Source organism: Aporhodopirellula aestuarii (genome assembly GCF_023701485.1).
Taxonomy (GTDB): domain Bacteria; phylum Planctomycetota; class Planctomycetia; order Pirellulales; family Pirellulaceae; genus Rhodopirellula; species Rhodopirellula aestuarii.
This window is the reverse complement of record NZ_JAMQBK010000028.1, coordinates 1-57,671: the sequence shown is the minus strand read 5'-3', so window position 1 is coordinate 57,671 and position 57,671 is coordinate 1. Positions and strand designations below refer to the sequence as shown.

Sequence of the window (57,671 nt, the reverse complement as noted above, 5' to 3'; positions counted from 1 at the left end):
TTGCTGGTCGCGTTGGCGAGCCTCGAACGGGCGTCATCAACCGAATCGCACGATTATCTCAGCGAAGAATGGTCACGCGATCTGTATTCGCAAAGCGGTGATTCGCTGTTGGTGCTGTCATGCCAAACTCGCGACGAGGTTCCCGTGGCTTTGCCGCCCGGCACGCGGTGGGTGACGCACCGGGAAATCCGCCGGATCGAAGGCCCCGAATCCCCCGTCAAACCGTCCGCCAAGACAGACTCGCGAAGAGTCCCAGAGGCGATCGGATGAGCACACCCCAAACCAATCGCTTCGACTTGTGGTGGATCGACAATCGAATCCTGCTGGGAATTGTGATCACCTCGTTGGCCCTGTTTGTCGGACAAACCTTTGCCACGATACCGGCGTGCGCGACTTATGTGCTCGTGGCGTTTCTCATCGGCATCGTCGGTGAAATCAGATTCCAACGCCAACAGCTTCTCAATACCCAACTCGGCTCGACGTCAAAGATTCGCTGGCAATCGGTGGGGCTGCGGCTGATGTTGCTCGGGGCCACCGCGATCGCACTCGTCATGACTTTTTTGTGGCGGATGGCTGACCGTTTGACGGAGACTTCGAATGTGCTGTTGCTCGCCGTCGACATGATCTCTCACTACTGCCTCGCGGTGCTCTGCATCCTGTGGGCGGTTTGGCCTCATCGAGGACACGTCGCGATGTTGTTCTTCGGCTTGATCTCGATCATGGGCACGGTCGCGGGCGGCGGCGTGAGTCGCTCCCTCCCCGCCCAAACCGCAGTGGGTTTAGCGAGCATGGTCGGGTTTGTCATCGCGGCCCAGATTATCTTGTCTCGCTTGAAAACCCAGACGTCATCGACCGAAAGGCGTTATCACGGATTTCGCACCGAAACGTGGCCATACTCGCTACTCGCCCTGTCCGCGGCACTGATCGTCGCTTCGGCAATCACGCAATTAACCAACTTGGTCCTACCGGATGTGCAAGCCGAAGTTTTCGCACAATTGAAAGACCGTTTTGAAGATGCCGATTCTGGCATCCCGATCTCAAGCGGCGGATACGTGTCAGGCCATCGCTTGGGAAGCGTTCGACAGAGCATACTGACGGACCCGGAAGGAATTGCGTTGCTCGGCTACTGCAATGCGTCACCCGGATACCTCCGCGGCAACGTCTTCGATGAATACCAGGATCGTTCTTGGAGGAGCCAGCGTCGATGGTTTCAGACGAATTCCGACGGCAGTGTACGTCGAATCTTTCGTGCCCAACTGGCCATGCGGATCTCCGACGCCCACTTCTCTTTGAACAAAGGCAACAGCTCGTATCGCTCGCGATATTCGATGAGCGTGTCAGGCAACTCGGGCCCCGCAAACAGAATCTCCGAACCGAGTCGACGCTCGACGCAGCCCACATCGCCGCCCCCCAACTTCTACCGCACTCAGAACGACTCGTCAGACGGCACCGCGTCGAGAAACAACGCCTCCCAAATTGGCGAACCGATACTCGCCGGAACGGTTGAGATCCACGGACAGCCCAACCGAGGCGGGATGGTGTTCCTACCTTCGGCGTCGATGTGGATCGAAGCACGTGGCGAGCGCGTCGGAATCACCGCTCACAGGCTGATCGACCGAGGCATCGACGCCACAGAACCCTGGGTGGCCGGCGTGGCAATCTACCCGGAACGCGAATGGCTGACTGAGGATGCCCGCGAACTGTTACTGAGTGTCGAACCGTCGCTTCTAGATGTGATCGAACCGATCGCATCGAAGGTTTGCCGAGGAGCCGCCTCGGCGCGAGGCAAGGCAGATCGAATCGCGTCCTATTTCCAAAACAACTACCAATACACTTTGCAAACCGAAGACGCCCCCTCGGGGATCGATCCGATCACCTACTTCTTACGCACGCGGCACCCGGCGCACTGTGAACTGTTCGCTTCGGCGTCCACGCTGATGCTTCGCAGCCAAGGGGTCCCGGCACGGTACGTGACCGGCTACGTGATGGACGAGCTTAACGATAACGAAGACTATTACGTTGCCCGAAATCGTGATGCTCACGCGTGGGTTGAGTATTACGACGACCGCGAACAACGCTGGCAATCGCTCGAATCGACGCCTGGACGCGAATATTCGACTCTCGACCAAGCGACACAGGACCTGACGCAGGTCGACACAGAGAGATTACTGAGTAACAACGACTCGGCAGCCACCACTTGGGTACGGGCAATATGGGCCGAACTGATGTCGTTGCGGATCACCGACGCGCTGTCGCTGATATTCCATCTGTTTCAACTGCCGCTGTTGATTTTCCTCATCGGTTGGCTGTGGTGGCGTCGCAGATCTGGAAAGGGCGATGCTCAAACAGCCGCTTTGGCAATCGCACGTCGTGCCATGGACCGACGACTGCGGCGACTCGGTTGGGTGCGTGGAGAAAGCGAAACGTTACATCAGTTCGCCAACCGCATCGACGCCTGCCCCGAGCAACCTGTTTCGGTCAAGGACATGCGGCAACGAGACCAGCTAGCCGAAGCGGCGCAATGGTATCGTGAACATGCCGTTAAACTTTACCGGTGTTCCTAAAACCCCCCTTCGAATCTGGTAAACACTAACGGTTAGCGGATTCATGCAAAGTCGGCCCCGTGCGACTTGCTGCATTTCAACGGGTCACCTGACAATCGACTCAACCACATGACCAATCCATTCCGAAACCCATAGGCAGTGTCGGTGCCGGCCTCATCACAAGGCTCGTCGCTGACGCCGGCGGAGTCTCTCGATCTAGAGTGATCCGAGGCTATTTCTTTGAATTTGACCCATGCAGGTGCAGCGGTGCCAAAGTTCCCCACGATCCCGCGTTTGACCATTGTCGTTCCTCACGGCGGAGACACAGCATCATTTGAAAGTTCCCTCGTTAGCGTGCTGCAGCATTGTCCTGATGCGTGTGAGGTGATTGTACCGCATGCGGGTGACTACGATGACCCATTCGACCTCTGTGACGAAGTCAAATTCGTCGATGCAGGAAGTGTTTCACTGACCCAACAGATCGGCCAAGCCGCGGCGATTGCGCGTGGACGATTCGTTCATGTCGTCGCCGACGGTCACGTCGTCACCCCGGATTGGGCGGATCGGGCACTCTTGCAGTTCGAACATCACGAAGCGGGACTCGTTGTCCCCGTGGTCCGCCACTCTGACTGCGACGAGATCGCTCACGCCGGATGGCGCCGTTCGGGTGCAACCGCGTGTGAAATGGTCGCGGCGGGCAGCGATCACGTCGAACAGCGTGCCGCGTTACGGGCCGAAGGTGGATTCTTGACCGCGAGTTTCTGGCGTCGAGATTTGCTCCGCAGCCTAACCGGATCGCTTCGCAATAGCGATGATGTTGTCGAAGCATCGATGGTCTACAGCCTGCTGGCCCGCAAGGCCGGCTGGCGGTGTATCGTTAGCCCTGACTGCACGATCCGTCTCGGCGACAGCGATTCACCCCTGGGCGACTACCAGTCGCAAGTCAACGAGAATCACCGTCGGTTGCAAGCGATCGCTGATCACTTCGGCACCGGCGGCTGGGGGAAGAGCTTCGGACGATTTCTCGCGACGACGTTTTCCTACGGACTCGGGTCGGCCCTTCGTCGTGCCACCGCGCCTTTGGCGCAAAGTGGTATCGCGACAAGCGTTCGCGGCGACTCGGTGCAGCGTTGTGACGAACAGGTCGAAGCGATTCGCATTCCGGTTGCCTCACCCGGCACCTATCGCCGAGCTGCCTGAGCAAGCGGTCTAGCCCGGATATCGCACGCGATTCGCAGGCCGTATCGCATAAATCATTGCCAAGCCGGAACGACAGTCGCAAATCGATTGATTTTGAAAATAACAGAATGTATTTCGAGCAAATCAGGTTTATGCGGATACGGCAGGGTTGTCGCGACCTCGGTCCGGCCTACGCAATATCCGGGCTAGCCGCAGATGCCACCTCGGTAAAGCCTTGCTAACGCAACCGGGTCGACCACGCCTTGATCCCTCAGGAAATCTTCGAGTTCGGTTGTGGGGACCCCGTCAGCGATACGGGCGAGCTCGTCGCGGGCGGCGAGCACCGATGGTCGCATATGGAGAATGTCCGCCGAAACCATGGCAGCCTTCAACAACGCTTTCGCTTTCGAAAGCGTCGTTTCTTTGTTGCCTGAGAACTTTTCCGGCAATCGCGACAGAGCGATTCCTTCGACCAAATTCGCCTTGATCTTGGCCGAATCAAGATCGAATTGACGCAGCGATCTGACAGACCGTTTGAACTGCTTCATCGTCTTGGTGCCACCTTCGGCGAGCAATCGAAGACTCGCCATCGCGGTCAATTCAGCCACCAGCATTTTCATCAATTGAATGCGATAGACCGCCGACCGACGACAGGAGTTGAGCACCTCGTCAATCGTTGTTGCGATCGTTTGCGGACAATTGCGATAAATGGCGTTCAATAGTTTTTCAAACTGGACGATCAATGCAAACGCGTCGTCACCGATTTTGGCCATACTCGGTCGCAGCAATTCGTAGCTTGCGTCCAGGACTTGAATGTCATCTCGCATCATGTGCCCCACGGAACTGTAACCGAACGAGCCCATTGCGAGAATAAAATAGTCGTTCGATGTGCTCCCTTCGGCCTGCATGTCATCGACCATATCCGCGAGACTTTTCAGATCTCCGATTTGGAAGAACGCAACCGATTCGCAAAAACTCGTGTGAGCAATCTCGAACCCGCGATGGAGTTCACTGCTGGCATAAAACTCACGGCTTTGTCTTGCCTTTTCGATCGCCTCGGTCCATCGACCGTTCAACGCGGCAACCCAGGCCATCCCGGACCGCACGTCACCATGCGCCGCCGGTGAGTCAGCTTCGCTGAGCAGCGCGTTGAGTTCCGACAACGAACCGGCCGCTCGAAGGCCGCGTTTGCCCGAGTAATAGGCATTGAAAACCGCGTTTCCGATGAGCACCGCGATCTGCTCATTTCGCGAACCGTATCGGGCAACCGCTTCCCGGTTAAAAACATTGAGCTCGGCGGCGAGCCAGTTATCGATTAGAGACAACGGGCGGACCAATGATCGGCACACCGCAATCTGATTGGCAATCAGCGAGGGCCGTTCGGGGAGTGAGTGCGTTTCCCGCAATTGCAGGTTCGTCCGAGAGAAAGACTGGCGAATCAGGGCCCAGGCGATCGAGAGTTTTGTTTGCCAGACCGGCTTTCTTCGCGGCAATTTCAGCCGCTTCAACATCGGATCCAGATGATCGATCGATTCGGCGAACCGTCCCGACCGGATAAAGCACAACACCTCCTCGAGTTCCATTTCGAGTCGCGCCTGTCCGGTAAACGAAGCGGCGAGTTCCCGGTAGTGCATTGCGGCTTCGAAAAGCCGGCCGCCGCGCTGCATCGATTCAGCCGCCTGACGTAACGACTCGATGCGTTCATCGCCATGCGTGTGAGACGCCACCGCCGCGTGCCAGCGTGCCGTCTCGATATGTGCATAGTGCTGCTGCGACTGCACGGCCGCCTGTTTCGCCCAGGCAACAAACTGTTGAAGATCCCCGGCCTTATCGTAGTGCTCGGCGATCCGTCCGGCCGAAAGCCCCTCGCCCGCTAATCCCTCCGCCCAACGGCGGTGTAATTCCCGACGACGCTCGGCCGAAATTTGAGTCAGTAGTTGCTGCGCCAGTCGATCGTGCCAGATTCGAATATGTTGCAGGTCCCGACCGTCACGAAAGATCAATCCGTTTTCAGCGAGCTCGTCCAATTCGGTTTCGAGCAACGCCGTGTTTCGATGAATCAGACTCAATTCATCGAACGTGACCTGCCGCCCAGCAATCACGATGACGTTGAGTAACTCGGCAACAGTCGGTGCCAACTGTTCTTTGCGTCGCTGCCATACCTCCTCAATCGAAGGAGCCACCTCGACACGCTGATCGGCCGCGCCGTCGACGTTTTGCACTGAGGCTTCCACCAAGGATTGATACAGCAAACCCGAGGGTGACAATTCACTCAGGTATGTTTCGAGACGGTAGGGCTGCCCTTCAATTTGATCATTGAGCGATTCCAACTGTGCCGAGCTTAACTCCAGACCGTATTGGGCTGCTTCATTATGGATTGCTACCGAGGTTAACTCGCGGGCGATGGGCCCGATCGTAATGGACCGATGCGGCGGCTGTTGCTGCCGATCGCCGTCGGCGCGAGAGACGGTGATCACCCCGAACCCTTGATACTCCGGCGGCCCGAATCGATGCCCCACATTCGCTTGGAGATGATCGAGCACGTTCACCGTATCCGGGTCCGCCCATTGGACGTCGTCGATGACAAAAAACACAGGCGCCATTTGACGCAACTGGTTGAGCACTTTCATCGCCGCCTCGAGCCCGCCCGGACGAGTCGGTGAAGTGACGATGGGTGGTTCCGCATAATCGACTTCGAGGATTTCCTCAAAACCTGGCAACGCGCGTTGAAGAATCGATTCACTGACCGAGTCGACGAAAATCTTCTCCATCCCACCGCGACGATAACGCATCACGATTTCGTCTGCGATCTGGCTAAACGCCTGGAGTGGACGCTGCTCGAAACGTTGACAGCGGGCGACAAAGATCAGCGGCCAGGATTGCGAACGTAATTCTTCCAGAGCCAACTGCAAGAACGTCGACTTGCCGATGCCCGATGTGCCGTCGATGTGCAATCGCTGCGTCTGGCCACCGAGGACCAGATGATACCATCGGCGGAACGCGTTTAACTCAGGCTCACGGGCTAACTCGGTGAGTCGATGTGCCCGAGCAGACGAGTTCTGATGGTTCGATACGGGACTGCCGATGGAGGTCGATCGCCCCAAGCGTGACAAAGACAACGCCGTCGGGCGATCCGAAACGTCGGGTGACAACATTTCGTTAACGATATCGATCAACGCTTCGGGTATCGCTTTGTGCAGCCCCACGATTGCCGAGGCGATGTGGGCCTGGTCGGTTTCGCGACTTCCTTCATCACGAGGAACGAAGACCTCTTGAGAATCCTGATTGACTTCAACCGCGGGACACGCCCCATTTGTCTGCGGGTCGCGTCGACGCTGCACCGACGAAAAGATTCGCAGCGCCTCGAGCGCAACCATTCCCAGGCTAAAAATATCGCTGGCCGGGCAATAAGATTGTCGAAACAAAACCTCCGGCGCCACGTACATCGGAGTCCAAATCAAGTAACTGCGAATATTCTCCGGGTCACTCTCGGCTTCGAATTCACCGGTCAAATCACAGTCGATGATGACGAACCGCTTGCCGTCGGACGTCAGCATCAGGTTCGTCGGCTTGATGTCCCGGTGAACGAGCTGATGAGCATGTGTCCAGGCAAGAGCCGCACCGACTTGGCGGAGCATCTCGAGCAGACTGTCACACGCCTCTTCGAGGGGTAGCTTCTTCCAGCCACGGAGCACTTGGACCAAGTTTTCACCATCGATCCGCTCCATCGAAAACGCCAGCAAATCCTCCTCATGGTGGATTCGATGCAGCCGCACCAATCCCCTGTGCCGCAACTTGCTCATCCGGCGGAAACCGGTTTTCGCTCGCACCGCCTCCTTCGGATCGACATGCGGGAACAGTTTCAGTGCCACGATTTTGTCGGTCGCAATTTCCCGAGCTTCGTAAACCCAACCGTGTGATCCCGACCCGATCGCCCGTTGCAGTTCAAATCCCGCGATCAAATCCCCCGGATTCCAAGGCGGTTTTTCCATTCTAGGTCGCTTGGAGAAACCGCGTGTCGCTCGCCCCTGGTCAACCTTTACTTGCGTCTCGCGAGAACTGCTCGGACGCATCCACTCATCGCCGGAGTAATCGTCCCAATGATTCATGATCGAAAAATAGCCCCTTCGTCAAAATACATCTCGTTGTCCAGATATGTTTGCGTGGGAACATCTTTCGTCATAGTTGAGAAATCAACAAAATCGCTATTTTTTGCAAATACTTCTGGCCTGTCGGCCATTGACCGGCAGGAACAGGAAAGATATCGTTTCTGCCATCGGGGATCGGCAACCGTGGTTGCTGTTTGTGTCCGAAACATGCGGTGGTTGTAGTTCAGTTGGTTAGAACGTCGGATTGTGATTCCGAAGGTCGAGGGTTCGAGTCCCTTCAGCCACCCTCTCTTAAAAATTGTGATTGCCGAATTGCCCTCGTCACGTGGGCATCATCCGTGCCCGAATACGCAAACCGGCATCGGCACCATGGGCCTAACCGACCAATACACATTTTTTGGCCCTTTTTCCTTCGAGTGCTCAGCGACGATTCTATCTCAATCGCACACCGGTTGCTGACTTCTACGCTCATCGATGACAAAAAGGCGCGCCGTCACACCGTGAGCACCACCAAGCAGTCGTGTCCAGGACTCCGCTGACACACCAGATTGAACGGGAGCTTCCTCACCGTTCGGGCGGCAGTCACCCACCGTTCCGCGGGTTGCCGAAAGTCATCAAGACCTCCGCGGCAGGAGGGCCCCAAAGGCAACGCACGAGTGCTTTGTCAGCATGCGAATCCTGGGGCGGGAGCGGACCGCTCCCGCCGTTCCACCACGCTTTTCATCAGAGGGAGCGAACTCTCCGGTTCGAGCAACCCTCAAACTGCGGTGAGACGAAGCACTAATTTGCGACGCTGCTCATGTCCCAAACGCGGATCGTTCCGTCACGACTGCTCGTGGCAATCCGATGCGCCGTCCGATCCAGTGCCACGTTGTAAACCGCCGAGGAGTGCCCGCGAAGCGTCGTGACGGGCTTGCCGCTCGCCAGATCCCACACGCGAGCGGCCCCCATCTGTTCGCCGGTAATCAAGTGAGAGGCGTCTGAACAGAACGACACGCTCCAAACATCCCCCTCGCTGCCTGTCAGGTTCAAGACTTCCTTGCCGTTTTCGCTGTTCCACACTCGCACGTTTTTGTTCCAACCGACAGTCGCGATCAACGGTCCCTGCGGTGCAAACTTGACGTTGTAGATCGCCCCATCGTGCCCGTTCATCGTTCGGCGTTCCACCAGCGTCTCGGCATCGAACAATCTGAGAACTTTGTCACTGCCGACGCTCGCGATCAACTTGCCGTCATTCGAGTAGTCCACGCTGAGGATCGAACCGGGGGTGGTCGCCGATGCGACCTCGGCCCCACTATCGATGTCGTATATGTACAGCACTCCATCGCGATCACCGGCAACGATCCGATTACCATCGGGAGAGAACGCAACGCCACGCACCGAACTCTCAGCCTTCCATTCCCAGATGACTTCGTATTCATCGGTATCCCATAGTTTGATCGTCGAGTCGTCGCCGCTCGTCATCAGCATTGGACGGCTCGGATGGTAGGCCACCGTCCAAGCGAGGCCGCGATGCGCGTTGAAGCTTTTCTCCAACGTTTGCGAGGCGACATCCCAAATGCGAATGCTCCCGTCTTCCACCGCTGCGGCAAGCGTCTTGCCGTCGGGCGAGAAATCGGACGCCCACACCGTCCCCGGATTATCAGGCAAAACAACCGAAGGGAAATCGTCACCGACGTCGGGACGTAATATCACGAAGCTCGCGACCGCCACCATGATCGCGATCGCAGCGGTGAGCCAAGCTGCGATCGCCCACCGACGTTCTCCACGCCGATAACTCCCCGACAGCTTCTTCACTTCGCTGGCGGCAATACTCGGTACTTGCAGCGGCGAGATCGGCCCATACTCGCTGACGATCGCCGCCAGCGCCGTCGCCACTTCGGCAGCAGACTCGGGCCGGTCGGCGGGTGCCTTTTCGAGCAACGACATGATCAGATCCGACAACGGTCGCGAAATCGCCGGATTGACTTTGTGCGGAGGTTCAGGAGTGAAGTTCACGATGCGTTGCATCACGCCGAGCGCCGAGGGCGCTTGGAACGGCGCGAAACCGGTAGCCATCTCGTACATGACGGCGCCGAGCGAAAACAAATCGCTCCGTTCATCTGCGTCCTCCCCGAGCGATTGTTCGGGTGACATGTACAACGGCGTGCCCGTGACCATGCCGGTCTTCGTCAACTTCACATCATCGGTCGTGCGGGCGAGACCAAAGTCGGTCAACTTCACACGCTGCGTTTCCGCTTCGATCATGATGTTGGCGGGCTTGATGTCCCGGTGCGCCATCTCGCGACTGTGGGCGGCCGAAAGCCCCGCGGCCGTTTGCATGGCGATCCGCGCCACTTCGTTGGGAGGCAAAGGTTGACCGCCGCGCAATCGCTGCTCGAGCGTTTCACCTTCGATCAACTGCATCACCAAAAAAGCGACCTCACCTTCGTTCGCTTTGGCAACCTGATACATCGGCACGACATGTTCGTGCGAGATCGCAGCCGCCGCACGGCCTTCGCGGCAGAACCGTTGTCGCGCCAAATCGTTGGACTGGTATTGAGGACTCAAAACTTTGATCGCAACGTTGCGGTGCAGATGCGTATCGAACGCTTCGAGCACGACGCCCATCCCGCCCCGGCCGATCACACGTGCGATCTGAAAGTGATGCAGCTTTCCCACGTAGGCCGGATCATCGGACGGTTCGAGGAAATCAAGTTCGGGAGGCGGTGTCCGCACGACTTCTTCGCTGACCACCGATTCCCCCGTCACGTTACTGCCGCCAGCCAAACCAATCGTCGGTTGGGCACTGATCTCGTGAGAGAGCTGTTCGATCGCCGGCCATAACGCCGATTCGCAACCGGGATTCTGCTCGTTGAGGCCATGGACGATTTGATCGATGGGGAGATCGCCGCTCGCGATCGTCTGCAACTTTTCTTGACAGGTCGTACAATCTTGCAGGTGTTCGGTGACACGGTCCGTGTCGGCTGCGGACAATTCGTCTTCGATGAGCTCGTTCAGCTCAACCGGATTGGGACATTCACTAACCACTTTCACCGCAATTCTCCTACGACATCTTCTTCCGCAAGAATCCGAGTGACTTCGTCTCGGAGTTTGGCCGTCACGCGACTCCGCGCGACATAGACAGCCCCTTTTGACATCCCCAAACTCGCCCCCGCTTCCTCGGCCGCCAATCCATCGATCGCGGTCAGTTCAAAGGCTTTCCAAGTGTTCGGTTCGATCGTCGGTTTCAATATTTCCATTGCCTTGGCAGCAACCAGACGCTGATGCTCAAGCTCCCAGCGTTCATCCAGTTCGTTCTTTCCGCCGGTCGCTTGTTTGAGCAGTTCGAACTGCGTTGTGTCGTTCGCCGTCGGACTCGTCCGCTTTCGCTTTTCAAAATACGTCGCGAGCTTGTTGCGGGTGATCGTGAATAACCACGCCCGAAACCCGCCTTTCTCTTTGGCGTAATCGAACCGGTCGATCGCATTTCCGACACTTCGCAGAACATCCTGCACCACGTCGGCAGCATCAGCGTCCTGCAGGCCGCGACTACGAACGAATCGATAGATCATCGGTCCGTAGTCGCGTAGAAAATCACCCCATGCGTCGGAATCTCCCGGATCACGTAACCTGAGCAATAACGTTGCTCGTGTCAGCGGACTCTCGGTCATGGGATGCCTCGGTGGGGGGAATGATTTGACGCGGCATTGTACCATCGTGTCATCACCCCCTACGCCGCATGGCCTAAACAGGGTTTTCATTCATTTCGGCATTCACGACGTTTTCAGCAAAACTCTGGTACGCCCCGCCGAATTGTTTGGCCATCGAATCCGGCCACACATGGAACTCACCATCAGCAATGGCATCGAAAACCGCCGTAGCGACCAACGCGGGCGGCTCGGCGATCTCTGTGAAGCCGGCATGGTCGGCCATGTCCGTTTGGATCGGCCCGGGGTGAACACTGACAACGAGCGTCCCCTGAGCCCGAAGCGAATCCCGCAGCCCTTGGGTGAGCGAATAACTCGCCGCTTTGGACGCTGAATAGGTCGCCACGTCGGCAAACGATTTGATCGACGCGACGCTGTTGAGCTGCGCCAACGCCCCGCCACCATTTGCTTTCAAAACAGGTGCAAACGCCTGAGCGATTCGAACCAACCCGAGGACGTTTACCTCAAATTCGTATTGGAGTGATTCGATCGCGTGCTCGTCCACCGCCGATGCCGTTTTCAAAACGCCCGCGTTGTTGATCACGACGTCCACATCAGTCGCTTCCTGTGCCGCCGTCGTGATCGAAGCAGGGTCTTCCAGATCCACACGAATCGGCACGACGCGTTCGCCAAATTCCTCGACTAGCGAATTGGCCGACTCGAGCTTGCGGACCGCGGCGTAAACCTTGGCCGCTCCACGGTGAATCGCCTCCTCGACGATCGCTCGTCCGATGCCACGATTGGCCCCGGTCACCAAAACGGTCTTATTTTGAATAGGGATACCCATGTTTCTATCTCCGAACGGTTGTAAAGAGCTGTGTTTCGTATTCGCCATCCGCGTCAGCGTCACTAACTGCGTCCGCGTATGCGTCGTCTGAGAGAGATTACCGCTCCCGACCGCAATGCTTACAGCGATTTTGAAACATTCTTCCGACCTGCTCCCGCGAGACACGCTCCGATACGAAGAGCGGCCGGAGTGGTCGCCTCAGCAATCTCCCCCCAGCGATCCTGTGGCTCCGTACTCCTGTGGCTCCGTACTCCTGTGGACCGGCGTTCCCGTGGACCTGCGTTCCGATGAACCAGTGTTCCGATGAAAATGAACGATTTGATCTGGATTCGAGAGTGGGCGTTCGACTATGCCTGGGGCAGAAGTGGGGCCACAAGGATTGTGGTGCTGCCGCTCATTCGTTTCCACGCACACCTGTTTGCCTATCTTAACGCTTCGCCGAGTCTGGCGACCGTGATGATTGACAGACAGCCACCGGCAGGGAGAGACCGCCGTGCAAACGCTGAAGACATCCGCAATTGTTGTTCTCATGATGACCGTGCTGTATGGCGCGTACGTCTCGATGACGACTCCGCCAGACCCTTTGCCTCAAGGAGTTGAGTCATTGTTGGTCGAATCCGGCATGGATAGCCTGCCGGACGATTTTGGCAGTTTCGGTATCGACGACGGGACCCCCACGGGCTTCGAAGATTTCGACATGCCGGGCCAAGCCGATCAAGCAGACACCAGTCTGGCGAGTGCGAGCGGTCCCTCGATGGACTTTAATTCGATCGATCAAACCTACGCCGATCTCGAATCGAACCTTGATCCTGCAGCCGCCGATTATCAGACCGAGTCCTTTCAAATGTCGGACCTCGATCCCCCTGCGACTTCAACGCGAAATGGTGGTCGCTTGCCCGAAGTCGACGACTCCTCCATGGGAATCGCAATCTCGCCCGAACCGGGTCGAGAATATCCCTCGACCGGTGCCGACTTCAACCTGCCGGATCCCAACGTAGCGATCCGGATGGCCGACCACAGTCTCTCATCGCCAATGACCACCGCGACCGATTCGCTCGGTTCGTTCGAACTGCCCGGTGGCCCTGACCGATCCCGTGAGATGCCAGGGGCAAACTCGGCCGCTTCTGAAGTTGCCGCCGCCGGACTCGCAAATGCGATCGCGACGGCAGATCGTCAGTTTGCCGAAGATCGCCGACGCGAAGCGCTCGCCACGTTGAGTCTGTTCTACGAAACCCCCAACCTTACCAGCGAACAGCGAGAACAGTTGCTGGTCCGCCTCGACCCGCTCGCCCGCGACGTGATCTACTCAGCCGAACACCTGCTGGAACAACCTCACCGGGTTGGCCCTAACGAAACGCTGATGGACATCGCCCAGAAATACGATGTTCCATGGCAATTGCTCGCTAACATCAACGGAGTCAGCGACCCCGTGACGGTGTTGCCCGGGACCGACTTGAAAGTCGTTCGTGGACCGTTTCGCGCCGATGTCGACTTGGACAACAAAGAACTCACGCTATTCTTAGGCGATCTGTACGCGGGGCGTTTTCCGGTTGGAATCGGTAACGATCCCGAACCGCGTCCAGGAACGTACACGATCCAAGAAAAGAAATCGGCCAAGACCTACTACGACATGGCGGGAACCCCGATCCCACCAGGCAGTCCACGCAACCCGTATGGATCGATGTGGATCGACCTCGGCCAAGGCATCAGCCTGCACGGCAGTCCCAAATCGGACAGCGCCACCAACGAGGGTTGTATCAGCATCGCGGGTAACTACTCGAGAGACGTTTTCGGAATCCTCTCCGAAGGCTCGTCGGTCACGATCCGCTAAAACCTTTCGTCACGACAAAGAAACGGAAACGCGAGCATCGTTGGATGCTCGCGTTTTTTTGTGTATTCCCGGCGAGTCATGCGAATCCCTCTTCTCGCTTAGACTCGAGCAATTACGACGCAGCAGATTTCGCCGGGAAACCTCAGGGCAAGCAGCTCTGGCGATATCCATTACGAAGTCGGTTGACTGCTACGTGATGATATCGCGACGGTTTTGGACATAGTCCCAGAGAACGAACCGGTCGAGATCCTTCCCACTGGTAAAGAACACCCGGCCGCGCGTCGCCTGCGCCATTCGATATGCAAACCGAATGTCTTCTTCGCTCTGCGACCAACTCGGGATCAAAAAGATATTGATCGTGATCCCTTCTTTCTGACACATCGCCGCCTCACGCATCGTCGCCGCTTCCGTTTGCGGGTCAGGCGGATAAAGCATGTACAGCGTCTCTTCTTCGAAGTGAGCCGTCGGCAACCCATCGGTGATCAAGACGATTTGCCGGTTGGGCGTGTCGCAGTGGATCAGGTTCTTCCGAGCGAGCTGCAACGCGTGCTGGATGTTGGTGAAGTGCGGATGAATCTGATGTTCGCTGATCTCCGGGTCGCTCATGTCGCACTTCAAACGGACCCACGGATCATGAATCGTCACCGGCTTAGGCATGCATTCGATGATCTCACCCGGCGATCGCAACTTGGCAAACGTATACATCTCGATGAACCGGAGAAAATCACCCGGGTACTCGCTGTTAATCAGCCCCTGCAACGCCAACGCCATGCGTTTGACGTTGATGTATTGGCCGTCGTACCGCATCGACCCGCTCATATCCATAATGACCGCGGTGGCGCACTTGGGATGGTTGCGTGTCTTGTGCACAACGATGTCGTCGCCGTGCAGTCGTAACGGCCGCTCATCGCCGTGGCGAATCAACGCGTTGATGATCGTTTGCGGCAAGTCGAGGTTCGCGACGCTGTCACCAAACTCATACGGTTTCGTTTGCTGCAACTCGACGGCGCCCTCACCGACAATGTCTCCCTCATGCCGACCGCTGCGTGACGGCGCCAGTTCGCTGAAGATGCGCTGCAACAATCGGCCTTGAAAGATTTTGTACGCTTGCGGTGTGAGATTGAAGCCTTTGCCATCGGCTCGCTTTTCGAGGCCTTGTCGTTCGGCTTGCTCACGCATCAAGTTCTCGACTTGCGTCCGCATTTCTTCGAGTTGCTGCATGTCTCCAGGCTGAGCAAACTCGGCGAGCAGCTCCATGTCGATGATCCCGATTTGGGCTGTCTTCTCAGCTTTGTCGAGTTGCTCGAGCAATTCGTCAATCTTCTCGAGCTCTTCCTTAATCTCAAGGGCTTGCGGAACCGTCATCGGTTCGTTGCCGGTGAAGTCGTATTTCGTGGAGAGCTCTTCGATGTTGTGCTTGTCGGTCATCGCCGCCCCGGTCGCGAGGAGATCGCGTGCCAGGTCGCTATTGTCGTCTCCGGTCTGATACCACAACCGCTCAATCATGAACGGCTGTTCTTGATTGATGGCGGTCCGAAACAGTTTCTCCATCCTGGCCGGCGGGCGCACCCGACCGGCAGCTTTATGAAACGCCTTGCGAGCCTTCTTGTTAACGACGCGAGTTTCGTACGTCTTGAGGATTTTGCGTTTGCGCTCTTCCAACAACGCACGTAGAAAATCGATGCTCGGCCCGAGCCCGGCGATTTGCGACGGGTCAAGCCGGACGGCGTTGGCGAGTTCTTCATCGGTGAGCTGACGAAAGCTCCCGTACATCAACGCTTGCTCGAACGCCGGCGAGACGAGGTCCGGCGGCGTCTGCGTTGGCGGCGGAAACGCGGTGGGGTCGTACTTTTGGTAGGCGTGAATCACGCCACCGATCCGATGGGAGGACATCAGCGGTTCTACTTGGTGGTTGAAAAACTCGAGTGCGATTCCGAATGACCGCTCACGGCATCATATCACCCGGCAAAGCCACCCGGCTCCCTAAACGCCGCCCCCGGAGGGGACGCACCCGAAGACGATCTACCGAACCGGCTCGGCGAATTTTCCGCTTTTGGCAAAAAACTCGCTCGGATTGTCGTGAACCACTTTGCGGATCAGCGATTCCTCATAGCCGCGACGACGCATTTGAAAAATCAAGTCCGGAATGGCGGTCGGTTTGCTCACGCCCCAATCGCCCGCCGAATTCGCGAGCAGACGTTCACCTCCAAACCGCTCGATCATGTCGGCGGCCCGGTCAGGTGTGCACTTGGTAACGGGATACAGCGTCATCCCGGCCCAAAAACCACGATCAAGCACTTCGCTGATCGTGTGCTCTTCCACGTGATCAACGAGCACGCGATCCGGATTGATTCGCGAGTCGTCGCACAACATGTCGAGAATCATCCGCGTCCCCTGGTACTTGTCTTCCAGGTGCGGGGTATGAATCAGAATCAACTGATCATGCTCGATCGCTAAGTCGAGGTGTTCGAGAAAAACCGTCGCCTCGTTCTTGGTGTTTTTATTGAGCCCGATTTCGCCGATGCCGAGCACACCGGGCCGATCGAGAAACTCGGGAATCATCGCGATCACCTCGCGTGATAACGAAACGTTCTCGGCTTCCTTGGCGTTGATGCACAACCAACAATAATGTTGGATGCCGAACTGAGCGGCGCGGCGAGCTTCGACAGCGGTGAGCTGCTCGAAATAGTCTCGAAAACCGTCAACGCTGCCGCGATCAAAACCTGCCCAGAACGCGGGTTCACTGATCGCGACGCAGCCCATTTTCGCCAGCGTCTCATAGTCATCCGTCGTGCGGCTGACCATGTGGAGGTGCGGGTCAATGAAATCCATCGCGTCAGCTTTCTCGGGATTCGGATGCGGAGGTCGAGGCGTGTTCGGGCATCAAGTCGAATGCCGCTCGCCAATCGGGATCGTACTGACGCGAAAACAGCTTTTGAATCTGTTCGGCCCGATCGGGCGACTCGCCGAGCAACAGGTTGATCGCCTCGGTGAGTTGTTCACGGCGATTCGCAGCGTCACCGGAGAGTTTCCGCTGAGAACCTTTCGCCCGATCGATACGGTCGAGGATCGCGGCAATCTCGAGCAACTTGGCTCGAGTTTCCAAATACGATTGATCCAAAATGGTTTCTGAGCTGCGTGGTTTCATAGGGTGCCAATTAACCTTCGGCCGGTTCGATCGTAGCGGACATGCTACCTTTGCAACGTGGCAACAGTTCGTCTTTTCCGAACGCGTGGATTTGATCTCGTTTGAGTTCGGCAAGTTCGAGCGTCGTCGTCATGCAAATCGCCCGGCCGCTCGAATCGACTTCTTTGGCGACCTGGTAGCCCTTCTCGATCGGCATCCGGAACAGCCGCTTCATCATCGTGATCACGTAATCGAAACTGTGATCGGTGTCGTCCCACAGGATAACGTGATAGGGAGGTTGGCGTTTCGGTTTGTTGCTGGAACGTTGCTCCTGCTGCGATTCAGGCTCGGCAACGGCAACGGTGACGACTTCGTCAAACATGCTTTCTTCTTGGGACATGGTATTCAGAGTTCTCCTAAACGGTTCGCGTACCTGAGAAATTTCAGCAACGAACGGCTTCCTATTTTAATGCGGTTCACGATCGTTCCGCAAAAACGCTATTGTAGCCGCGAGACGATTGCACCTGTTAGACCTGAAGTACTGATTTTTACGAAGGTTGCACATCCGCGCGAGGCACGTTTCGCCCAAACCGCAAGGGTTAACGGCGTCACAAACTCCCTCTCCGGCGCAACCGTTTTTACGCTCAATCTCGACACTCACTCCGCCCAAACTGAAACAGCCCGATGCCCCAACCCGCCTCCCCGCTGCCCACCGAATTCCTCGACTTTTTGACCCACAACGCGACGCGTTTCCAGGAGGAATTGATGCAGTGGCTGCGGATCGCCAGCATCAGCAGCGATTCCTCCGCCCGACAGAATGTTCACCTCGCCGCCGAGTGGGTCAAGAATAAGTTTGAGGCGGCCGGTCTGAAAACGGAATCGTTCGAAACCGCCGGTTTCCCGCTGATTTATGCCGAAACGCCGCTGCCCGCCACGGAGGGCGAAAAAAAGCCTCCCGTCGCCCTCGTTTATGGACACTATGACGTGCAGCCGCCGGAGCCATTGGAGTTGTGGAACAGCCCGCCATTTGAGCCTGTCGTGCGCGACAATCAGATCTACGCCCGCGGGGCGACGGACGATAAAGGTCAAGTCCTGACGCACGTGATCGCGGTCTGCGAGTGGCTCGCCAGCGGTCGGACGCTCCCGATCCAGGTCAAATTCTTGATCGAGGGTGAAGAAGAAGTCGGCAGCGCGAACTTGGAAGAACACCTGCCGCGACTCGCCGAGACCCTCGCCTGCGACGTCGTCGTTGTTAGCGACAGCAGTCAATACGGGCCCGGACGTCCGGCCATCACCTGCGGATTGCGTGGTATCGCGACGTATGAGTTGTTCGTCGATGGGCCGAGCCATGACCTGCACAGCGGATCGTTCGGAGGTGCCGTGATGAATCCGGCAATCGCGCTTTGTCACATGCTCTCGAGCATGATCGACAAAGACGGCCGCATCGCTGTCGCCGGCTTCTACGACGACGTGTTGCCAATCCCCGAAATCGAACGTGAAGCCTGGAAACGACTTGGCAGCGACGACGCGGAGTTCGCTCGCAGCGTCGGTGTCGACACACTCGCCGGCGAACCCGGTTTCACTACCGACGAACGCCGATGGGCGAGACCCTCGTTCGACATCAACGGCCTGACATCAGGTCATCAGGGCGAAGGCGTGAAAACGGTTCTTCCCGCAAAAGCATCCGCAAAATTCAGCCACCGATTGGTCCCAGGCCAAGATCCCAAGACGATTACGCAAAAGCTCCAAGAACACTTCACGCAACATTGCCCCGCTGGCGTGAAATTTAAATTGAAACCCGATCACGGGGCCGGTGCGATGTTGGCCGATGCCTCCAGCCCGTACACCAAAGCCGCCTCGATTGCGGTGGAGTCCTCGTTTGGTGTGCCACCGGTGATGATCCGCGAAGGTGGTTCGATTCCGATTCTGGCACGCTTCCAAGAAGTTCTTGATTGCGACGTTCTGCTACTCGGATGGGGCCAGAATGACGACGCCGCACACAGCCCCAATGAGAAGTTTTCGTTGACCGATTTCCAACGCGGCATCCAAGCCTCCGCCGCGCTCTGGCAAGAGATGGGGCGAATCTGACCATCTCAGCGTGCTCGGCCAGTGTTTGGCATAGCAATCGCTTCTTCCTTCATCGTGTTAACCCGGCGGTCGTGCCCCCCACGATCACGACCGAGGCGTTACGTACGAACCGTTTCTGAACGCTGACGGATCACGTTGGCAGCCGATCAAACGACAAAAGGAAAATAAGATGGCTAAGAGCACACTCGAAAAGAAAACAATCGCATTTCTCGTTACCGACGGGTTTGAACAAGTCGAATTGACCCAGCCATGGGAAGAGATCAAGAAAGCGGGCGCGACCGTGCACTTGGTCTCGATCAAATCGGGCAAGGTGCAAGGCGTCCACCACGAGAAGCAAGGCGACCAATTCGACGTCGATAAAGTCGTCGGCGATGTCAGCGCGTCCGATTACGACGGGTTGGTCCTGCCCGGAGGCGTTTTTAATCCGGACGCACTGCGACTCAATGACGAGGCTGTCGATTTCGTCCGCGACTTCTTCAAACAACACAAACCTGTCGCCGCGATCTGCCATGGCCCGTGGACGCTGATCGAAGCCGGTGTGGTGGAAGGTCGCCGCGTCACATCGTGGCCGAGCTTGAAAACCGATCTCATCAACGCGGGTGCGAACTGGGTCGACGAAGAATGCGTCTGCGACGAAGGTCTCGTGACCAGTCGCCGCCCTGACGACCTACCCGCCTTCTGCAAGAAAGCGATCGAAGAATTCGCAGAGGGCAAACACGCCGAACAAACGGCTTGATCACGACTCGTGTCTGCCTCGCTATCTAGACCGAATCATTGCGATCCTATTGGGCCTGCCTTCGGTGATGCGGTCGGATTGGGAAGGCTTCGCTCCGCACGGTACGAAGCCCAACAAACCGACCGATTTCCCCCGGTCAGTGGACAAATGACTAAGATGCAGCCAGGAGAACTTGCAATCTGATGAGAAAATCCATCTGGCCCCGTGGCGATAATACCGACGTCCTGATTCAGGCTGCCCAAAAAGGCGATCCTGATGCGGTCAACCAATTGTTGGACCGGCACCGCGAAGGCATCCGACGGTTGGTCGAGATGCGACTTGACCGCAAGGTTCAGCAGCGGATCGACGTCAGCGATGTTGTCCAAGAGGTGCTCGTCGAGGCCAGCGGTCGGATGGCCAAGTACCTGGACGATCCCGTCATGGCGTTCCATCTGTGGCTGCGTCAGATCGCATGGGATCAGATCATCGACACGTATCGTCGGCACCGCGTGAGCGCCAAACGCAACATGGATCGCGAGCAGCCCATGCATGCCGGCGGCAACGGTGGTGTCGACGAATCGTCGGTCGACCTCGCCATTCAACTCTGCGATCCCGCCATGACCCCCGCCGCCGTGGCGACACAACGAGAGATCGCCACTCGCGTTGAGACCGCCATCGAAAGGCTCGACGACGCCGATCGCGAAGTCATCATGATGCGTCACTACGAGCATCTGACTAATCTCGAGATCGCCGAGGTGCTCGGTCTTCAACCGCCTGCGGCGAGCATGCGATACCTCCGCGCGATGCGGCGATTGCGGACCATGCTCGAACAGGAAGACGAATCGTTTTCCTGAGTCGGGCCCGTGGTTCGATCGGCAGCGATGCGTGTGGGACGTCGATTTAATTACTGCGGGATTTCAAGAGTAGCAGAACGGCGCGAGCCATCCGGTAACGCGGGACCGGACGGCTCGCGCCGTACCGCTAAAAAGAGCACTAAAACAATCGACGTCCCGTCGCCGCCTGCCTGCGTTGGATGCCGTCGCGATAAGGACGGCGAAATGCAAGAACAACCACCCCTCAGCTTGCGCGAACACTTTTCGCTTGCACGGTCTCTTCCGATAAAATTTCATCGAGACGCCGACGGATCAGATCCGCCCAGATGCGATAGCCTTCCTCGTTCTGGTGCAACTTGTCGCCACGAAAAAGTTCAGGGCGAGGCGTGTCGTCGGCGTTGAGATAATACTCCGCCGTGTTCAAACAAAACACGTTCGGCTCCGTCAGAGCGACTTCACGAAACATCGCGTTCAAACTGCGGATCTCAGGCCAAACCTTCCAACGCGAAGGCGTCGGCGTGACTTCGATGAGGAGAATGGGAGCATCGGGTTGGTATTTCCGCGACACCCCGATCACATGCATCACCATCTTGCGGACTTCGTCTACCGAACGGTCTTCGCTGGATCCAGTGATATCGTTGGCGACAAACAGGACCATCGCTCGATATTGGTGCGGCGAGATCAATCGCCGTGCGAACACAACAAAATCGCTGTGCCGGGCACCACCGTAGCCACGACGAATGATGGGGTAAGGCGCGAGCATCTCGGCGGCGTCGGTCCACAGCCGAATGCTGCTACTGCCGAGCAACAGGATTGCGTTTTCAGGATCGGGTTCGGTTTGATCGAGTTTTTCGAAGCGAGTGATATCGGCGTCCCAACGTCGGATCGCCTTGATTCTGTCTTTTGGCGACAGAATGCCGTCGAGTTCTTCTTCAGTGGCATTGAGAGGTGAGTCGACAAGCGTCGGTTGCTGGGTTTCGATCGCATTTTCAGACGCGGGAGCGGCCGTCTGCTGAGCAAAAGCCGCCGGGCTGCCAAAAATCACGGCCGCCGCGATCGCGGCGAGTGCTCCTACTACGCCAAAAGCACGACGCGGGCTGCTTGGTCGAACACGCAAACTCGCCCAAAGACGGCGGAAAGCTGGGTAAAACGGAGGGCGGGCGGAGAGTTTGGAGACGTTTAACTCAACAAAAAACAGCTTCATCGGAGGGGTTCCAAGGCGGGATTCGTAGGCACATCGTGATCGAAAATGCTGCAGACAGCTTACTCGAACGTGAACCGGTCTTGTCACCTGATTGCCAATCGCGAACACTGACGGCTGAAGAAACTCACTATGTACCCCTGAAGGTAATTTTCGAATGTCCGATCCGTTTGGTTCTCTATCGCCACTGCAGGCCGGTGGCTTCAACTCGATCTCCGATCATCGCATGGCCAGCAGCCATGCCAGTCAGGGTTACCAGCGTCAGCGTCAGATGACGTTGGGCGATCTGTTGCTGGAAAATCGCATCGTTTTCTTGCAAGGCGAGATTCACTACGCCAACGCAAACGAAATCGTGATGAAGCTGTTGTATCTGCAAAGCGAAAATCGTCGTAAAGACATCCATTTCTATATCAACTCGCCCGGCGGCAGCGTGACCGCGACCCTCGCGATCTACGACACCATGCAAATGGTCTCGTGCCCCGTCGCAACTTACTGCGTCGGCGAAGCGTGCAGCGGAGCGGCGGTTTTGCTCGTCGGCGGTGCCAAAGGCAAACGCTTCTGCTTGCCCAACAGCCGCGTCATGATGCACCAACCGATGGGTGGCGTGTCCGGCCAGGTCAGCGATATCGAAATCCAAGCTTCGGAAATGTTCCGCTATCGCGACAAACTGAACCAAATCATCAGCGAACACAGCGGCAAATCGGTCGAACAGATCGCCAAAGACACCGACCGTGACTTCTTCCTCTCCGCAGAAGAGGCCAAAGAATACGGCTTGGTCGACGATTTGCTCAAGAAACAAGAAGTCGAGGCGGAAGAAGACGACATCTAGTCGTTCTCAGCTTTTGCTGACCCCAACCGCTTCCTATCCAATTACCAGAATCACCAGACAAAGTTACTAATATGCCAGTCATCCCTTACGTAGTCGAAAGCAACGGCCGCGAAGAACGTACCTACGATATCTACAGCCGGTTGCTCAAAGACCGCATCATTTTCCTCGGCCAACAGGTCGACGACCAAATCAGCAACGCGTTGGTCGCCCAAATGCTGTTTCTGCAGTCGGATGACCCCAAAGCGGACATCCATATGTATATCAACTCGCCCGGCGGCAGCATCACGGCGGGCATGGCGATCTACGACACGATGCAATTCGTCAGTTGCGACGTGGCGACGTACTGCATGGGTCAGGCCGCCTCGATGGGTGCGGTCTTGCTGACCGCCGGCGCCAAAGGGAAACGTTTCTCGCTACCAAACGCCCGGATCATGATCCACCAACCGCTCGCCGGGATGCAGGGAACCGCTCGTGAAGTCGAAATTCACGTCGGCGAATTGCGCCGGATCAAGACGCGGATGAACGAAATCATGATCGAACACACCGGTCACTCGCTCGAAAAGATCGAAGAAGACACCGATCGCGACCGTTTCATGTCGGCCGATGAAGCCTGCCAGTACGGTTTGATCGACAAAGTCGTCAGCAAGGTCGCCGAAGCCAACAAGTAACGGCGTGATTTCGATAGGACGACTCCTTCGGGAGTTTCCCATTCCCCCTTCGTCTAGCGGCCCAGGACGTCGGCTTATCCGGCCGGAAACGCTCGTTCGAATCGGGCAGGGGGTGTTTGGCGAATCGTGACCACCGTGGCTATGATGGGAAGCAACTCTGCTCTCCCATCGTCAATCGATCGCCCCAATGCCATCATCGCCAGCCGTCATCCGTTTCGTTTATTTTGACCTCGGAAACGTTTTGGTCGCCTTTGACAGGCAACTCGCCTGTCAGAACGTGGCCAATTTATTCGCCGGTGATGTCGAGCACGTCGATGAATTCTTGCATATTCATGGCCTGCAAAACGAACTCGAATGCGGACGAATCAGCGAACAGGAGTTCGCCGCGACCGTCCGCGCCAAAATGTTGGCGGCCGCGAGCGACGAAAACCTCTCGGCAACGATCGCTCAAATCGCCGACCAAGCCATCCTGACCGCAATCAGTGACATGTTCTCTCCGATCGAATCGATGCGAGAGTTGCTTCGATCGATTCGCCAAAGCGGAATTCCCGTCGGGATCTTGAGCAACACCTGCAACGCACATTGGAGCTGGGTGCACTCGCAATCTTACCCGGTCCTCGAAGGCCCCTTCGACGTGTGCGTCGTGAGCCATGAAGTGGGTGCGATGAAACCGGATCGGTTGATCTATGAAACCGCGACCCGGCGCGTCTCCGAATTCGCAAACGTTGTGCCCGAGGAAATTCTGTTCCTCGACGACAAAGAAGAAAATGTGCTCGCCGCGCGTGACCACGGATGGCGGGCCGAAGTCTGTTTTGGCGGCGAAGAGGCCGAACAAGTCTTATTGGATTACGGCGTTTTGGCAAACAAAGTTACACGATGTGAAACCGGCTTGGAGGCTGCCCCCCGATCATGAACTCACCGACCATTACCCCATCGACCATCCACGCTGAATTAAGTTCCTCGTCGACCTCTCCTCGGACCGTGGCGGTGATCGACATCGGGGCGATCAGTATCCGCATGGCGATTGCGGAGATCCACGCCGACGGACAAATCCGCACACTCGAATCGCTGATCCAGCCCGTTGATCTGGGACGCGATGCGTTCGAGTCCCGCCGTTTGGGACGCAAAGGAATCGAAAGGGCCGCGACCGTGCTCAGACGATTTCGACGCGTGCTCAATGAGTATGGCGTGACGGACACCAAAGACATCCGCGTCGTCGCCACCAGCGCGGTACGCGAAGCGGTCAACCGGATCGCGTTCATCGATCGCGTCTATGTCGCCACGGGGCTCGACGTTGAACCGATCGACGAGGCCGAAGTCAACCGGATCACGTACATGGGCATCACACCGATGTTGATGGCGCGAGCCGAAACCGCCGAATCCAAATCGGTGGTCATCGAAGTCGGCAGCGGCAGCACCGAGTTGCTGATGATCCGAGGTGGCAACGTGCTGCACTCGGATTCCTTCCGACTGGGATCACTGCGTTTGATCCAAGAACTCGACGCCTCGGGACTGCGTGGGGCAAAGTTTCGTCATCTGCTCGAGACACACGTCCGCCGTTTTGTCATCCGCATCGCCGAAGAACTCAAAGCCGATGCCCCGTTGCAACTCGTGGTCATGGGAGGCGATATCCGCTTCGCGGCGCACCAATTGATCGACGATTGGGACGAACAAACGCTCGCCAAACTGCCCACCAACAAACTCGAAAAGCTCTCCAGCCAAATCCTTTCGATGAGCGAAGATGCCATCGTTGATCAAATGGGCGCCACCTTTGTTGAGGCGGAAACCTTGTCCGTCTCGCTGCTCGCCTACACGTTGTTTGCCAAGCATTTCGAACTGTCACATCTCTTCGTCAGCGGCGCGAACCTGCGTGACGGATTGCTCGCCGATATCGAGCAAGGCGGAAACTGGACCAGCGAATTTCGGCAGCAGATTATCCGCTCAGCGATGTCTCTGGGACAACAATATGACGTCGACCTAGCGCACGCCCGTTCCGTCGCGGAATTGGCTCGTGGTCTGTTCGAACAGCTCACCGCCGACCACCAACTCGACGCTCGTCACGAAGTGCTGTTATACGTCGCCGCGCTTTTGCACGAAGTCGGTTTATATGTGAACCTGCACAGCAATCACAAACATGCGTACTATTTGATTCGAAACAGCGAACTGTTTGGTCTCAGTCGGCAAGAACTGCAACTCGTTGCTTTGGTCGCACGTTATCATCGCCGCGCCTCACCACAAGCGAGTCACGAAGGTTACAGCTCGCTGGATCGGAAAGACCGCGTCGCGGTGACCAAAATGGCCGCGTTGCTGCGAATTGCGATCGCACTCGACGACACACGCAGCGGCCGGATTCGCGAAGTCGTGTGCACGCGGGAAGAGAAGCAAATGGTGATTGCGGTCCCCGGGGTGGAAGACGTTTCTCTTGAACAACTCGCGCTCCGTGTGAACAGTTCTCTGTTTCGAGATATTTTTGGTGTCCCCGTTTTACTGCGAGCCGGAGAATAGACCTTGAAAAGGTTCCCCTTTTTCTCATCACCCTCACAGCATTCCCTCGCAATCGCGCTGGCAGTGATGGTGGGGCACGTCGGCATCTTGCACGCCCAGCCGCCTGTTTCGGCGACGTCCCCGTCTCCATCTCACCTGACTCCACCCCACCCGTCTCCAACTCACCCATCTCCAACCCACCAGGCCCCATCGATCGTGTCTGACCCTACCCGCATCGTATTGGCGCAGTATTCTGGCAGTGGTGAGACGGGCCCCTATCAATCCCGGGATCCCTACGCCGTAGCGCGCCAACGCCTGGTCGACACGCGAATCCGAACTGCCGGCGTCACCAACGAGCGTGTGCTCTCGGCAATTGCCGAAACGCCACGGCATGAATTCGTCCCCGCGAGCGTTCGTGACAAAGCGTATTTCGACATGGCGTTGCCGATCGGTGCGGCGCAAACGATCAGCAGCCCGTTTATCGTCGCTTCGATGACCGAAACACTCGACCCGCAACCCGAAGACCGTGTCCTCGAAATCGGAACAGGCAGCGGTTATCAGGCAGCGGTGCTGAGTCCGCTGGTCTCGGAAGTGTATTCGATCGAAATCGTCGAGTCCCTCGGATTAAACGCGCGAAAGGTGCTTGATCGGCTCGGTTACACAAATGTCCACACCAAAATCGGTGACGGATTTTTGGGTTGGCCCGATAAATCGCCGTTTGACAAAATCATCGTCACGTGCAGCCCTGAATCGGTCCCAGTACCGCTCGTCGAACAACTCCGCGAAGGAGGTTCGATGATCATTCCGGTAGGTGAACGTTATCAACAAACGCTTTATCGGATGACCAAACGCGATGGCAAGCTCGTCCGCGAACCGCTGCGTCCGACACTCTTCGTTCCGATGACCGGAACCGCCGAGTCGGGCCGCAAAAACAAACCGGATCCCTCCAATCCCGTCATCATCAACGGGGACTTCGAACAATCCAGCCCTGAGCATGCGGCCACCGGCGCGAGTTCCCCCGCAAATAACGACGCCATCGCATCCGATGCACTGCATCCGTTGGACGCACCGCAGCCCAATCCGGCTGATTTTATCGCCGGATGGTATTACGGACGCCAGGTCAAGCGATTCGTCGAAAACGGGCAAGCGATGGCGAGATTTGAGAACCAAACCGCCGGCCTCGGCTCGCATCTCTTGCAAGGGATCGCGATCGACGGCAGCCAAGTGTCGACAATCCGACTGTCCACCCGAGTCCGGACGGAGAATGTGGTTAAAGGCCCCGAACCGGACTCTTGGCCGATGCTCGCGATCAGCTATTACGACGCCAATCGTCGCGATCTCGGGATGGTTTCGCTCGGCCCCTATCGCGGCACCCGTGATTGGCGAAAAGACAGCCGAATCTTGCGTGTTCCGCCGTCCGCGAAGGAAGCGATCATCCGCATCGGGCTGTTCGGAGCCACCGGACGAGCCGACTTTGATGACGTCAAAGTGGAAAAAATGGGTCGTTAAATTTTACCCAGACTGCTTGATCGGCCCCCCTTCCTCGCTATCCTAACGACTGGCACAGTAGGCGATCTCGGTCCGTACCACCAACAGCAACATGTGTGGGGTCGCCGAAAAAGTCGCATCACTTGACAGGGCTGAGCCTGACCCGGACGCAAGAATTCTCAATCATCTGGGCGCCGGTGGCATCCACTTTTACAACCGAGACAACGAAGGATGGAGGAACGTACATGAGGTGTTTTCACCTGTTGGTATCTCTCTCGCTAGCACTGACGGTCAGTGTGTCGGCGGAGGCTGGTGGCTCTTACGGGAGCTACGGTAGTTATGGCAGCGGCGGCAGCTCCGGCGGAAGCTCCGGTGGAGTTGTCTACGGCAGCAGCGGTGGCGGATTGCTATCCGGTTTGCGTGCCCGCATCGCCGCTCGCCATGCCGGTTCATCCGGTGGCAGTTACGGCGCGTCTTCGGGTGGTTCCTCAGGCGGTTCGTCCGGCGGAACCTACGTCGCGAGCTATGCTTCGTCCGGATCATCCGGTGGCTCTTCGGGTGGCGGACTGTTCAGTCGTATCCGCGCTCGCATCCAGGCCAAACACGCAGCTCGTGGATCGAGTGGCGGTTCGTCAGGTGGTTACGTCTCGTCTTACTCGAGCGGCGGCGCCAGCAGTGGTGGCAGCAGCGGTGGGTATTACTCGAGCAGTGTTTCCGTCTCGGGCGGCAGCTCGGGTGGTAGTTCGGGTGGCTACATCGCTCCCGTCTCGTACTCCGCTCCTATGATCCAGTCGAGCTACCCAGCTCAATCGTACCCATCGGGTACGGTCATCGAATCGGGCAGCTACCCGGTCGAAGGCAGCGTCATCAATGGCAGTGCTTATCATGAATCGGCCCCATCGAGCGGCGCGGTCATCGACGGCACCATCATCGATAGCGGTGCGAGCTACGAGTCCCGCAAACCGACTCTGGATGACGACGCCGCATTGTTGACCGTGGCGGTTCCTTTGGAATCCGCACGCGTCACCGTCAACGGTCACGAAACGACCAGCGACGGAATGATTCGTCAATTCATGTCACGTGGACTCAAAGAGGGTTACCTCTACACCTACGAAGTCGTGGTCACCTACGAAGTCGACGGTCGTGAGCAGCGTGACGCGAAGACCATCAAACTGCGTCCCGGCGACATGGAACGAATGGTCTTCCAACAAGACGCCGAAGCCGCATCGGACGACTCGCAGCCAGCCGCTGGCGAAGCCGCCGAAGAAAACACGCAAGCCGAAGCGGGACAACAAGCAGCCGACGCGACCGAAACCGTCGTTCAGCTCTTTGTTCCTGCCAACGCGGTTGTTTCCCTCGCCGGTAACGAAACCAACGGTTTCGGACGCGTTCGCACGTTCCGCACCACCCAACTCGCCGCTGGTGAGAGCTGGGAAAACTACACCGTAGTGGTCAGTGCCAGTGTCAACGGACGTAACATCCGTAACGAACGCACGATTGACGTCGCCGCTGGCAGCACCGTCGAACTCGAGTTCGACTTCAACGCAAACACGTTGGCCATGCGTTAAGAACATCGGAAACGGACCAGCCTTCACCGGCTGACACGCCATTCCCAATCACGAGGCCGTGTTCAAGAATTCTTGAACACGGCTTTTTTCGTAGCATCGCAAAGCATTTCTAGCTTCTAGCTTCTAGCTTCTAGCTTCTAGCTTCTAGCTCCCAGCTCCCAGCTCCCAGCTCCCAGCTCCCACCTCCCAATCCCCAGCACCCGCCCCGTCAATCTGCTATCCTCCAACCGGGGCGTCCTCATCACCCTTCCTACCAACGGGAGACCAACTGATGACACAAGATGAATCGCTGATCGAAAAGATTCAGGCACGAGACGTCGAGGCGTTGGCCGAATACATCGCCGTGCACCGCGATCAACTGTCCGGCTTCGTCCGCTCCATCACCGGCGAACACCTGCTGGCCGTGACCGAGCTCGACGATCTGATACAGGAGGTATCCGCGACGGCAATCTCAGGCCTCTCGACGGCGCCGTTGGACCAATACTCTCCGATGCAGTGGCTGCAACAGATCGCGCGGCGACGCGTCGTCGATGCCCACCGCTTTCACTTCGACGCCAAGATCCGGGACTTCGGCCGCCAAAAATCCATCCACGCGGCAGCATCACCGGGCGGCAACGACGAATCCGATGGGGGACTCGAAAGGTTGCTCGCCGCCAGCATGACGTCGCCCAGTGCGGCGGTTAGCCGAGACATTCGGATGCACCGGATGTCCGAAGCAATCGCTTCCCTGAGCGAAGAACAGCAAGCGGCGATTCGACTGCGCTACGTCGACGGCCTACCGACCAAATCCATCGCCGAGAAACTCGGCAAGACCGATGTTGCCATCCGCGTGCTGCTTTCGCGAAGCATGCGAGAACTCGAAAAACGACTCGACGATGTGCGACCGAGCCGGTGAAGCCCGGTTGAGAAACTCTATGGAATATTCCAGGATGAAGCCGTGTCGCTCCATCACTCCCTTTGAGTCAATATTCCCATCATGTCCTCAGTCTCCACCGACGTCGCTCGTGTACTGATCGCAGGTTCATGGCGAAACGCTTCGCCCCAATCCACGTTTCATGCCACCGATCCCAACCTAAACTCCGCGTTACCTGAAACGTTCCCCGTCAGCACCTGGGACGACTGTGAAGCCGCCCTCGATGCCGCCGCCGCCGCGGCAGTGGAACTTCGCAAATTACCAGCGGAAAAAATTGCGAATTTTCTGTGTCTTTATGCGGATAAAATCGACTCCGCCAAAGATTCTCTCGTCGATGCGGCATTCGCCGAAACCGGATTGGCTCGATCCCCCCGACTCGCCGATGTCGAACTGCCTCGCACGAGCAACCAGTTGCGGGCCGCTGCCGAAGCGTGCCGGACCGGTAACTGGGCACTGCCCACGATCGATACCAAAGCCGGCATTCGTTCGTGCTATCGTCCACTCGGTCCTGTTTGCGTCTTCGGACCAAACAATTTCCCATTTGCATTCGGCAGTGTTTCGGGTGGCGATTTCGCGGCCGCGATCGCAGCGGGCAATCCGGTCATCGGCAAAGCAAACAGTTCGCATCCCGAAACGACACGCCTGTTCGCCGAACTGGCTTTGGAAGCGGTCCAAGAAACCGGTCTTCCCGAGGCGACCGTACAACTGCTCTATCGCACCGACCACGCCGATGGCGAACGTTTGGTGTCAGACCCTCGCGTCGGCGCCACCGGTTACACCGGCAGTCGCTCGGCCGGACTGACACTCAAAGCCGCCGCCGATCGCGCCGGCAAACCGATCTACCTGGAACTGTCCAGCGTCAACCCGGTCGTCATCACCCCGGGTGCATTGGCACAGCGAGGCGACGCCATCGTCAAAGATTTCGTCACCAGCGTGCTGATGGGCACCGGCCAGTTCTGCACCAACCCAGGAATGGTTTTGCTGGTCGCCAACAACGACACCGAAGCTTTCATCACGGCAGTCAAAGAGCAATTCGAATCCACCGCAGCAGGGACACTGCTCTCGCCAGCGGTCACGAAATCGCTCGGCAAGAGCATTCAGACCCTCGCAAGCCTCGGTGCTGAACTGTTGACCGGGGGTGGTGATCCCGAACCCGATCGCTGCGCGATGGCGAACACCTTGATGCGGGTGGATGGGACAACGTTCTTGTCCGACCCCGAGGGCTTCCAAACCGAAGCGTTCGGCAACGCGTCGGTCGTCGTGGTCGCGAACGATCTTTCCCAGTTGTGCGAGGTCATCGGTCAACTCGAAGGCAATCTGACGGGTTGTATCTATTCCGCCGAGGACGGCAGCGAAGAGCGTGATGTTGAGCAAATCTCATTCGCCCTCGAACCCAAAGTCGGCCGACTCCTCAACGACAAAATGCCGACCGGCGTCGCGGTGAGTCCCGCAATGAACCACGGGGGCCCCTATCCCGCGACCGGTCACCCCGGATTCACCGCCGTCGGTGTGCCCGCCTCGTTACTGCGTTTCGGCAAGCTCACCAGTTTTGACAATGTTCGCCAAGATCGTCTTCCGGCGTTGCTACAAGACGACGCCCCCACCGACGAAACCATGCGGTTAATCGACGGCCAATGGCGAACCGGGTCCGTCTAAAGCTTGCCTTGCAAAACAGTCCGCAGTCCCGTCCAGCGGGACTGCGGGTTCGACGGAGTAGTGCCAGTTGAACTTACATGGTCCGTCCGTGCTTTCACGCACGCCGAGACACTCCGACAAAACGGCCAATCTGCCCGAAAAACGCAGCGAAAACGATTGCCAACGACGGAGCGACTGCTCAGGATAAAGTAGTAGCGACGCAGGGGACCAAGCACCGTCCCGGGTCACTCGCCGCCATTTAGCGCCGCAAGTGTCCTCCCTCGGTGTCTGTCACCTTGAACGCGTCGCACTTTACCGACAGTTCAAAGGCCGATCGATGTGTGTCCTGACCAAACGGTGGCTGCTTTCTTCGACGGCGCGTCAACAGCGTTCGTTGGATGGACTCGCAATCGGTAGGCCCAGCGGAATCGTGGCGTGCACGTCACGATCCGGCAGGCCGCTTCTCCGAGACGGCGCAGACGCGTTTACCACTCGTTGCACCGGACCTGCCGCGTCGACACGAGCATTCTCGGCGATGATGCAACCGAGGCAACGATGAGCCGCAAAGCTGAGCAAATCGTCGACGACTTGCGGGACTTCATCGTGCCTTCTTATCCCGACATCGAAATCCGCGTTCGGCCTTGGGAAGAAGATGAGAGGCGTCTTGCCATCTATTTTACTGATACCAAGTTCGCGTCGCTCTACCCCTACCAACGTTGGCATTATCTGACTCACCTCATCCCGTCGGAATACCAAGAACAATATTTGGAGACGACGGTTTGGTTCGAACTCGCGCCCGGTGAATCGCCAGCGGACTTGAGCTATCCCGACGAGGAACTGATCTCGGACATCACGCCTGACGTCATGCGAATCCTGAAGGCAATCGGCTTCTTCCGGAAACTCGATGACATCATGTGTCCCCACAAGAAGACAGCCGAGCGTGGGCGATGTTGGGGTGACTTCCGCAACTCAAGGCCCCTCTTGTTGAGCAGTGGAATTACCGAAAGCGAACTCTTTGATGTCTTTCACGTTCTGATGCTTCAGGGAGGATTCTGTGACTGCGAAATTCTTTACAATGCGGTGGAAGAGAGCCGACTCAAAGCGGAGTACTGGACGGCCCGGGCCGAGGGAATCGAGCCACACGATCCGCATCGAAAAACGTGAACCCATACGAACCACCGCAAGCCGAATCACTCGACTTCACGCGAAGGGGCGTCACGCTAATGCCGCGTCCTCTCGCAACACACACGAGCAAAGTCGTCTATCGATTTGGGCTTTTTCAATTTACCTGGCCCTTGGCTGTCGCTTACTGGACAGACTCATTGCCCATTGATATCTGGGCATTGTTTATCGCATCGAACGGATTGAGCGTCCGACCGAGTGCCTTCAGACGCCTTCCCTGGACGGCGTTGATGTGCCTCGTCTACCCGATCGCATTGATCGCCGCCTTCGCTGAGTACGACCCGCTCGATATTGGGAACTGGGTGCCTTCGCGTTTCTCGCCTGTCTTTTCATTGCAGCTGTTCTCGTCGGCGTGGGCGTTCTACGCGGTCGTTTGCATTCTCCGTTGTCACTTCGCACATCAGCGCAAAGAGCTTCCAACTCACAATGCCTTCTGATCAAGCATCCCAGATTGACCGAGGGCACTTGCGCGGCGTTCTCTCCCCAATCGGATCGCCTCCAACGTATCTGTTATCTTGGTTGGCGGTATGACACCCTGATGAACAGCTCCACACACAATTACACTCAGTCAGAAAATGAACCGATTTTCACCACGAGCAACCACGCCGGGTTGGATATTGCTAGCCTTGTTGTCGTGCCCTGCTTTTGGACAAGGCGAAACCGAAACCGTCACGCAACCGACCATCGAACTACCGAACAAAGAATCGTTTCACCTCTTCGTGTTAGCGGGTCAATCCAACATGGCAGGACGCGGCGAAGTGACCGACGCCGATCGCCAACCGCATGAGCGATTGTACATGTGGAGCGAAGACGGACGGTGGGTACCGGCTGTGGATCCGGTGCATTTTGACAAACCCAAAGTTGTCGGTGTCGGACCGGGTCGGACCTTCGGGATCTCACACGCCAACGCACGCCCTGATATTTCCATCGGTCTGATCCCGTGCGCCGTGGGCGGTTCGCCAATCGATTGTTGGTTACCGGGCGGTTATCACTCGTCGACAAAAACGCACCCATATGACGACGCGGTCAAACGTATCCGAGCGGCGTCTGATGACGGCACGATCCAAGGCATCCTCTGGCATCAGGGCGAAGGAGACTCCAGCCCTAACCGTGCCGAGGTCTACCAAGAAAAGCTGCTCGGCGTGCTGCAACGCTTGCGAGCCGAATGCGGCGGCGAGCCTCCCATCATGATCGGCCAACTGGGGCAATTTCCTGAGCGTCCGTGGACCGAGGGTCGCCGCATGGTGAATTGGGCGCATCGGCAAGTCGCTCTCAAACTCCCGCATGCCGCGTTTGTTTCATCGGATGGACTTACCTCCAATCCCGACCTCATTCACTTCAACCGTTTCTCGGCAGTACTATTTGGTTATCGATATCACGACGCCTATCTCGGACTTCGCAATGCGGTCCCTGGCGTCAAAACGGATCGGATCGAAGATGCGTTAACGACGATCCGAGAACATCTCCGCACCCAAGAAAAGATCAGCGGAAACGTTGCGGAAAAATGGTCGTTGTGCCACGCGTGGTTGACACCGGAAGAGCGACGACAAGCGGTCCAGCTCATCATCGAACCTGAATATTGGGTCGCCGAAAACCTGAGGGGTTACCCTCTCGAAGAGCAAGTATCTTTATTGAGTTTGGTGGACATGTCCGAGGCGAGCGATGAGCTGGCACACCGTGTCGCCGCCGTCGCTGAAATGTGGGCGGTCAAGGACGCCGATGCGGCCCGGCATTGGCTGCGTACCATTGAATCCGATTATTGTCGCGGTCACGGTATCGAAGCTTTGTTAGCGACCGTCTTTGAACGAGACCCTTCTGCCAGCCTTGACCTCCTCGGACATTTAACTGATCAGGAAGCGGACGATCTGATCGGCTACGCAGAGATGCCGGACTATGAGCTTGATGCGCAGACTTGGGCCAAAGAAGTAGCGACCTTCGAATCGGCTCTTTTGCGCAACTTTTTGCAGAGCGGTTCGGTTGTCTGGAAGCTGGCATTGGAGGACACCGAGGCAGCATTGAGCTATGTCGCTGGCCTACCCGAGGCTCAGCAGAACCCTCGACAAGGTTGGCAGATCATTGCGTCCTGGATGAAGCAGCAGCCCGCGAACGCGTCCCAAGTCCTCGAATGGATGGAAACTCGCCTGCCAGAGCGACTTCGTTCGGATGCCCACTACCAAAACATTGCCCAGTGGTGGCACCCGATGGATCGAGAGGCCTTGGTGCAGTGGTTGAACGAACTTCCAGCGGGCACGCGACGCGACGCGGTGCTGCAAGGTTTCATCGGCGAGGAATCACACACCGATATCGAATCGGCGTATCAATGGGCTAAACAAATCCAAAATGAGCACGACCGGTTGACCGTGAACGCCCGCCTGTTGAGACGATGGTTGGCCACCGATCCCGATGCGGTTCGTGAGTTATTGCCGACCGCCGAGCTATTGAAACAGGATCGAGAGGACATCGAGCGTAGATTGCAACGCCCCTAAGTCAACGCTCGTTCGCAGAGCGAACGGCCACGTGGCCATTCGCTCCGCGAATGTGCGTCACGATTGACACATTGCAGGGGTTCTCAATCAGGCAGTCGACGTAGGTGATATTGCCCCGCCTGCAATCCCGCGCGTTTGGGATTGTCGCGGACATACCGCCTTAAATAGTCGTACTGTTCGGGACTGCGAACCAAGTGATCAAACGGATCGCCCTGCCAAAACGATCCGCGTGCTCCAATCTGTCGGTTGATCCGACATGCCGTGTAGTGCTGCCACGAATCAAACTGTTCCCTCATTGCGGTCTCGCTGCCGAACGCACAAAGCAGATGCACGTGGTTGGGCATTACCACGAAATCTCCCATTCGATATCGCTCTCCATCGAAATGCAGCAGCGATTTGGCGACGATGTTCGACAACTCTTGTCGCCTGAGCAAACAGCGGCCGTGACCGGTATCTAGAAACTCTTCTCGTTTGCGATTGAACTCGATGTTAAATCGCTTGCGGTCTTCGTCTGACAGTTTGTCGAGCAGCGTGGGCCAGGGATGATCTCCGTACCCTCGTCGTGAAAGCCAGTCTTGTTTCTGTCGATTCCAGAGTTTGAGTGCACTCGATGGAATCGAATCGGCGGTGCGAAAGGTTACAAAGATGATCGCTCCCGCCTGCGACCAGTGCGGCCGGCACGTTTCTTCGATCTGCCATTCGGCTTTTGGAACAAAGATCTCACCAATCATCGGTGGGGCTCTCGTGTGTCCAGGACAAACGGATTGAGTTCAATGATTGTATCCGATTGCGGGCGTGTGGGTGACGGACGTGTTTGAACGCATAGGTGGCGGATGCCGTGGAACGCTCGTTCGCGGGAGCGAACGGCCACGTGGCCGTTCGCTCCCGCGAATGTGCGATTGGCAACAATCGTTTCCCAACAATGGCTCGCGTCCACAAACGGATTGGATGCGAGACGCCGCCGCGATCCGCGGTCGGCTATCTGCGGTCAAGAAGCGGTGCTGGCTGCCCCACCGCAGGCGATTTCGCGGGGTCGATCGCCCGACATCTCCCCCCAAATTAATAGGGGCACGCGCCCTTCCCCCCCACTGTTCTGTTAAGATGGGAAACCTGCGACAAGTTGTCTTCCTAAGAAAACCTTGGGGTTCGGGCGCGGACTTACCACCCACAATCCCCAACCTTTCGACGAACGAAAGCGAAACTGACAATGACTGACTGGCTGAGAACCGCTTGGAATACCCGAACTCAAACACGGAATCAAGCCAAAAGGGAACGGCTGCGATCCGATCGCCGGCGAACCCTACAACGTCACGTCGAGTCACTCGAAGATCGCCGCTTGCTCGCCGCCGACTCTGGCATGGTCAGTATCGAGGAAACCCGTCAGCTCGCCGAGCATGCAACCGGACTGTGGGAGTCAGCAGGCATCTCCAGCGACCAACTCGCTGCTCTACAGGATCTGGATTATCAGGTCGCCGACTTAGGCGGCAACAAGCTGGCGTTGTATCAACCGGGCCAAATCACGATCGATGACAACGCGGCGGGGAATCTGTGGTTTGTGGATCAGACGCCGCTGGTCAACGAAGAGTTCCTCGAACTGGATGGCACGCTGATCGCCGATACGGCGACGCTTGCCGATGCAAAGATCGATTTGCTGACCGCGTTATTGCACGAGCAAGGTCATGCGTTGGGCCTTGATGGCGTAGTGGTTACTGGCGGCAACGTGATGTCGGAAGCTCTTGGTGCTGGCATCAGACGTTTGCCGATTGACGGACAAGCCGATGGTTCGATTGCGGGTTCACTGACAGACGAAGAGTTCCTGACATCCAATCCGAGCGGTGGCGGGCAAGACTTCAACAACCTGCAGCCGTATGCGACGACCAATTATGTGATCGCATTGCAAGGTGATTTCCCATCGAGAAATTTGGGCGGTCAACCTCTCCTGGGCGGCGTGCAGATGATTGCGGCTACCTTCGCACCTAGGGGCTATGCGCTAGCACACGGTCAAGTCCTGCCCATCAATCAGTATCAATCTCTCTATTCGATCCTGGGCACAACCTATGGTGGCGACGGAGTAGACAACTTTGCGCTGCCGGATTTGCGTGGGCGCGTGCCAGTGGGTGTGGGGCAAGGACCGGAGCTAGAAAACTATACCCTCGGTCAGAAAGGTGGCATCGAGCGGGTCTCGCTCACTGAGAACCAACTGGCAGGGCATAGCCACACCGTTGCCGGCCTTGATAATACGGGTGCAACGGGTGACGCGCAGTTTGACAATCGTCAGCCATTCCTGGTCATGACCCCCGTGGTTTCGGCTGCTGGCGACTTCCCTGATCTCGATTTGGCAAGCGACCCGCTCTTGGGCAGCGTGAGTTGGTTCGCAGGGAATTTTGTGCCACGTGGTTTTTCCCAAGCGAACGGCGCGATACTCCCAATCTCGCAAAACACCGCCTTGTTCTCGATACTGGGGACCACGTACGGCGGCGACGGACGTACCACGTTTGGCCTGCCCGACCTACGTGGCCGCACGCCCATTCATGCTGGTAACGGGCCAGGACTGTCCCCCGTACGGCTCGGCGAGAAGGGTGGCACGGAGTACGTGACGTTGAGCGAGAGTCAATTGCCGTCTCACAATCACCTTGTTGACGGTTTAACAAACCCAACGGGACGTGTGGGTGCCAGTCAGAGCATCGAAAACCACATGCCCTACCTGGCGCTCAATTACAATATTTCGCTATTTGGAGTCTTTCCATCACGCAGTTTGGACGCAGGTGGCTCGGACGATTCTGCCAATGAAGATACCGAGGGTGTGGGCTTTATCAGCGGCACGACCCAGTTGGAAGAGTCGGCAGCGCTACCGCTCATCGAGGCTCTGTTTGCCGAGGGGATCGAGCGGTGGGAAGCCGCCGGGATCACGTCCGAACAGGTCGTTGCACTGGAGTCGGTCGAGTTGCGGCTTCGCGATCTGGCCCCAGGTCGCTTGGCAGCGGCCGACGCAGGATTGATTACGCTCGATCGCGATGCGTCGGGTCGCGGCTGGTTCGTCGACGCCACGCCTGGAGATGACATGGAATTTGGCGACGTCGATCCCCGCACCGGTGAATGGGTTGGTACGACAGACGAATCGTACCGGCACTACGACCTGTTGACCGCGATCATGCACGAGCAAGGTCACTTGCTGGGAATCGAACACACGTTTTTGCCCGGAGGGTTGATGTATGGAGGGCTCAGCGTCGGTAGTCGGGTTGATCCCGATGCGACCCTATTGGCGAACCTGGGAAGCGAGCACTCGGACGCGGATCATGAGGAAGTAACGAGTTACTTGGATGTGACACCCGCCTATGCCGAGGTCGGGATGTTCGCAGGCAATTTCAACCCGCGCGGCTGGGCCCTGACGGATGGACAACTGCTTGCCATTAGCTCGAACGATGCACTCTTCTCGCTCGTCGGCACGACCTATGGCGGCGATGGTCGCACAACCTTTGGCCTACCCGATTTCCGCGGCCGCGTCGTGATGGGTGAAGGCCAGGGCCCTGGTCTGAGCAACTTCCGGCTTGGCCAGAAGTCGGGCACGCAAACGAACACACTCAATATCACTCAGATCCCCAGCCACACGCATCCAATCACGCTGCCCGCTGAACTCGACTTCGGCGATGCGCCCGCCAGCTATGGCGAGGTTTTTCATGTCGGCCTCGGAGCCCACTTGGGTCCTGCGCGCGACATTGAGGCCTCTACTTTCTTCACGGCGGACGCCGATGGCGATGACAACCACGTGACCGATGATGAAGACGGCGTCACCTTCCCCAGTACGTTGGTCCAGGGACAGCAAGCAACCATTCTCGTCGAGTTACAAGATCCCGGCGCAACTAATTTGCTCGACGCATGGATCGACTTTGATCAAAACGGCCTGTTTGAAGCATCGGAAGAAATCGCAAGCGGTCGCGACCTTGGCCCAACCGCTGGAACGAAGTCGCTGAGCTTTGACATCCCAACGGGTGCGTCCGTTGGCGATACGTTTGCGCGTTTCCGCTTAAGTTCGGCAGGCACGTCCGGTCCGACCGGCGTGGCCGTCGACGGTGAGGTGGAGGACTACAAGATCGCTATCGCGGCGGATGTCGGTCCCCTCACGATCGACTTGCCCGCCGGCAGCGGCACATCGATATTAACCCGTGACGGGAACGAATTTGTGATCACCCGGGGAGGTGTCGAAATCGCACGAGTCGACGCTTCCAACGCGACCTCGTTAGTAATCAATGGCAACGACGCAGATGATGACACACTGCAAATTGATTTTGCGAGCGGCAACCCGATTCTCGGTATTCCCACCACCTTTAACGGTGGTGCCGGAGGCAACGACGCGATCACTTTGCTCAACGCACCAAATCTGCCCGCCGCGTTCACGTTCGACAATGTCAACGATGGAAACATCACACAAGGTGATTTGAATCTGACCTATACGGGATTGGAGCCGATCTCATTCGGCGGCACCTTCTCCGACGTGATCCTCACGTTCAACGGTGGCATGGAGACGATTGACATTACCGACGAGACGCCCGGTGACGGCGTGATTCGCGTGAACTCCTCGGCTGGCGAACTGCTTGACATGTCCGTTCCCAGTGGATCGCTGACGATCAACGCGGGCAGCGGCGACGACACCATCGTCCTATCCAGCCTCGACGCGGCCTGGAATGCCGACCTGATCATCGACGGGGAAGCGGACGCAGATACCTTCCGGCCCACGGGCACGATCAAGCTCGGCACAGGCAACCTGACTATCAGCACGGAAACGATCGATCTGCTCACCGGTGTTTGGACGCTGCAGACCGATGGTGGAGATGTGTGGCTCAACGGGACCGTTGATCACATGTCCGACATCAGCATTGATACCGAAGATGGCGACAACGGTGACGCTGGATCGGTGACTATCACCGGCAACGTTTCGGGCAGTACGCAGCACCAATTCTTCATCGACACGTCGACGGGCGGTGGAGTGGGTGGTGACGTCTCGTTACAGCAGGTCGAAGCTGGTATCGTCATCGTGGATGCAACGGGTTCCGCCACGGACGGAATCGTCAGTCTGAACGGTGACATCACCTCCACTCGAGACTTCAGCGCCGACACATTTCAAATCGCCGGAGACGTTCAGCTTGGTGCTTCGGTAACGCTGACCTCCAATTCGTTCTTCGTCAATCCGGGCGCCGTCGATTTGGGCGATGCCACGATCTCGGCATCGGCGGCGGGCTTTGACTTGATCGTTACAGCCAATTCGCTGACAACTGGCCCTGGAGTCGTGACCCTTGGCAGTTTCAGCAACAACGGCGGCGATTTTGTCCGCGCTGTAAATGTCACCGCATCCGCCCAAACCGATCCACCGAACGTTCCGGGCACGATCTTGATAACCGGCAACGTTGGTCCCGGGCCCGGTGTGCCCGGTATCCTGACGGCGACCGCAGGCAACGTCGTGTTTGCCGACAACAGCAGCTTTGCCGTCGACATCGGCGGTGCGACGGCTGGCAGCGGCGCGGGTTTCCACGATCAAATCAATGCGGCGGGCTCGGTGTCCATCGGAACCGGAGTAACGCTGTCAGCGGTTGACTTCGGCGGTTTCGGAGCCACGCTCACCGGCGGCGAGACGATTGAAATCATCAACCGCGACGGCGGATTCGGAACGTTCGCTGGCCTGCCCGAAGGCGCAACGCTCCCAAACTTCCTCGGCTCCGGTTTAAACGGAACTATCTCCTACGCCGGTGGCGACGGCGATGATGTCGTCGTGCTAACCTCCGCACCCGTCGAAACGGAGATCACCCTAGTCGGCGACACACTGACGGTCGTCGACGTCAACGGCGGCACCAGCGACGACAATCTGCAGGTATTTTTGCTTGGCACGACCTACCAGTTTACGGAAGTCAACGGAAACATCATCGACGCGTCGTCGATTCCCGGGTCGACCGGATCGGGGACGACCTCGGTAACCGTTCCCGCCGCCGGTGTGACGGGCCTCGACGTCCGCACGCTGGGCGGCGACGACATGCTGTTGTGGATCAATGCCGCGGCTGCGGACTATTCTGTCGGCGGTGTGATGATCGACGGCGGCACAGGCAGTGATAGCATGTCGTTCAGTGGCGCCCTACCGGTGAACATGGGCAATGCCGATCTAACCGTCACTGCAACCCGCCAGGCCAGTGTTTCGGGCGCCGGGCCGTTCAGCTTTGTCAACGGCAACCTAACGGTCGAGGGTAACGCGTCGGGAACGTTTGCCGGCTCAACCGCCGGAACGGCGGCGGCACTCGGCGCCACGGTCAACGTCACCGGCACAGGCAATGTGACGGTCACCGGCCGCGGCGGACAGTTGGGCGGCGCGGGCGTTCTGTTCCAGGGCCGGGTCAGCATGACGGGCACAGGTCCGACCGCGGGCACGGTCACGATAGACGGGCAGGCCGGCGGCGGTGCGTCCGGCAGCCGCGGCGTCACGCTCACCGATTCCAACGCGTTCATCACCAGCGTCGATGGTAACATCATGATCACCGGTGTAGGGACGGATGGTGGCAGCAGCAACTATGGCATCGAAATCGACGACATCGACCGCATTGAATCCACCGGGACCGGCGCCGACGCAGCAACGATCACGCTCAACGGAACGGCCGGAAACGGAGTCTTTGATAACGCGGGGCTGCGGATCTCCAGCGGTAATATCATCAGCGCAGAAGGCGACATCAGCCTGACCGGAGCTGGCGGCACGGCCGACCCAACATCCGTTGCCAGCGCCGGCGTATCGGTACTTCGGTCGACGGTTCAGATCGACGCAGGTAATTTACTGATCGATGGAATCAGCAACGGCGGGGCCGCGGCAGGAGTGCGGTTGTTTGAAGGCGAGATCCGATCAATCGGCGACGGCGTGGTGGAGATCATTGCCGAGGCAAGCGGAACGAGCACGGGGTCGGGCATGAAGGTCGAGAACATCGACAACGTGATTGGCGGTTCGTTGTCGACCGGTAACGTCACGATCAATGCGGACTCGATCGAATGGGAAAACCTAACTGTTCAGTCCACCGGCGATCTGGTCATTCAGCCACGCACACCCGGCACGACTATCGGCCTTGGCGGCGGCACCGGTGACCTCAATCTTGACGACACAGAACTCGGCTTTCTTGTTGACGGCTTCAACTCGATCACCATCGGCGATACGGCCGCCGGTACGGGAACAGTCGATATCGACACGGTGACGTTCACCGACCCGATCACGATCGCTGGCGGTACGATCAACGACAACGCTGGCACGGACATCGACGCAGGCACGAACTCCGTTACGCTCGACGGCAATGTCTCGCCCGGCCAGTCACCTGGAGTTTTGACGGTGACCGGCAATTTTACGTTTGCCGATAACGACACCTACACGTTCGAGTTCGATGGAACTGCGGCGGGAACTGGGCCGGGCTTTCATGACCAAATCGACGTCACGGGTACCGTGACGATTGGAACGAATGTCGCCTTCGTTTCCACTACGACAGGAGCGAATACCCCCAGTGCTGGCGACGAATTGATCATAATCCGCAATGACGGCGCCGATGCGGTCACCGGATCGTTTAGTGGACTAGCTGAAGGTGCAACAATTGCCGACTTCCTCGGTAGCGGCTTACCGGCCTCGATTAGCTACGTCGGCGGCGATGGCAACGATGTGGTTTTGACCGTTGGGGGTGCGGTCAGTGTGGCGGTCTCGCCGGACAGTGTCTTCGAAGACGGCCCTGACAATTTGGTTTACACCTTCACTCGCGACAACACGACTGGCGACTTGACGGTGAACTTCACGCTCAGCGGCGATGCGGTGATCGATGACGATTACACGGTCAGCGGCGCGACCATGACAGGTAATTCCGGTACGGTGACGATTTTTGACGGCATGGATACCGCCATGGTGACGATCGATCCGTCAGTCGATTCGACCGTCGAACTGGACGAAAAAGTCGTGATGACGATTGATGCCGGAACGGGCTACGTGTTGGGGACGCCCGGCACAGCCGAAGGAACAATCTCGAACGATGACTCTGCGACTATCGACGTCTCCAGCCCATCCGATTTCGAAGATGCGGGACCACTACAGTTTGTGGTCACCTTCAGCAATCCGATTGATGTCTCCGTGTTTGTTGACATTGACCTCTCGGATGGTTCGGCGACGTTGCTCGACAATGACTACCAAGGTTTGGTGGGTACAATCACTCTATCGTCCCCCGGTGACACAAACCCAGTGATCACCGTGAACATTCCCACAATCGCGGACGATAAGGTGGAACCGAATGAGACGATCAATTTGCTGTTAAGCAATTTGTTTGCCTTTGGCCGCGATGTGACGTTGGGCACTCAGGGTGTCGGCACGATCATTAACGACGATTTCGATGCGCAGATTGATGTAAATGGCAACTTGATCATCGATGATCCCGATGGTTCTCAAGACGATGCGGTAACCATCGTGGTGGATGGCGACAACTATCGACTAACCGATCCGGTCAACGGCATGTCGGCAGGCCCCGGAACAACCCAGGACGGTCCGAATTCCATTCTGGTGCCCATCACCGATGTCACCGGCGAGATCCGGGTGACGACACGTGGTGGCGACGACGTGCTGAACATCGACCACAATGGTGGCATCATCCAGAGCCCAATCGTGTTCCATGGCGGCGACGACAGTGATGATTTGGTGGTAACGGGCGGGACGTTTACGGACGGGACGCTTGATTTCGAGAACCCGAATGACGGCTCGATCAACCTGGATGGTTCGGTAATCACCTATACCGGATTGGAACCGATCGACTTCACGGGAACCGATATCGATAACCTCGTGCTCAATTTCGTCTCGGCAAACTCCGAGATCATCACCTTGTCCGATGTCCTTGCGGTAGGTGACAATTTTTCCCGGATCGATTCCACGGAAGGCGAGCTGCTCGATTTTGCAACGCCCAACGTGTCGCTGACGATCACGACCAATTTCGGCACCGGTGCAGGGACTGATGCTGTACTGGTCCAGGGGCTGGATGCATTGTTTGATGCTGACCTGACCATACGCTCTGACGGCGATGATTTTGTTGCCTTTCAAAACGCCCCTACGGATTTGGGAAGCGGCAACGCGGACATCACCTCAGGAGCAGTGGTTTTCAACTCGGCCGGTTTGCTGACAACCGGAAATGCAACCCTCACTGCGTTATCATCGGCAATTGAAACGGCCGGATCGAATCTTGTCGATATCACAGCGAACGAACTGATTCTCAACGCCCCCGGATTTGTCGGAACAGCGGGCGGAAACCCCTTGAACGTGCAAGTCAATGCACTCGAAGGGGTCGGTGGCAGCGGCAGGTTCGCGGTTTGGAATCAAGGCGATTTGACGGTCGGCGGCATCAGCGGGATCGATGGCGTCAGCACGACCGGCGGCGACATTGAACTGTACAGTGTCAGCGGCAATTTGACCGTCGATGAAACGATCGACTCAAGCGGCGGCGACATCGAACTTGAAACCGGTTTGATCTTCTTGCCCACCGGTGGCGACATAACGATCAACGCGTCGGTGCTCAGCGGCAATGGGTTGATCGAAATTGCCGCCGATAACAACGTGCTGCTGACCGCGAACGCTGTCATCGACAGCGAAGCGGGCAGTAATGTGCAGATCGGTGTCTTTGGAGCCGCCCCCCCCCAAATCAGTATTAAAGCGGACGGCGATGGGGACAATGTTGGCGGTGTGATGATGGCAGACGGATCGCTCGTCGACGCCTGGGACGGGGATATCTTTATCGAAGCCAGCGAAGATATTTCGATCAGTCTGTTGCGTTCGAGCAGCAAGGTGTTGGTCGGATCGAACCTCGGGGCGATCTTGGATGTGGATGGACCGGGGCTGGATGTGGACGATCGTGGTTCAGGAACCGCGTCAGCCTTCCTACTCGGTGTTGCCGGAGTCGGTATGTTGGCGGATCCGATTGAAACGCAGGCCAGTCAATTGCAAGCGGACGCTTCCACTGGAGGCGGCGACTTGGTTATCGACAATCAGGGAGACGTCACGCTGATCGACGTGCTTGGCCCACTCGGTTTCCCTCTCGACTTTGGCGTCCGAACGTTTGGAGGACAAGTCGCCATCTCGTCGACCGGTCACGTGATCGTCAGCGACGAAGTGCTTTCGATCGGGGGCAACATTCTACTTACCGCCGACAGCGACTTGGTAGATGGTGGCGGGCTGACCATCGATGATGGCGTCCAAGTGGACGCGGGCACAGGAAACGTGAATCTCGACGCGACGGATGACGTGCTGTTGACCGGACTGATTGGCACGATGGTCATCGTGGAATCACTCAGCGGTAGCATTCTTGAGAATGGGGATACCAATCCCGACATCACTGCGCAGACGGCCATGCTGACGGCGCTGGTCGACATTGGTGCGCCGATGGCCGGTGATCTGGACGTCGATGTCGACAACCTGACTGCGACGACATTGTTGGCACCGAACCCGGGCATGCATGGGATCTGGATCAGCGACTCGGATGACGTCATCGCTTCGAATGTGACGACAGTTGACGGGGTGATTGTGCTGCGATCGGGTGGACAGCTGACGGCAACGAACGTATCCGCAGGCGGGCCTGGCCGCGGCGCGTCGCTGACAACGACCGCGGGCGACTTGATCGTTGCTGATGTATCGGCAATGGGTCGCGTGCATCTGCAGTCGGCTGCCGCGATCACGGATGGCGATGCCGGCCCCGATGACAACGACGTCACGGCCGCAGAATTGACCCTGCAGTCAGGCTCATTCATCGCTGCCGGAAGCAACTTCCTGGACACGAGCGTTGCCGCGTTATCCGCGACCACGGGACCGAACGTCGATGATGGAGTTTGGGTGTCCAACACCGGCGATCTGACGATCAGCGACCTACCCGCATTGGCGGCTCCCTTCCCAGCGGGCAGTGGCATTTTGGCAGGTGGCAACATCGTCGTCACCGCACTCAGTCCGCTGACGGTCAGCGCGGATACGATTTCCGCATTGGGATTGATCTCATTAACGGCAACGGATTCAACGACAACCGGCGACGACCTAACGGTGCATTCCGGCGTGACGGTGCGGGCGGACGCCAGTTCGGTCACGCTGCGGGCGGGCGACGATCTCTTGCTGGAAGATGGATCGACGGTTTCGGGGGACACGGTCCAATTGATGAGCGATTTCGGCGACGCGGACGTCGGCGTTGGGACCGTGATTTCATTGCTGGGCACGATCGTCAGCACGGGCGATATCGCGACCGCCGATGCCATGGGCAGCGATGAAGACCTTTTGATCTTGAATCCTGGTGTGGGACAAACCGTCGATGCGATCAAACTGGATGGTCGTGACGGCAGCGATGAGTATCAAATCTTCTTCGGGCGGTTAATCGGCGGCGTCGAGATCGATGATACGATCGGCGGAATGGACAACGCCACGCTCGTGGCTACTGATGCGAACGAGACGCTCACGATTGATGGTGCAAACGGATTTGTTGACAACACCACGCTCGGTGAAATTGTTCAATTCAGCACCACACTGGAAGACCTGAGTGTCGAGGGTGGTCTGGGCAATGACACCGTGAATATAACGGCCAGCGGAGCAACGACGATCCATCTTGATGGCGGCGACCCGACGAACCTGCCTGGAGACACGTTGAACCTGGACGCCATGAACAGTGGTCTGAATCTCAATGGCAATGTGTTGACCGTGGACGGGATGCAGCCAATCAGTCATGTCAATTTTGAGACGTTCCTGTTTGCCAACGTATCCGAATTCACCATCGAAGCGGACGGCAATAACAATGACATCCGCGTCGTCATTAATGGCGGAAACACCGACGTCATCATCGATGGGGTTACGGTGCTGTCACAACCGACAGCAAACATTCCTAAGCTGACAATCAATGGCAACGACGGGAATGACACATTCACGGTGGACTATTCCAATGGCACACCAATTCCTCCGGAAGGTTTATTTTTCAACGGCAACGGCCAAAACGCCAGCGGCGGTGATTCAGTCGTCTTGGACAACGGGACGGTCACGACCATCGTTCACACCTTTGCCAACCAAAATGACGGCACGATCGATATTGATGGTTCCGTGATCACCTACACGGGGCTGGAACCGATCATCGACAATCTCGATGCGACGGATCGAGTTTTCACGTATACAGGCGGAGATGAGACGATCACGCTGTCCGATGATGGAGATGCGGGCGACAACCAAAGTCAAATCGTTTCCACGCTAGGCGAAAGCGTGGTCTTCACTCATCCGACGAACTCGGTCACGGTGAATGCGGGCACCGGCGCAGACGCCGTCATCGTTACGACACTGGATGCTCTGTATGCCGCGTCGTTGATCGTCGACGGGGGCAACGACGCGTCCACCGACTTGGTGACGCTCACCAACGTTGACTTGATCAACACACCCGGCCGCGGTTTGTGGTTGCAGGAGTTGGAAACGGTTTCGATCACCGGCGGTACGATTTCCGGCAACACGGCGTCCATCGGTGGTGGGCTGCTGATCGACAACTCGACGACGGCACTGACAACGGCGACCCTGTCTGGTGTATCGGTCACAGGAAACACCGCGACGGGCGGCACAGCGCCGTTGGATGGCGGCGGCGGGATCTACAACAACGGCGGCGTGCTCAACATCCTCGGTGGGAGCATGATCTCGGGCAACATGGCGGTCACGGGCAATGCCAGCGGCGGCGGCATTCTCAGCACCGGAACACTCACAATCACCGGCTCGACGATCACGGGCAACGATGCCAATCGGGCTGGCGGCGGAATTGAAATCGCCAACGGGTCCGGCCCGACCACGCTGACGGACGTGACCTTGTCACTCAACCATGCTCTGGCGGGACCGGGCAACGGTGGTGGATTGCATGTTAGTGGCACTGGCAATGTCGAAATGGTGCGCGGCACAGTGACCGGCAACACTGCCGCCTCCGAAGGCGGTGGACTGTGGAATGGCGGCGGCACCATGACCATCAACGGCACATCGATCACCGGCAACACGGCCAGCGGCAACGGAGCCGATAACGGCGGTGGTGGGATCTTCAACGATTCCGGAATCCTGGACATCGACAACGCGACCATCAGCGATAACGAAGCCGATGGCACCTCCGGCAGCGGCGGCGGTATTTTCTCGTTGGCCGGAACCGTCACCATTGACAATACAACGATCGAAAGCAACTCGGCCAACCGTGCCGGGGGCGGTATCGAAGTGGTCGTTGGGACGGTGACGCTTACCGATGTGAACCTGCTGACCAACGATGTCGATGGACTTGGCACCACCGCCACGGCCCCGAATCCCGGAAACGGTGGTGGCCTGCATGTGACGGCAACCGCGAACGTCACGGTCGCGGGCGGTTTGGTTCAAGGCAACATCGCCAGCGAAGAAGGCGGTGGTCTGTGGAACAGCAGTACGGGCACGATGATCATCGATGACGTGATGATCGACGCCAACATCGCCAGGGCTGCCGATGGCGGCACAGACCAAGGCGGCGGCGGCATCTTCAATGCTGGCGGAAATCTGACGATTCGCAACAACACGATCATCACAAACAACCTCGCCAACGAAAAACTTGGCAACGGCGGCGGTGTGATGACGGTGGGTGGTGTCGTGACGTTGGATAACACCACGTTGACCGGCAACCTAGCGGCTCGGGCCGGTGGTGGGATCGAGAACAATGGCGGCGACGTGACGCTGACGAATGTTACCGTCGGTGGTGTGAACGCGCCCGACGGTAACACGGCGGCAATCAACGGTGGTGGATTACACGCCAGTGGTGCCAGCATCACGATCGTTGACGGTGGGTTGTTCCAAAACAACGTGGCCGCGGAAGAAGGCGGCGGGCTGTGGAATGGACCTGGCACGATGACCATCCGCAACAACACCACCCTCACGCAGAACACCGCCAACTCCCTTAACAACGGTGGCAACGACCAGGGCGGTGGCGGTGTCTTCAACATCGGCGGCACACTCGACATCGACAATGCGTTGATTACCAAAAACCTCGCGACTGCTAACAACGGCAACGGTGGCGGCGTGATGACGGTCGGCGGTATCGTCACGATCGACGACAGCTCGATCCAGTCCAATGAGGCGACGCGTGCTGGCGGCGGCATCGAAAACAACGACGGCAACGTGACCGTCACCAACGAAACCGTGGGTGGCCCCGCTGCCGCAGTCGGCAACATCGCCGGAATTAACGGCGGCGGTCTGCACGCCAGCGGCGCTAACAGCGTCACGACCGTCAACGGCGGGCTGTTCCAGAACAACATCGCTGGAGAAGAAGGCGGTGGACTATGGAACGGTTCCGGCATGATGACGATTAACGGAACTCAAATCCTCAACAATACCGCGAGCTCATCTGCGAACACAAACAATGACCAAGGCGGCGGTGGCGTGTTCAACGTTGATGGCACGCTCAGCATCCTTAACGCCACGATCTCAGGCAACCTTGCCACCGCGAACAACGGCAACGGCGGGGGCGTGATGACTGTCGGTGGCACCGTCACGATTGATGACACGCTCATCCAGTCCAACCAAGCGGCTCGAGCAGGCGGTGGGGTAGAAAACAACAACGGCAACGTCACGCTCACAGGGGTCACCCTTGGCGGGCCCAATGTGGCCGATGGCAACACAGCTGGCATTAACGGTGGAGGCCTGCACGCCAGTGGCGCGGGGAGCGTGACGATCGTCGATGGTGGATCGATCCAAAACAACATCGCCCAGGAAGAGGGCGGTGGTTTGTGGAATGGACCGGGAACAATGACCATTCGCAACAACACGACCATCACACAGAACACTGCCAACTCGGCTAACAACGGTGGCAACGATCAAGGTGGTGGCGGGGTGTTCAATATCGGTGGAACACTCAACATCGATAACGCCAGCATTACGAATAACCTTGCAACGTCGAACAACGGAAACGGTGGCGGTGTGATGACCGTCGGCGGCATCGTCACGGTCAATAATGCGTTCGTGGGATCGAACCTAACCGGCCGCGACGGCGGTGGATTGCACGCCAGTAGCACGAGCGATGTGACGATTAACGGCGGCACGTTCCAATCCAACACCGCACCTCAAGAGGGCGGTGGACTCTGGAACGGCGAAGGACGGTTAAACATCAACGGCACCACCATCACTGAGAACACCGCCGACTCCTTAGACAACGCTGGCAATGACCAGGGTGGCGGCGGAATCTTCAACAACGGCGGAACACTCGATATCGCAGACGCCACCATCACGGGCAACCTCGCCACTGCCAATAACGGCAACGGAGGTGGGGTGATGACAGTCGGCGGCGGCGTCACAATCAGCGGTGGAGTGATTCAAGGCAACCGCGCCGCTCGTGCGGGCGGCGGCATCGAAAACAACAATGGATCCGTGTCGCTGTCAGGTGTGTCTGTTGGCGGCCCTACGCCTACCGATGGCAACACCGCTGGTATCAACGGTGGTGGGATCCACCTGAGTGGCTCTGCGGTGACCACGATCTTCAACGGGTTGGTGCAAAACAACATCGCCGACCAAGAAGGCGGTGGGATTTGGAATAGTGCCGACGGCACGTTGACGCTCAGCGGCGTGGTTGTCGATGCGAACCTCGCGCGTTCAACCGATGCGACCAACACAGCACAAGGTGGCGGCGGGATCTTCAATGACGGTGGCCAATTGACCATCCGGCAAGGCGTCGTGATTTCCAACAACATCGCCCTCGATCCGGACGGGCCTGCGTCGCAAGACGACGGCGGTGGGGGCATCTTCAACAACGGTGGCGTCGTCAGCATCGCCGATGCTGGCACCGAAATCCGTGGCAATCTCGCGATCGATGGATCCGGAAACGGGGGCGGCATCCTCAACCTCGGCGGCGAAATCCTGATCGAAAACGCAACGGTTGCGGGCAACCAAGCCGCACGTGCCGGTGGCGGCCTCGAAACGATCGGCGGTGTCATCGTGCTCAACGCGGCCACATTTGGCGGACCCAATCTGGTCGACGGGAATTCGGCGGGCATCAATGGCGGCGGACTCCATGTCAGCGGCCAAGCGACGATTCACGTCAACGACGGACTGTTCCAAAACAACACCGCCGCACAAGAGGGCGGTGGCTTGTGGAACAGCAGCCAAGGAACAATGACGATTACCGGAACGACCATCCGAGACAACACCGCGAGCGGCCCCGACAGCGACCAGGGCGGCGGCGGGATCTTCAACGCCGGCGGTGTGCTCGATGTTACCAATGCGTCGATCATCGCAAACGTAGCCAACGGCACGTCAGGAAGCGGTGGCGGCATTTTGAACGACGCGTTTGGATCACTCAGCGTGACGAACTCGACGGTCCAATCCAACCGAGCCAACCGAGCCGGCGGCGGGATTGAAACGACGCCAGGAACAACCAACACTCTCACCAACGTTAATCTCGATCTCAACAACGCGGGCCAACTTCCTGCGATCAGCAATCCTGGCAACGGCGGGGGACTACACGTCACCGGTGATGCCGATGTCACGATTACTGGCGGAACCGTCAACGGCAACAGGGCTTCCGAAGAAGGCGGTGGTCTTTGGAACGGGGGAGGCACTCTGATTGTGTCCGGCACCCAAATCGACGGCAACCGAGCCGATGGAACCGGTGTCGATCAGGGCGGAGGAGGCGTCTTCAACAGTTCCGGCGTCGTCTCGCTGACCAACGTGCAACTCAGCAACAACGTTGCCGACCAAGGAGCCGGTGCGTTCAATGACCTAGGCACGCTGAACGTTCGTGGTTCGCAAATTGCCGGCAACAATTCGACAGGACTCACCTACCGAAACATCGCCGGCATCTTGGCCGAAAACAACGTCTCGGGTAATGGCGGTGGAGGAGTCACGGGGCTGGTTGGCACCACCGGCAACGATACGATTCTCGTCACCTCGACAACGATCAGCATCAACGGGGCGACATTGAACTATGACGGTACGATGGGGCCAATCTCAATCCAGTCCGGCGACGGCAACGATGTCATCGAAATTCGTTCCACCGCGTCAGGCAGCCCGATCACAATCGATGCCGGTGCGGGCGACGATTTAATCTACATCTCCTCCGACGCACCCGCCAATGGCGGAACGCTGAACAGCATCAACGGCGATATCACGATCATCGGCGGCTCCCAATCGTCAACTGCCACGACGACCGAATCTGTCACCGCACGTATCGCCGTCGCAGGTTCCCAAACCATCAACGCCAACGCCCTGATCGGTGATCAACTCTTCATTAGCGACTCGTCCTCGTCAACAAATAACGCGTACACGTTGACGTCCACGACGTTCACGCGATCAGGCTACGGCACGATCACGTTCGGAACGGTCGAAACGCTAGACATCACCACGGGCAATGGCGATGACAGCATCAACGTCTCGGACTCAGCTATCGACAGCCAAACGACGCTTCGTACCGGCGGTGGTGATGACAACGTGTTCGTCGCGACCACTGGTGACGATAGCATTTTGCGAGTAGCCACTCAGGGCGGCAGTGATTCGGTCAACATCCAGTCGACCGGCGCGTTCAGCGTTCTCTTGGTCGACACGGGCAATCAAGATGACAGCGTATCGATTTCCGGTCGAGGTGCGTCTTCCGGAATCGACGTTCGCACGCAAGCGGGCAATGATGTCATCAACCTCGGCGATTCTGTAACGCCTGCGACCGTGGACACAGGGCTACCTGCAACCATCTTCATCGATGGCGGTGCGAACAACGACACGTTTAGCATCAACGAAGTCTTCGCGGCGTCCGTTGTTGAGCTAAACGGCAACGGCGGCAACGACAGCTTCCTGCTAACCGCCGATGGCTCTAACGCCAACGGAACACTCGGCCGACTCAACGATGCCGCAAACGCACGTCAGTTGCTAATCGACGGCGGCGGAAACGGAAACGAAATCCGCACGTTCCACGAGGGCATCGTGGTGAGTGCCGCAGGTGAGAAGAACGAACCGCAAGTTCGCAACCAACAGACCGGCGACACCGTCGTCGTGGATGCCAGCAGTGCCACCACAGCACTCGACTTGCAATACCTCATCGTCGGACCGGGAGAGGGCATCCTTTCCACCGGCACCAACGAGGTGTTCGATTCTCTCGGCGTTGAAACGCTCCGCATCCACAGCGGCAGTGGCAATGATTCGCTCACCATCGAGAGCAACATCGCGTTTGGTATCGAATCGTCACGGCAAGCCATCGCATTCGATGCTGGCGATGGAGAGAACGATCACCTGACCGTCGTCGGTACCGATCAAGCAGACCGGATCACGATCGGCGCGATCACCGGCGACAGCACGCTCGAACCGATCGAAGTTGACAACGTCGAAACCGTGACCGTCGATGGCAATGACGGAAACGATCAACTCTCCAATCGCTTGCCCACCCTCGCGAACCTCAACGGTGGCGACGGGGACGATATCATCTTGGGTGGATTCGCCGTCGACGTCCTTAACGCCGGCTCTGGCGAGAACCTTCTCTTTGGTCGCCTGAACGGCGAGATTGTACCGCAACGGGGCGAAGGCGAGATCGTCTTTGACGTCAACGGTGACGGATTCATCACCGCGGTTGATCCGCTGCAAGTGATTAACAAACTCAATTCGCAAGACAATCAGAGCGGCGAACCGACTAGCGACCAAGACAGCCAAACGCGGAAATACATCTCGCATCTCGACTACGCGGATGTCAACGCCGATGGATACGTGACCGCCCTTGATGCGTTGATGATCATCAATTTGCTCAACTCGCTGGACAACTCCCAATCTGCGGAGCCGAACGCCGAAACGCTGTTTGTTTTGCCTCCTTCGCCGTCAGATCTCAGCACCGTTGCCGATGAGGAGACAACTTCCAATCCATTTGTCTCAACGACAACCGCTTCCGACTCGATGGACACCAAAATGGTTTCCGCCCCAGTATCGGCGGACCAGTGGGGCCAAGCGGTCGATCAATTGTTTGAACAAGAGGACGACGCCAGCGAAGACTCCGACATCCCATTTTGGGAACTCAACAACGACCTGATGTAGGCCGATTTCGACCGACCAAATCAACCATCTCGGTAAACCAGCGAGCGGTCCAATCCCGCCCAAGTTTGAATGCTGCCAAAGAACTAATCGCGTAGCCAGCGAACTTTCTCTTGGATTGGACCTCGCGAGCTATCGGGCCAATCACCGTCGGGATAGCCGATGTAAAAGATGCCGAGAGCTTGATCGCGTTCTTCGAGATCGATGTAGTCTCGCATCTCGGCACTGACCGTGACCAAATTGGTAGACCAGAACCCACCGAGGCCATGGGCGGCCGCGGTGAGATGCATGTTTTGCACCGCGCAACCTACCGCCAACAACTCATCGAGCAAGGCAATTTTTTCGCTCGGTTGTCGTTTCATCCCGATCGCGATCGCGACGGGGGCGCCCATGACACTCTCCCGAATCCCGTCGAGCTTGATCTGTTTAAACGTCTCTGCCGTCGTCAACTTTTGGTAGGTCTCGGACATAAACTCCGCCAGCTGGATGCGAGCATCACCCGTGTAGACGGTAAACCGCCACGGTTCGGTCATCCCGTGCGTCGGCGCCCAATTCGCATTTTCGAGCAACTCCCACACAATCGCGTCATCCACCGGTCGATCGGAATAGAGTTTTGGTTTGATTGTCCGCCGGTTGCGAATCAGTTGACTGGCAGAAAGCATGTCTCGTCCAAGAGGTTGAAAATTCAGGTTGTTCAGCAAATCGCCGTTTTAACCGATTTTCACTACAAAGTTCACCATGTGGACAGGATGGTTAGCATGCCAACGACAGGGATGCCGGGCGACCTGCTCGCAAAACCGGCCGCCCCGCTGGCCCACCCAACAATTGGAATGGGCCTGGGACTTGAAATGCCATCTCTATCACGGGCGTCGCACCTGCGAGGGTATACCGGCGTGCTAAATCGAGTGCGTTGCCACAGAACCGTTCGGAACAATCGCGACCGGTTGCCAGCGACCACGTGAGAAGGCACACCCGCTTCCAATCCGCTCAGGTGCCGCTGACCAGGACTCGAGAACCGTGCACAGAAAAAGCGATTTGCGACAAATGGCGTGTTTCTTTGTGCACGATTTGCCCCACCGCGGCGAATAATTAGTTAGCTAGAATTGCCAATCCCCTCGTCCCCACCACCCGCAATTTCCACCTCCACAGCCAATCCTATGGACGAATGTTCGATTTCGACATTTTTGACCATCAGCGAAAATCGTTCACGCATCCTCGCGGTGATCGTTTCGATGGTGAGAGATTTTGAAGTTGCCGAGGACCTCTTCCAGGAAACGGTTATCGAAATATTGAAGAACGAAGAGCGATTCGACCCGACCCGGAGTTTCGTCCCCTGGGCGTGTGGAATCGCCCGAAACGTGGTCCTGCAATACTGGCGACGCCAATCTCAAGTCCCGTCTAATGGACTCAGCGAAATGATTGCGGAACTCGCGATGATCGCGGCCGATGGCGACGACGATACCTGGCGGCGGGAACGGAACGCATTGCGACGCTGCTTCCAACGATTGCCCGAACGAATGCAAAAGCTCCTAATGCTGCGATACGGGCACAACGTCAAAGGAAAAGCACTCGCTGATTCGGCCTCATTTCGCCAAGGCTCGATCCGCACAACCCTTTCGCGACTGCGTGTGCAATTGCGAGTATGCATCGACTCCAAAGTGACGCAACCCAGCCCAGAGGTGAACGCATGATGGATGACAAGCGTTTTCAAAATCTACTGATCGCGTATCTCGAAGGCGAGATCTCCGACAACGAACTGATAGAACTCCACGCATCGGTGACCAAGTCCCCCGATCATCGCCGCAGGTTCCAAGACGAAACACGCATGAACGTGCTGCTTCGTGAAACGCTTGTCGAACACAGAGAACTGCAGTCCCTCACGTCGACCGCGACGAACCTCGTGGCCAGTCAACCGCAGTTCATGCGACCGCTCGTGGTCGCTGCCACCGCTGCGGCACTCATCGGCGCGATCAGCATCGGATTTTTTGCGTATCAATCCGAACGCCCTCGCTCACCCGTGATGGGAGTTTGCATGAGCATTTCTGGAAACTCCGAACTGCTGGTCCGGCGAAGCGAACGCGACCATCGCGTGACATCGGGCTTTCAACTTCACCAACACGATGAGGTGATCTGTGATTCGCAAACGCAAGCGATGCTTCGGCTTTCCGATGGGTCCATCGTCTCCATGGAACCCGATGCTGAACTCAAACTCGGTGAAGATTCCACGCAAGTCAAACTTCAACAAGGCGAGGCCTTCTTCGAGATCGCACCTCGACAGTCCGGCATGCCCGCCTTCGAGGTTTTGACCGGAAACTCCACGGTTGCGGTAATGGGAACCGTGTTCTCGCTCGTCGCGTCCAAACGAACCGAAATCAAAGTGTACGAAGGCAGCGTAACGCTCACCCGCAACAGTGATCACGCCGCCGTTACCGTCGACTCGCAGCAAATGGTTACCTCGGACGACCTCACCGTTCAGGACCTGGAATCGCCGTCAATCGAATCCGAAAGGCTGCTACCAACCGACGACCTGACCCTCGACCGCGGAGAACGTGAAAAGAAATTTCAGCTCCTCAAAGTCGAAGGAGGTCGCCGCGTCGCCTACTTGCGATTCATGATTCCGGAACTGAATCAAATCCGATCGGCAAAGCTGCGACTCACCCAAGCCATCGATTCTGGCAGCGGCACGCTTCAATTTTTTGTTGGCGATCATAGCGATTGGACCGAAGCAGACCTCACCCAAGCGACCGCTCCGATACCAACGACCGAAGTCGCACGGCATCGCGGGATTGTCGCCCGCGGCCAAATCGTCGAGGTCGACGTGACCGATGCGATCCAAGAACCAGGCCCCCTTACCATTGTGGTCACCCTCGACAAATCCGGCGAAGACGACATTTGGTTCGGTGCACGAGAAAGCGAAACGCCTCCCGTACTGATCCTCAACCGTTTGCCATAATTTGACGGAGTCACTTTCTGGCAGATGTATCATGTTTCGCCTATCAAGTAGCTGAGTCTCTCCACAGCTTCGAACGCTGGTAAGCAGGTCTGCAGGAATCATCTGGCTAAACTGCCGCGAACTGTAGGCCGGACCGAGGCTTTGCGAGTTCCGGCATTCGCTTGCTCAGTCGTGCCGGAACTGCGTCGCTTAAGCTCCTGGGTCCGGCCTACGCCGAACCGATCACGATCAGCTGAATTGTCGTTATACCGAATCACTTCTATGTACCTGCTTACCTGGGCCTTCCGCGTGGGCGGACGGTGGATTCGAGGTCGAGGCGACGTGGGATCG

The 57,671-nt window shown here is 57.6% G+C and carries 32 protein-coding genes and 1 tRNA gene (1 of these 33 running past the window's edge); 22 read left to right on the top strand and 11 right to left on the bottom strand.

Annotation, left to right across the window (positions count from 1 at the left end; genetic code table 11):
- From NB063_RS10450 to NB063_RS10440, 3 genes are all read left to right on the top strand, one after another.
- Positions 1-270, top strand: the 3' portion of a protein-coding gene (locus NB063_RS10450) for a DUF58 domain-containing protein (RefSeq protein WP_250928674.1). Its footprint begins 963 nt before the window's first position; only the last 270 of its 1,233 coding nucleotides appear in the window; the start codon falls outside the window, past its left edge; it ends in the stop codon at positions 268-270.
- Complete coding sequence (locus NB063_RS10445) at positions 267-2,564, top strand: transglutaminase-like domain-containing protein (RefSeq protein WP_250928673.1); 2,298 nt, start codon at positions 267-269, stop codon at positions 2,562-2,564. The genes NB063_RS10450 and NB063_RS10445 overlap by 4 nt, the downstream gene beginning before the upstream one ends.
- Positions 2,565-2,783: 219 nt before the next feature.
- Positions 2,784-3,743, top strand: a complete 960-nt coding sequence (locus NB063_RS10440; RefSeq protein ID WP_250928672.1) for a glycosyltransferase family A protein — start codon at positions 2,784-2,786, stop codon at positions 3,741-3,743.
- Between the two features lie 185 nt (positions 3,744-3,928).
- Here the strand turns inward: NB063_RS10440 and NB063_RS10435 are convergent, their stop codons facing one another.
- Positions 3,929-7,831, bottom strand: coding sequence for a serine/threonine-protein kinase (locus NB063_RS10435; RefSeq protein ID WP_250928671.1), 3,903 nt, complete (start codon positions 7,829-7,831; stop codon positions 3,929-3,931).
- A 212-nt stretch (positions 7,832-8,043) separates the two neighbouring features.
- Here NB063_RS10435 and NB063_RS10430 point away from each other — a divergent pair.
- Positions 8,044-8,117: transfer RNA gene (locus NB063_RS10430), tRNA-His, on the top strand.
- Positions 8,118-8,611: 494 nt separating this feature from the next.
- On the opposite strand, the gene NB063_RS10425 is transcribed toward NB063_RS10430, so the two are convergent.
- The 3 genes from NB063_RS10425 to NB063_RS10415 all read right to left on the bottom strand — a co-directional run bounded on the left by NB063_RS10425 (position 8,612) and on the right by NB063_RS10415 (position 12,307).
- Positions 8,612-10,867: a WD40 repeat domain-containing serine/threonine protein kinase gene (locus NB063_RS10425; RefSeq protein WP_250928670.1), complete on the bottom strand. Its 2,256-nt coding sequence runs from the start codon at positions 10,865-10,867 to the stop codon at positions 8,612-8,614.
- Complete coding sequence (locus NB063_RS10420) at positions 10,864-11,484, bottom strand: RNA polymerase sigma factor (RefSeq protein ID WP_250928669.1); 621 nt, start codon at positions 11,482-11,484, stop codon at positions 10,864-10,866. The genes NB063_RS10425 and NB063_RS10420 overlap by 4 nt, the downstream gene beginning before the upstream one ends.
- A gap of 73 nt (positions 11,485-11,557) precedes the next feature.
- Positions 11,558-12,307, bottom strand: coding sequence for an SDR family oxidoreductase (locus tag NB063_RS10415; RefSeq protein ID WP_250928668.1), 750 nt, complete (start codon positions 12,305-12,307; stop codon positions 11,558-11,560).
- A 493-nt stretch (positions 12,308-12,800) separates the two neighbouring features.
- On the opposite strand from NB063_RS10415, the gene NB063_RS10410 reads away from it, so the two are divergent.
- Positions 12,801-14,138, top strand: coding sequence for a L,D-transpeptidase family protein (locus NB063_RS10410; protein WP_250928667.1), 1,338 nt, complete (start codon positions 12,801-12,803; stop codon positions 14,136-14,138).
- A gap of 189 nt (positions 14,139-14,327) precedes the next feature.
- Here the strand turns inward: NB063_RS10410 and NB063_RS10405 are convergent, their stop codons facing one another.
- The 4 genes from NB063_RS10405 to NB063_RS10390 all read right to left on the bottom strand — a co-directional run bounded on the left by NB063_RS10405 (position 14,328) and on the right by NB063_RS10390 (position 17,665).
- A complete protein-coding gene (locus NB063_RS10405; RefSeq protein ID WP_250928666.1) occupies positions 14,328-16,031 on the bottom strand; it encodes a vWA domain-containing protein in 1,704 nt (567 codons plus the stop codon).
- A 129-nt stretch (positions 16,032-16,160) separates the two neighbouring features.
- Entirely contained in the window at positions 16,161-16,970 is an 810-nt protein-coding gene (locus tag NB063_RS10400; RefSeq protein WP_250928665.1) for a TatD family hydrolase, read from the bottom strand.
- Positions 16,971-16,974: 4 nt separating this feature from the next.
- Positions 16,975-17,286 (bottom strand): hypothetical protein, encoded by a 312-nt coding sequence (locus NB063_RS10395; RefSeq protein WP_250928664.1) that lies wholly within the window; start codon positions 17,284-17,286, stop codon positions 16,975-16,977.
- A gap of 10 nt (positions 17,287-17,296) precedes the next feature.
- Complete coding sequence (locus NB063_RS10390; RefSeq protein WP_250928663.1) at positions 17,297-17,665, bottom strand: ATP-dependent Clp protease adaptor ClpS; 369 nt, start codon at positions 17,663-17,665, stop codon at positions 17,297-17,299.
- Between the two features lie 284 nt (positions 17,666-17,949).
- On the opposite strand from NB063_RS10390, the gene NB063_RS10385 reads away from it, so the two are divergent.
- The 3 genes from NB063_RS10385 (at position 17,950) to NB063_RS10375 (ending at position 20,922) form a co-directional block, all read left to right on the top strand.
- A complete protein-coding gene (locus NB063_RS10385; RefSeq protein ID WP_261367307.1) occupies positions 17,950-19,353 on the top strand; it encodes a dipeptidase in 1,404 nt (467 codons plus the stop codon).
- A 169-nt stretch (positions 19,354-19,522) separates the two neighbouring features.
- The gene (locus NB063_RS10380) at positions 19,523-20,089 is read left to right on the top strand and encodes a type 1 glutamine amidotransferase domain-containing protein (RefSeq protein ID WP_250928662.1); all 567 of its coding nucleotides are present in this window, start codon (positions 19,523-19,525) and stop codon (positions 20,087-20,089) included.
- A gap of 182 nt (positions 20,090-20,271) precedes the next feature.
- Positions 20,272-20,922, top strand: a complete 651-nt coding sequence (locus tag NB063_RS10375) for a sigma-70 family RNA polymerase sigma factor (protein ID WP_250928661.1) — start codon at positions 20,272-20,274, stop codon at positions 20,920-20,922.
- Between the two features lie 223 nt (positions 20,923-21,145).
- Here the strand turns inward: NB063_RS10375 and NB063_RS10370 are convergent, their stop codons facing one another.
- Entirely contained in the window at positions 21,146-22,105 is a 960-nt protein-coding gene (locus NB063_RS10370) for a GDSL-type esterase/lipase family protein (RefSeq protein WP_250928660.1), read from the bottom strand.
- 154 nt (positions 22,106-22,259) lie between these two features.
- Here NB063_RS10370 and NB063_RS10365 point away from each other — a divergent pair, with 154 nt between their 5' ends.
- The 11 genes from NB063_RS10365 (at position 22,260) to NB063_RS10315 (ending at position 35,355) form a co-directional block, all read left to right on the top strand.
- Entirely contained in the window at positions 22,260-22,931 is a 672-nt protein-coding gene (locus tag NB063_RS10365; RefSeq protein WP_250928659.1) for a ClpP family protease, read from the top strand.
- Between the two features lie 71 nt (positions 22,932-23,002).
- A complete protein-coding gene (clpP, locus tag NB063_RS10360) occupies positions 23,003-23,599 on the top strand; it encodes an ATP-dependent Clp endopeptidase proteolytic subunit ClpP (protein ID WP_250928658.1) in 597 nt (198 codons plus the stop codon).
- A gap of 187 nt (positions 23,600-23,786) precedes the next feature.
- Positions 23,787-24,512 (top strand): HAD family hydrolase, encoded by a 726-nt coding sequence (locus tag NB063_RS10355; protein WP_250928657.1) that lies wholly within the window; start codon positions 23,787-23,789, stop codon positions 24,510-24,512.
- Entirely contained in the window at positions 24,509-26,104 is a 1,596-nt protein-coding gene (locus NB063_RS10350; RefSeq protein WP_250928656.1) for a Ppx/GppA phosphatase family protein, read from the top strand. The genes NB063_RS10355 and NB063_RS10350 overlap by 4 nt, the downstream gene beginning before the upstream one ends.
- Positions 26,105-26,170: 66 nt before the next feature.
- Entirely contained in the window at positions 26,171-27,592 is a 1,422-nt protein-coding gene (locus NB063_RS10345) for a protein-L-isoaspartate(D-aspartate) O-methyltransferase (RefSeq protein WP_407652594.1), read from the top strand.
- Positions 27,593-27,816: 224 nt separating this feature from the next.
- Entirely contained in the window at positions 27,817-29,139 is a 1,323-nt protein-coding gene (locus NB063_RS10340) for a TIGR03000 domain-containing protein (protein ID WP_250928654.1), read from the top strand.
- 271 nt (positions 29,140-29,410) lie between these two features.
- Positions 29,411-30,034: an RNA polymerase sigma factor gene (locus NB063_RS10335; protein WP_250928653.1), complete on the top strand. Its 624-nt coding sequence runs from the start codon at positions 29,411-29,413 to the stop codon at positions 30,032-30,034.
- Positions 30,035-30,115: 81 nt separating this feature from the next.
- The gene (locus tag NB063_RS10330) at positions 30,116-31,708 is read left to right on the top strand and encodes an aldehyde dehydrogenase (NADP(+)) (RefSeq protein ID WP_250928652.1); all 1,593 of its coding nucleotides are present in this window, start codon (positions 30,116-30,118) and stop codon (positions 31,706-31,708) included.
- 534 nt (positions 31,709-32,242) lie between these two features.
- On the top strand, positions 32,243-32,851 hold the full coding sequence (locus NB063_RS10325; protein WP_250928651.1) for a DUF2695 domain-containing protein: 609 nt from the start codon (positions 32,243-32,245) through the stop codon (positions 32,849-32,851).
- The gene (locus NB063_RS10320; RefSeq protein ID WP_250928650.1) at positions 32,848-33,306 is read left to right on the top strand and encodes a hypothetical protein; all 459 of its coding nucleotides are present in this window, start codon (positions 32,848-32,850) and stop codon (positions 33,304-33,306) included. Before NB063_RS10325 ends, NB063_RS10320 begins: the two co-directional genes overlap by 4 nt.
- 138 nt (positions 33,307-33,444) lie before the next feature.
- Entirely contained in the window at positions 33,445-35,355 is a 1,911-nt protein-coding gene (locus tag NB063_RS10315) for a sialate O-acetylesterase (RefSeq protein ID WP_250928649.1), read from the top strand.
- A gap of 83 nt (positions 35,356-35,438) precedes the next feature.
- On the opposite strand, the gene NB063_RS10310 is transcribed toward NB063_RS10315, so the two are convergent.
- A complete protein-coding gene (locus tag NB063_RS10310; RefSeq protein ID WP_250928648.1) occupies positions 35,439-36,086 on the bottom strand; it encodes a transposase in 648 nt (215 codons plus the stop codon).
- Positions 36,087-36,562: 476 nt separating this feature from the next.
- On the opposite strand from NB063_RS10310, the gene NB063_RS10305 reads away from it, so the two are divergent.
- Positions 36,563-54,391 (top strand): tail fiber protein, encoded by a 17,829-nt coding sequence (locus NB063_RS10305; RefSeq protein WP_250928647.1) that lies wholly within the window; start codon positions 36,563-36,565, stop codon positions 54,389-54,391.
- 83 nt (positions 54,392-54,474) lie between these two features.
- On the opposite strand, the gene NB063_RS10300 is transcribed toward NB063_RS10305, so the two are convergent.
- Positions 54,475-55,050 (bottom strand): nitroreductase family protein, encoded by a 576-nt coding sequence (locus tag NB063_RS10300; protein ID WP_250928646.1) that lies wholly within the window; start codon positions 55,048-55,050, stop codon positions 54,475-54,477.
- 495 nt (positions 55,051-55,545) lie between these two features.
- On the opposite strand from NB063_RS10300, the gene NB063_RS10295 reads away from it, so the two are divergent.
- Together NB063_RS10295 and NB063_RS10290 are read left to right on the top strand one after the other, a co-directional pair.
- Positions 55,546-56,079: a sigma-70 family RNA polymerase sigma factor gene (locus tag NB063_RS10295; protein ID WP_250928645.1), complete on the top strand. Its 534-nt coding sequence runs from the start codon at positions 55,546-55,548 to the stop codon at positions 56,077-56,079.
- On the top strand, positions 56,076-57,341 hold the full coding sequence (locus NB063_RS10290) for a FecR domain-containing protein (protein ID WP_250928644.1): 1,266 nt from the start codon (positions 56,076-56,078) through the stop codon (positions 57,339-57,341). Before NB063_RS10295 ends, NB063_RS10290 begins: the two co-directional genes overlap by 4 nt.
- The last annotated feature ends 330 nt before the right edge of the window (positions 57,342-57,671 follow it).

Bases quoted from the DNA above. Each gene is read 5' to 3' on its own strand.
- NB063_RS10445 (WP_250928673.1), top strand. From the start codon at position 267: ATGAGCACACCCCAAACCAATCGCTTCGACTTGTGGTGGATCGACAAT.
- NB063_RS10435 (WP_250928671.1), bottom strand. From the start codon at position 7,831: ATGAATCATTGGGACGATTACTCCGGCGATGAGTGGATGCGTCCGAGC.
- NB063_RS10420 (WP_250928669.1), bottom strand. From the start codon at position 11,484: ATGACCGAGAGTCCGCTGACACGAGCAACGTTATTGCTCAGGTTACGT.
- NB063_RS10415 (WP_250928668.1), bottom strand. From the start codon at position 12,307: ATGGGTATCCCTATTCAAAATAAGACCGTTTTGGTGACCGGGGCCAAT.
- NB063_RS10405 (WP_250928666.1), bottom strand. From the start codon at position 16,031: ATGTCCTCCCATCGGATCGGTGGCGTGATTCACGCCTACCAAAAGTAC.
- NB063_RS10400 (WP_250928665.1), bottom strand. From the start codon at position 16,970: ATGGATTTCATTGACCCGCACCTCCACATGGTCAGCCGCACGACGGAT.
- NB063_RS10395 (WP_250928664.1), bottom strand. From the start codon at position 17,286: ATGAAACCACGCAGCTCAGAAACCATTTTGGATCAATCGTATTTGGAA.
- NB063_RS10390 (WP_250928663.1), bottom strand. From the start codon at position 17,665: ATGTCCCAAGAAGAAAGCATGTTTGACGAAGTCGTCACCGTTGCCGTT.
- NB063_RS10385 (WP_261367307.1), top strand. From the start codon at position 17,950: ATGCCCCAACCCGCCTCCCCGCTGCCCACCGAATTCCTCGACTTTTTG.
- NB063_RS10380 (WP_250928662.1), top strand. From the start codon at position 19,523: ATGGCTAAGAGCACACTCGAAAAGAAAACAATCGCATTTCTCGTTACC.
- NB063_RS10375 (WP_250928661.1), top strand. From the start codon at position 20,272: ATGAGAAAATCCATCTGGCCCCGTGGCGATAATACCGACGTCCTGATT.
- NB063_RS10370 (WP_250928660.1), bottom strand. From the start codon at position 22,105: ATGAAGCTGTTTTTTGTTGAGTTAAACGTCTCCAAACTCTCCGCCCGC.
- NB063_RS10365 (WP_250928659.1), top strand. From the start codon at position 22,260: ATGTCCGATCCGTTTGGTTCTCTATCGCCACTGCAGGCCGGTGGCTTC.
- clpP (WP_250928658.1), top strand. From the start codon at position 23,003: ATGCCAGTCATCCCTTACGTAGTCGAAAGCAACGGCCGCGAAGAACGT.
- NB063_RS10355 (WP_250928657.1), top strand. From the start codon at position 23,787: ATGCCATCATCGCCAGCCGTCATCCGTTTCGTTTATTTTGACCTCGGA.
- NB063_RS10350 (WP_250928656.1), top strand. From the start codon at position 24,509: ATGAACTCACCGACCATTACCCCATCGACCATCCACGCTGAATTAAGT.
- NB063_RS10345 (WP_407652594.1), top strand. From the start codon at position 26,171: ATGGTGGGGCACGTCGGCATCTTGCACGCCCAGCCGCCTGTTTCGGCG.
- NB063_RS10340 (WP_250928654.1), top strand. From the start codon at position 27,817: ATGAGGTGTTTTCACCTGTTGGTATCTCTCTCGCTAGCACTGACGGTC.
- NB063_RS10335 (WP_250928653.1), top strand. From the start codon at position 29,411: ATGACACAAGATGAATCGCTGATCGAAAAGATTCAGGCACGAGACGTC.
- NB063_RS10330 (WP_250928652.1), top strand. From the start codon at position 30,116: ATGTCCTCAGTCTCCACCGACGTCGCTCGTGTACTGATCGCAGGTTCA.
- NB063_RS10325 (WP_250928651.1), top strand. From the start codon at position 32,243: ATGAGCCGCAAAGCTGAGCAAATCGTCGACGACTTGCGGGACTTCATC.
- NB063_RS10315 (WP_250928649.1), top strand. From the start codon at position 33,445: ATGAACCGATTTTCACCACGAGCAACCACGCCGGGTTGGATATTGCTA.
- NB063_RS10310 (WP_250928648.1), bottom strand. From the start codon at position 36,086: ATGATTGGTGAGATCTTTGTTCCAAAAGCCGAATGGCAGATCGAAGAA.
- NB063_RS10305 (WP_250928647.1), top strand. From the start codon at position 36,563: ATGACTGACTGGCTGAGAACCGCTTGGAATACCCGAACTCAAACACGG.
- NB063_RS10300 (WP_250928646.1), bottom strand. From the start codon at position 55,050: ATGCTTTCTGCCAGTCAACTGATTCGCAACCGGCGGACAATCAAACCA.
- NB063_RS10295 (WP_250928645.1), top strand. From the start codon at position 55,546: ATGGACGAATGTTCGATTTCGACATTTTTGACCATCAGCGAAAATCGT.
- NB063_RS10290 (WP_250928644.1), top strand. From the start codon at position 56,076: ATGATGGATGACAAGCGTTTTCAAAATCTACTGATCGCGTATCTCGAA.